This is a genomic window from Niveispirillum sp., assembly GCF_052437035.1.
Classification (GTDB): Bacteria; Pseudomonadota; Alphaproteobacteria; order Azospirillales; family Azospirillaceae; genus Niveispirillum.
In genome coordinates this window covers 55,372-109,255 of sequence record NZ_JBQVOH010000014.1, presented here as the reverse complement: position 1 = coordinate 109,255, position 53,884 = coordinate 55,372, and the positions used below count along the sequence as shown (strand labels likewise).

Sequence of the window (53,884 nt, the reverse complement as noted above, 5' to 3'; positions counted from 1 at the left end):
GCAGGTTCAAATCCTGCCCCCGCATCCAAACCTAAGAGCCCCGATGGAGAAATCCACCGGGGCTTTCTGCTGTTCAAAGACTACTCTAGAGCGCATGGACGATCACTTGCCGGCAGCGCGCACAGCCCGGTCGAACTCCGCCACCGCGCAGACAATGTGGTAAAAGCTGCTGGCCGGGGCCGGTTCATCGGTGAAGAGGCCATCGGCGGACAGCTTGTCCCACCATAGGCCCGGTACCGGTGTGTCCAGATAGCGCAGCAGACCATCGGCGGCATGGCTGGCCACGGTCCAGAAATCGGCCTGTCCCGTAATCTCCGCCGCCAGCACGGCGGCCTTCAGCCGCTCCGTCTGCGGCCAGAGGCGGGCACTATGATCGTGGATGGAGAAATCATCCAGCAGGCTGTTGAAAGCCACAGTGCGGGCGGGATCGACACCGTGTCTTTCCCCGATCTCCAAAAGTCGCAGGCCAGCCTGCACCGCTTCGTCCCGCCGCCGCGCCCGTCCCCAGCGCAGCAGCAGCCAGGCCCATTCGAACTGATGCCCCGGCTCCACGATGCGGCCCGCCATGCCAGGGGCTGGGTGCCAGTCGGCGTCGAAGAATTCACGCAAGGCGCCCGTATCGGCACCGATGAAATGGCTGAGCGCCAGTTCGGCGATGCCGTCGGCCATGCGAGTCCAGCCTGTATCGCCGCCTGCCGCTTCCCAGGCCAGGGCCGCTTCGAACAGATGCATGTTGGGGTTTGATTGCAGAGGCAGCGTGCCCTGCGGCAGCTCGGTAAAGCCGCCTTGGTAGCGGCACTGGGCGATCAGCAGATCACGCAAGCCCACGGCCACCCCATGCAGACGCGCAATGTCACCCAGGACCGGTGCAGCCGATGCCAGCCCGAACAGGGTGAAGGCCTGATCATAGAGCGACGGGCCGTCATCCAGCGGTCTGCCATCCATGGTGACGGATGCCCGGAACAGGCCGTCGGGGCGGCGATACTGAGCCAGATAGGCATCCAAGCCCCGGCGCACCAGATCAGTGGCGGGACCGGTCCAGCCGAAAGAGGGTGCCATGGAAAAGGCATAGACCTGCCGAGGCTGTACCCGCGCGCGGCGGGAGCCGGGAACGGGATGACCCGTCCCCTGATCCAGCTTTTCATGGAAGCTGCCATCCGGTCCGTGTCCCTTCCGGGACCAGAGCGGATAGGCATGGTCGACCAGCCAGGCCACCAGCCGGTCGCGACGAAGGGTGGCCTGATCACAGGCGAAGGAACGGGTCATGGGATACCTGCTTTTCTGTCAGGAAAGCCAGAGCCGGGCGGCACCCCGCACACCGGAACTGTCGCCCCAGCGGGCCGGCAGAATCCGCGCGCTCCAGGTGTCGCAGAAGACATGGGCGGCGATGGCCCTGGGCAGGCCCTCATAGATCTCCGCCACATTCGACAGGCCGCCGCCCAGCACGAAAACGTCGGGATCGACGATATTGGCGATCACGGCCATGGAGCGGCCCAGCCGGTGGATATAGCGGTCCAGTGCCGCCTTGGCCCCGGCATCGCCGCTGCGTGCCGCCTTGATGATCCATTCGCCGGGCTGGTCATGGCCGGTGACGCTGGCATGGTCCCGGCGCAGGCCGGTGCCCGATACCCAGGTCTCCAGGCAGCCACGCTGCCCGCACCAGCAATCGGGACCCGGCAGCTCCGCCGCCGTCGGCCAGGGCAGGGGCATGTGCCCCCATTCGCCGCCAATGCCATTGGCCCCTTCCACCAGCCTGCCATTCACAACCAGCCCGCCGCCACAGCCGGTGCCGATGATGATGGCGAAGGCGACAGCGGCGCCGGCGGCGGCTCCGTCGACCGCCTCTGACAAAGCCAGACAATTGGCGTCATTGGCCAGCCGCACGGGCCGGGCCAGGGCGGCGGAGAGGTCGGCGGCGAAGTCGCGCCCGTTCAGATAGGTTGAGTTGGCGTTGCGCATCAGGCCGGTGGCGGGATTGACGCTGCCCGGAACGCCCAGCCCGATGCTGGCTGCCGGGCCGATGGCCGCCTCTGTCTGCGTGATCAGGTCACGCACCGTCTCGATGGCGGCAACATAGGCGCCGGGATTGGGGGCCCGCAGACGGGATAGGAATTCTCCTTCCTCCGACAGGGCGGCCACTTCGATTTTCGTGCCGCCGAAATCAACACCGATCCTGATCATCGAAACAACGTCTCCAGGTCCCCGCAGGGACAGCAGAATCCTTAAAAAAGCGGGGCCCGACCGGGATGGAAGGCCGGGCCCCGTCAAAGCGCGTCAGGGCGTGATTGTCACGCTGACGCTGGCCGGCTGGATATTCCAGCCGCGCAGGGACAGGGTGGGTGCGCCCGTTCCCGCGGCACTGGCCGGGTAGGTGACGGCGATGTGCCGCGTCTCACCCGGCATAAGGGTCACGTAATTGTCACTGACATAGGCGGGCAGGATGCGGGTCCCGTCCGCCTTCTGCGGTGTCAGCTTGGCCAGAAGGGCGGGGCTGGTCCCGCCATTGGAAAGGGTCACGTCCAGCGCCACCTCCCCATTCGCCCCGACCTTGCCCTTGGCGGACAGGGTGACGGGGGTGGTGGGCAACTCGTTCAGGCGCTGATGCGAGGGGGTGTCGGCGGCGACCCAGTAATCGTTGCGCGACAGGACCTTGCCGGCCTTATCGGTCAGTTCCAGGCTGACCAGCACCAGTTTTTCTGTGGCCAGCAGACCCTTCAGGTCCAGTGTGAAGGGATGGGTGACAGCGCCGGCCCCGGCATCCAGGGTCGCGGTGCGGTCGCCCAGCGCCTTGCCCGACATGGACCGCGTGCGCGCCGTCAGGGTCAGGCCCGTCAGGCCATCGCGGGTATTATTGACGACGGTGATGCGATGGTCGGGCAGGTCCAGCTGCGCATGGACGGGTTCAGAGGCCTTCTTCATGCCGTAGAAGGCGCCGTGCGTGTCGTAATCATGCGACAGGATCTGCCACATGGTGCTGGGCCAGGCGGGCTGGGTCATCCACAGCATGCGGCCTGAATGCTTCGTCCACAGGCCGGCATTCATGCCCTCGAAGATGGCGCGGTAGCCTTCATAATTCAGCATCTGCGCCTTGCGTTCGAAATCCGCCAGACTGCTGGCGGGGCCGAACTTGGCGCTGATGGCATCCATGAAGGTCTGGGTGGCGCCGTTTCCGGTCTGGTGCCAGTCATGATAGGCCCAGCTGTCGGAAATGGGCCACAGCTCCGTCTCCGGCATGGCGGCCTGCAGGGATTCCATGGTGGGGAAGGAGGGGGTGCCCACCTCCACCGAGAAGCCCTGGGCATGTTCGGTGAAATAGCTGTCAGGCTCGCGGTAATTATAAGGGCCGCTGCCGGCCAGGTTCACGCGGTTGGAGGAACCGGTGTAATGGCGGGTGCCATCTTCGGCCCGGATCATGGTATCCAGCGCTTCGTTCAGGATCGGCTGCGGCACGCCTTCATTGCGCCCAAACCACAGCACGATGGAGGGATGGTTACGATAGCGGCGGACCGTGTCGGTGGCATTGGCCATGAACAGCGGCACATCCTGCGGTTCCAGCTGATAATCCTGGGTCGAGGCCCAGAAATCGTTCAGCACCATCAGGCCGTACTCATCCGCCAGTTCGAAGAATTCCTCCTCCGTATTCTGGCCGACCCAGTTGCGGATGACGTTCACATGCGCGTCGCGGTGCAGGCGGAAATAGGGCTCCAGCCGGTCCTTGGCCACCCGCTTGCGCCAATCATCCGTTCCCCAATTGCCGCCGCGTGCCGCGATGCGGACGCCGTTCACCTTGATCACCATGTGCGGCGACAGTTCGGCGGCGTCCACCGGCTTTACCGCGGGGGAGTTTTCGGCACCGGGATAGAGCGAGGCGGCCCAGCCGTCGGGCACCTTGCGGATGCCCTCATGCGTGACGTCGATGATCTTCTCCCCGCGTGAATGGGCGTCGGTCAGGTCAACCTCCACCCGGCGCAGCGCCCCCTTCTGATCCATCAGGGAGAATTCGTAGGTGACCTCGCGGATGCCGAAGCGGAGTTCCTGGCTGTCCGACGGCTGACCATTGACCGACACCGCCAGCTTCATCTGGTGCAGGGCCGGCTCACCATAGCCGTTGGGCCACCAGAGTTTCGGGTTCTTCACCGACAATTGCGGGAATTCGGCGGGCGACAGGGCGATGGTGCCGCCCCCGGCGGGAATGGTCGCCTGCTTGGTGACGCTGATCCCGTCAAAGCTGGCAGTGACGCTGGCCGACAAAGGCTGACCCGACAGGTTTTCCACCGGGACATTGACGCTGATATCGGCGACGGAATTGTCGGGCTTGGGCAGGGACGTGATGACCTGTGTGTCGCCCAGGCGGGCGTCGCCCGTGGCCGACAGGGTGACGTTGCGCCACAGGCCGGTATTGCGATCCCGCACCGAGGGGATCCAGTCCCAGCCTTCGGACGCCACGAAGGTGGGGCCGTCCAGGGCCATGATGCCGCCATTTTCCCCCACGGCGGAGGTCAGGCTTTCCTCATGCGGGATGCCCGGTCGCGGCGGAGGGCTGACGCGGATGGCGAGCGCGTTGGGCTGCCCCGGCTTGGCAATGCCTGTCACGTCGAAGCGGCCGCGGATGAAGGCGCCCTTCATGCTGCCCAGCTTTTGCCCGTTCAGCCAGATTTCCGCCTGATAATTCACGCCATTCAGCGACAATTGCAGGCGCTTGCCGGCCTGATCGGCGGGCACGGTGAATTCGCTGCGGTACCAGTAATCCTGCTTGTTCAGGCTTTCCGGGATGGCCAGATTGTTCAGGCCGTAATCGGGATCGGGATAGATGCCGCGATCGACCAGGGTGGTCAGCACCGTGCCCGGCACCGTCGCCGCATACCAGGATTTGGCGTCATAGCCGGGGCGCGACAGGGCGGGGCCGCCATCGCGCAGCTTCGGCGCCTCCACCAGCTTCCAGGCACCCAGCACCCATTCGCCATTGCCCAGCGGGGCCAGGGCGGGGGTTTCGATGATGGGCTTCGCCACCGGCTGGCTGAAGCCTGTCTTAGCCTTGGGCCGGGTCCACGGGTCCTGCGGGGCCACCTGCCCATACATCTGCCGCACCTGCACGGGCCAGCTGGGCGCGCCGCTTTCGAAATTGGTCAGGTCAATATTGGGGGCACCGCCGCCCAGGGTCTTGATTTCGCTGGCCGACAGGGCGCGGGGCAGGGTGGAGAAGCCGGCCAGGCGGCCCGCGAACGGCGTGGTGCCGGCGGGCACGAAGGCGGCGGTGCGGCTGCGGCGCGGGGCCAACATGAACTGTGCCATGGCCGCCGGGGTGGCGGCATCGCCCGAAGCGACTTCCCGTGCATCGACATAAAGCCGGATCTTGGCCCCGTCAAAGCTGGCGGCCAGGAAGGCCCACTGACCAGCGGCCAGCGCCTTGCCGCCGCTGATGGTCTTGGCCCCTGCCACGACCGCCGGTTTGCCATCGGACAGGGACAAGAACCAGGCGGGGGCCTTGCCGTCGGCGGTGGCAAACCCGCCCAGCAGCGACAGGCCCTTGCCCGCCGCTTCGGCCTGTACCCAGCCATACAGCGTCCAGGGGGCGTTCGCGGGCACCGGTGTGCCGGGGCTTTGCTTTTCTTCCAGCTTAGGCTTGGCCAGACCGTCGCCGCCGGCAGGGAATTGTGCATCGAAGGGGCCGTAGCCGCCGGGTCCAAGGCCACCGGAACCACCCAGCCCCTGATGCGCCTGTCCCCATCCGGCCTGGGTGGCAAAGCCGAGCGCCAGCGCTGTCAACAGGGCGGTGCGGACATGATTGCGGACAACTGCCTGCTTCATTGATTTTTCCTTCCCATGGATCGGCCCCTTTGGCGGGGCTGCTTTTGTCCGGCCCCCGGTGCGCGATGGTGCATGGGGCGGCGGGAAGAATAAATAAAACAAATTTCATAATTAGGAAAGCGGGAAGGTGGGCCTCGCCTTTGACGAACGCAAAAAAGGCCCCGCTTCGGGGGCGGGGCCTTTTTCCGGGCTGGTTTCAGGTCGTGTGGAGGCTATTGCAGCGCCACGACGCTGCCCGGCGCACGTGCCGCCTCTGTCAGGATGAAATCGGCCAGAATCTGGCACAGCGGGTCGTCATCGCCGGCAGCACCGCTGCTGACACCCAGGCACCCAAGATAGAGCGGATGTGGGGTGGCCGGCACCAGCAGGGCACGCGATCCCTTATAGGCGCACAGGCCCGGCATGCCGGCCAGTTGCGGGTTGAAACCATCGCCCCAGATGTCAGAGCCATAGCCGATCTGGACAGCGGTCATGGCCTTGGCCAAGGCCGTGCGATCAGCTGTCAGGACAGTACAGGGATCGGCATAGGAGAGCACCACGCGTCCCATCGGATTGACCAGACAGAAGGCATAGCGCCCCCGCGCCCTTTCGGCCGCGAAGGCGAAGAAACGCGGCAGGAAGGTGGGGTTGAAATCGGCCAGGGTCACCGGCACGCCGGGCGTATCCTTGGCAACACGGACCAGGGTCTGAAACGGGGCGGGGATCATTGCGGTTCCATCAGCAACAGGCACGGGTAGGGAGGGGGATTGGGAACCCTCTCTTGAGATTGCGCCTATTTATCATACTTTTGGAAGGGGCCAATCCCCGCGATCATTACGGGCTGGGCCGGGCGATCAGGTTGGCGAGGCGTTCCAGGGCCTTGGTGTCGGCGGTGCCCAGCAGGGCGTAAAGATAGGGGCCGGAACGCCAATAGATGACATCGCCTTCCTCCGTATGGCCCAGAGTGGGGGCCATGGCCGGTTCGGCGGGGTCCACCCCATCCTGCGTCACGAACAGCATGACCGTGCCCTTGGTTTCGTGCCGCCAGAAGACCTGCACCGCGTCGCCCCGGTCCCAGGCCGCCAGCTGCGCGCCCAGCAGTCGCCAGCGCTGGCTGGGCGGATCGGGGATGGGCAGGGGATGGGCGGCGTCGACGGCGGCCAGACGGGCCGGTACCTCGGGTGTGGGATAGGCCAGGCTCTGGTCGGTGCGCACTTCCTTCATGGCGGTGCGGAAGGCTTCCGCGGCCTCATCTGCAAACAGGGGCACGATATGGGCCGCCTCTGCCGATGGCTGGGCCCCGATGGGCAGCCAGCTGATGCCGTAACCGGCGGCCAGACACAGGACGATGACCAGGGCGCGCTGCATGACATGTTCCGCCCCGCGCCAGATTAGGCGGCGGCGCAGACGCCCGGCCAGATGCCGTGTCTCCCCATCCGGCGGGGTGCTGAAGCCGCTGTCGCCCAGCCCCTCGCGCAGCAGGTCGGCATCGCCCAGTTCCGCCATCACCCGCGCCGCTTCGTCTGGGTATTGCGCCAGCCAGCGCTCCACCTCTGCCCGGCGGCGCGTGTCCAGACCGCCATCGATATAGGCGTTCAGGTCATCCTCGGTGATCGGGTCGAACGGATGCATCGGCCTACTCCACCAGCTTGAAGGATGCACGGCGTTCGGCGGGCGTGGCGGGGCCGTCGCCCGCCTGCTGCCGCAGGGCCTGCCGGGCCCGTGCCAGCCGGGACATGACGGTGCCCAGCGGGATGTTCAGCATATCCGCGATCTCGCGATAACTCATCTCTTCCACGACGGCCAGCAGCAGGATTTCGCGCATGCCGTCGGGCAGGGCCAGAAGCCGTTCCACCACCTGCCGTGCCTCCACCCGCAGGTCGGGCAGGGCGGCTGCCATAGGTTCCGGCACCATCTCCGCCCCCTGTTCCAGGCCGGTGCGCGCCACCTGTTCGCGCCGCCAGCCGGAAATGAAGGTATTGTGGGTGATGGACAGAAGCCAGGCGCGCAGGTCCGATCCGGGCCGCCAGGTGCGGCTGCCGGCCAGGGCGCGGGTCAGGCTTTCCTGGACAAGATCCTCCACCTGCCCCGGATCACGGGTCAGCACCAGCGCATAGCGGCGCAGGGCCGGTTTATGGCGGGTGATATCGGGAAGCACGGCCAGGGACCCATCGGTTGGTTTGCGGTGTTTCAAGCATATACGCCGCTTGGCCCCACCTATTCCCGCGCCTTGCGAAATTTTCCTGGGACAGGGTGTCATGCTGCGCTGCCGCAAAAATTTCGGCGACGCAGGGAATAAGGCCGGTGCTGGCGCGTAAACAACAGGATAGAGCCAACCCGGACGTGCCATCATGTTGATCGATCTGCTGTCCCTGCCGCCCGACCAGGAATTCGCCGCCGATGTCGCCATCGTCGGTGCGGGTGCCGCCGGCATTGCGCTGGCCCTGCAATTGTCCCGCGCGGGCACCGATGTGTGCCTGATCGAAAGCGGCGGGCCGACGCTGGAGGCGGAACTGCAAAGCCTGAACAGCGGGGAGAATGTGGGCCTGCCCTATTACCCGCTGGATGTGACGCGCAACCGTGTGCTGGGCGGGACCACGGCCACCTGGTCGGGGCGCTGCGTGCCACTCGACCCCATCGATTTCGAACGCCGCGCCTGGGTCCCGCATAGCGGCTGGCCCGTGACCGAAGCCGATCTGGCCGGCGATTACCAGCTTGCCGCCGAACTGTGCGGCGTGGGGGAGGCGAAGTTCAATGATCTGTGGCTGGAGGCGGGGCTGGATGATCCCGGCTTTGATCCCGCCCTGGTGCAGACCCGGTTCTGGCGCATGAAGGCGCAACGGTTCGGGGAAGCATTCCGCGCCGAACTGGAGGCCAGTCCGCGCGTGCGTACCCTGCTGCGCGGCACCGTGGTGAATATCGATGTGGCCGGCGATGCCCGCCGTGTCACGGGCCTGCGTCTGGCCACCCCCTCGGGCGTGCGGCACCGGGTGCGGGCCCGCCATTATGTGCTGGCCGCCGGCGGGATCGAGAATGCGCGCCTGCTTCTGGCCTCCACCGATGTGGAGAAGGCGGGCATCGGCAATGGCCGCGATCTGGTCGGTCGCTTCTTCATGGAACATCCCAAATGCCGGACGGCGCGGGTGCAGACCGACAATCCCGTCCGGCTTCTGGAACAGCTGCGCACCACCTATCCGCGCCACATGCCCCCGCTCTGCCCCTCCCTGGTCCTGTCGGCGGAAAAGCAGGCGGAACTGGGCGTGTTGAACAGCTCCATCGCGCTTTATTACCGGTCCTTGGCCGGCGTGACGGATGCGGCCACCGAACTGAACGCCGCCTGGAAGAAGGGGCAATGGTGGCCGGAAGGGGCGGGGCGCAACCTGATGCGGCTGCTGCCGGTGCTGCCCACGGTGCCGGGCAACCTGTTCCGCCGCTATGTCCGCCGCCGCGCCCTGATCGCGCAGCCCAAGGCGCTATATCTGCTGGTGCGCGGCGAGCAGGCGCCCAATCCCGACAGCCGCGTGCGCCTGTCGCAGGCCCGCGACATGCTGGGCCAGCGCCGGGCCGACCTGGACTGGCAATTGTCGCCGCTGGACAAGCGCTCGGCCCATGCCGTCACCGAACTGGTGGGGGCGGAACTGGCCCGTACCGGCCTGGGCCGCATCACCCTGGATAATTGGCTGCTGGACGGGACCGATGCCTGGCCCACGGGTGCGGATGATGGCGACCATCATGATGTGCTGCAGGGCGGCCACCACCATATTGGCACCACCCGCATGTCTGCCGATCCATCCACCGGCGTGGTCGATGCCAATGCCAAGGTCTGGGGCAAGGAGAACCTGTTCGTGGCCGGCAGCTCAATCTTCCCCACCTCCGGCTGGGCCAACCCGACGCTGACCATTGTGGCCCTGTCCCTGCGCCTGGGCGCGCATCTGGCGCGGCAACTGCCTGTGGCGGAAGCAGCGGCAGCCTGACATTCGGAGTGCTTGCCGAACCTCCCGCCTCGCGCCACCATGGCGGCCTGATGCGAAGCGGGAGGATGCCTTGGCTTGGAACCCCGATCTCTATGAACGTTATCGCGCCCTGCGCGAACGGCCGGGGCGGGATCTTCTATCGGCCCTTCCCGATATCATGCCCGGTATTATCACCGACCTGGGCTGTGGCACCGGCTATCTGACCCGGCAACTGGCAGAGCGGTTTCAGGCGGCCACCGTCACCGGCCTGGACAGCGATGCCGCCATGCTGGCCAAGGCGGCGGGGGCGGCCTCACGCGTGTTCTGGCGGCAGGGCGATATCGGGGAATGGCAGCCCGACACAGCGCCCGACCTGATCTTTTCCAACGCCGCCCTGCATTGGCTGCCCGATCATGCGGGGCTGTTCGCGCGGCTGGCGGGGTTCCTGGCGCCGGGCGGGGTGCTGGCGGTGCAGATGCCGGATAATTTCGCGGCCCCGTCGCACCGGCTGCTGGCCGATCTGGCGGCGCGGGAACCGTGGCGCGACGCCCTTTCGGGTGCCCTGGACCATGGCACCGTGCTGCGGCCCGACGAATACTGGCGCATCCTGCGCCCGCATTGCCGCAGCATCGATATCTGGCACAGCGATTACCTGCAGGTGCTGGAAGGCGATGATCCGGTGCTGGAATGGGTGTCGGCCACGGCCCTGCTGCCGGTGACCAGCCGTTTGCCGCCCGATCAGGCGGCGTCCTTCCGTGCGGCCTATGGTGCCGCCCTGCGCGATGCCTATCCGGTAGAGGCCGATGGCAGTACCCTCTTCCCCTTCCGGCGTATTTTCATTCTGGCCCGGATTTAGGATAGTGGCCCCAGGGGTGCAGAGGGGGAGAGGCGGCGATGCCGTTGAATGTGCTGGAAGTGACAATCTTCGCGATGGTGCTGGCGGGCGGCAATGAGCCGCTGGTCTGTACGCGCCAGCAGGGGACCGAGGAAATGGTGCTCTGTTCCAATAAGCAGGTGGTGACCCTGGATGTGGACCGCATCACCTTCAAGGACGGAACCTCCGTGGTGAAGTTCCCGGATGGGACTCTGGCCTTCTCCAACGGCATCCGGTCCCATTGGGGCAGTGCCGGATGGGTACAGTTTTCCAACCGGATTGCCGTGCGCCGCAACCCGGATAACAGCTTCAAGACCAGCACCGGCCTGATCTGCCGGGCGTTGAGCGAGGATAAGGCCAACTGCCAGAAGGCATGAGCGCCTTTCTGCGATCTTTGGCTGCGGTCACCGGTCTGTTTCTGATACGATGCCAAAGGCGCGCCACGGGTGCGCCGACACGGAATGGACCCTGATCCATGGGCGAACGCACCAACGGCAATATCACCATCGTCGCCGGCCTGCCCGAGGCCAATGGCGTCAAGGTGGATGGCCATGCGACCGTCAGCCGTCGGCGGGAGATTGCCGAACGGCTGCGTAAGCAGGGATGGTCCTATCGCCGCATCGCCGATGCGCTTTCAGTCTCATATGCTACGATTCAGGTCTGGTTGGACGACCCTCCGATTCGCGCACCGGTAGAGCCGCTGCGGGTTGCGATCAACCCTCCCAGGCTTTCGGTCGTCGCAAGCACGGAACCTAGGATTTCCGCCACAACCTCTCCGATTCCCGCCCCAAATCATGCGGAGCTGATGGAAAAGATTGGCCAGTTGGCCGAAGAGCAGCGCCGTCAGGCCGAAGCGATGCAGGCGATGGAAAAACGTCTGCTGCGGACTCTGCGTGAGGAAATCAAGGTCTTGGGTCAGAAACTGATGGAAACCATCAAAACCTTGAAGCCCAAGTCGAAAACCACGCCCAAGGAACCCGCCTGAGACGGCCTTAGGTTGAACGCCGGAACCCCTTGTTTCGCCAATATTCTGGAGATTCAGAATTTCATTGGGGTACTATGAAGTACCGCTTCCGGAGATGTCGGAAGCCATAGACCCGAATGGGCGACAAGGGGATTGCTGTGGTTTTGACCGCTGCCCGGTGCCGGTCTTTTTCACATGCTGCGACGGCGGCGATAATCCTGATTCTCGGTCTCTCGTTAGGCGGGTGCGGCGGCGGATTGCCGAGCATCGATACAGAACAATTGAAGATTTCAGCCGCCATGGATGCCAATGCCGACGCCCCCGTGGCCGTCGATCTGGTCTTCGCCATGGATGAAGATGCGCTGGCCGCTGTTTCCAATCTGGCATCGGCGCAATGGTTCAAGGACAAGTCGCAGATCATGCTGGCCCTGCCCACGGGGCTGCGCGTGCAGTCCTTCGAACTCTCCCCGCAGCGCAGCGTGCAGTACGAGATCGGGCGCAATGAAGAGGAGGCCGTCGGCGCCTTCGTCTTTGCCGCATATCCCACGCCCGGCACCCACCGGGCCCGCATCGACCGGCTGAAAAGCCCGGTGATCCGTCTGGGCCGCAGTGCCTTTTCCGTGGAAGCAGGACAATGATCATGGCCAAGGACGAAAAGCGCTTGGGCCAGCCTGTCCCAGACCCGGTGCAGTGGAGCGAGGGCATGCTGCTGTCGCCGCAGCACATGCAGCAGGCCTGGCTGCAGGGCGATGCTCAACTGACCTATCACCTGCGCCGCCTGTCACCGTTCCATTATGGCGTCACGCGGCTGGAGATCGACCGCGCACAGCTGGCGGCGGGCCGGTTCCGCATCATCGCGCTGGAAGCCGTGATGCCGGACGGGCTTCTGATATGGATCGACGGGCTGTCGCGGGAGCTGGATTTCAATCTGGCTGCCGTGAAGGACAAGCTGCGCATGCCGCAGCGGCTGCATCTGGTGGTGCCGGAATATCATCCCGGGGCCGCCAAGGCCGGGGACAATCTGGCCCGCTGGCGCTCCTACAGCAGCGATGCGGTTGATGAGAATACCGGCCAGGATGCCGTGCCGGTGGCACGCCTGCAGCCGATGCCGCGCCTGCTGCTGGCCGATGATGTGCCGCCGCGTCACACGCATCTGCCCATCGCCGAGGTGGAGTTCCGAAATCAGGGCTTCCAGCTGACCCCCTATCAGCCGCCGACCCCGGCCCTGGAACCCGATGACCCGCTGTCGCGCGAATGCCGCGAGCTGGTGGCCAAGCTGCGGGAGAAGGCGACTTATGTCGCCGAAAGTCAGGGACATGAGGTGAACCGGGCCGAAGCGCGGTTCACCGTCATGTGTCTGGTGGCGGGGCTGCCGGCGCTGGAGACGCTGCTGCGCCTGCCGCACGTGCATCCGTTCGATCTGTACATGGCGTTGCAAACGGTGGCGGGCCATACAGCCGTGCTGCGCCCCGCCATGACGCCGCCCCTGACCGAACCCTATGACCATGACAATCCAAGTGGCTGCATCGGGGCGCTGCTGGCCCAGATCGACGGGGTCGTGGAACTGGTGTCCCAGGCCTTCTCCGCCATCAGCTTCCAACCCATCCCGGAGGGTTTCAAGCTGCGGATCGAGGAACAATGGCTGACGGGACACGGGCTGGTCGTGGGTCTGCGCATGAAGGGTGGGCAGGGGCCTGCGGATGTGCTGGCTTGGTTCGATGCCGCCCTGATCGTGCCCGACGGGCAGGTGGAGGAGCTGCTGTCCTACCGCCTGCGTGGCGCCATGCGCGCCGCCCTGATGCCGGAAGAGGCGGCGGGATTTGCCACCAGCCGCGACATGGTTTTGTTCCGCATCGCCGAGGATGAGTATGTGAAGGCCGGCGAGACGCTGTTGATCGTCAATCCGCTGGACCGCTCGGCCACATCACGGCCGGGCGAAATCCTCCTGTTCATCCCCGCCGCCGCAGACGAAGCATGAGCATCGCCCTGACAACACAGCCGCAGACAGAAGGGGCGTCCAACGGCGCCCTGTCGCTGCTGTCGATGTTCCAGGAATTCCATGCCGAACTGTCAGGCATCCGCAACGCCCTGTCGCTGGGCGACCGCATGGCGGAACAGGGGCAGCCGCTGCCCGACCCGGCCCAGGTGGCGATTCGTATCAACCGCCGCCTGCATCGGCTGCTGGATACCCAGGCCGCCACCGCCATGCGCCTTGGCGGAAGGTTCGGGGTGGAGCTGTACCGGGAGGCGCAATATGTGATGGCCGCCCTGGCCGATGAAATGCTGCTGCATGGCGATGCCTGGGCAGGGCGGGAACATTGGCTGGACAATCTGCTGGAACTGTCGCTGTTCGGCACGCGGGTGGCGGGAGAGCGGGTGTTTCAGCGGCTCGACGCCCTGCTGGCCGGCCCGCCGCAGCAGGAATATGAGCTGCTGTCGGTCTATCTGGCGGCCCTGTCGCTGGGTTTCCGGGGCCGGTATCACCGGCATCAGGATGAACCCATCCGCCGCCGCTACCGTCAGGGGTTGGCCGACCGTCTGGCGGAAGCGACGGGATATGCCGGACCGGCGCCCTTCCTCTGCCCCGCTGCCTATGCCGCCACCGTGACCGAGGGGCGGGAGGTGCGGCTGCCGCATCTGCGGCCCTGGTTCTATGGATTGCTGATTGTACTGGCCCTGCATACGGCGGTGGCGCATGGCGTCTGGTATGTCCGCACCTACCGGCTGGGGCCGCTGGCCACGCCCGTGACGGCGGAAAAGCCGGCGGCGGTGCCAATCGTTCCCGCCGGCAAGCCGGAGGCCGCACGATGAATATCGGGGCCTTCCTGGCGGAATATGGTCTGTGGGTGGCGCTGGGCCTGGGTCTGCTGGCCCTGGCTGTGCTGATCCTGGTGATCATGACCTTGAAACGCGGCAAGGCTGCGGCCAAGCCTGAACAGCCCGCGGGGGCGGGGCCCGCCGCCGCTGCGCCCCCTGCCTCCACCGCCAGCCGCCAAACCGGCACCGGCATGGCCTTCACCACCACCCTGCGCCGTCTGTCCGACTGGGCCGGGGTGAAGTCGCCCTATGCGCTGCCCTGGTTCCTGCTGATCGGGGAAGCGGGCAGCGGTAAAAGCTCGCTTCTGCACTCGGCCCGCGTTCCGCGCCTGCTGCCGCTTGAAGAAACGCCGATCGGCAAGGACGCCACCCTGCATGCGTTCGAAGGCGGCATTGTCATCGATGCGCGCGGCGCCCTGATCATGACGGCGGAAGGCCGGCCCGGCGACCGTGATCGCTGGCGCGGGTTGACGCGGCGGTTGCAGGCGCACCGGCCACAGCGTGGGCTGGACGGGTTGATCCTGACCATCCCCGTCACCGACCTGACCGGCGCCGGTGCGCTGGGTCCGGACAGCCTGCTGGCCAAGGGCGACATCCTGCAGGAACGGTTGCTGGATCTGATGCGGCAGACGGGCTTGCGTCTGCCTGTCCATATCGTCGTCACCCAGTGCGACCGCCTGCCGGGCTTTACCGATTTCTGGCAGATGCCGCCCGCCGGTGGCCCCGATACCATGCTGGGCTGGTCCCAGCCCCATGTCAGTGACCTGCCGTTTGAACCGGCGGACATTGACAAGGCCATGGTGGACCTGACCCAGACGCTGTGGACCCACTATGTCAAGGCGGCGGCCGGGTTGGACAAGCCGGCCGATCCCGACGGGATGTTCAGTTTCCCGGCTTCCTTCGCGGCCATCGCCTCGCCATTGAAGACGATATTGGGGCGCGTTCTGCGCGTGCCCCCCTATCAGGAAGGGCATTTCCTGCGCGGCATCTGGTTCACGGGCGCACAGCCGGAACTGGAGCCCGCGCATCTTCTGGTCGGTGCAGCACCGCCGGTGCCTGCCGCCGCCGCCGGTGCCCCGCCACCCCTGTCGGCGGCGCTGTCCGGCCTGCGGCCCGGCGCCGCTGCGGCCCCCGCGGCAGAAGAGGTGCCGCTGGACGTGACCCCGGCCAAGGTGATGTTCGTCACCGACCTTCTGGCGGAAAAGCTGTTCCGGGAGACCCGGCTGACCCGTCCCGCCCGCGCCGGTCTTGTTGCCCGCACCCGGGGTGCCCGCATGGCGCAACTGGGACTGATCGGCGTGACGGCGGCGTTGGTCGTGGGGCTGGTGCTGGTCGATGCCTCGCTGCGCCGGCTGGTCTCCACCCTGGAGCCGCCGCTGGAACTGATCCGCCGCGACATGGCGGCGGGGCAGGGGGAGACGTTCGATGTCGAGGCCGCCCGCCAGCTTCTGACGGATTTCGAGGGGATCAGCCGGGGTTTTCTGCTCTACGGCCTTATCCCGTCCTCCTGGTCCGGGGATACGGAGGATGAGGTGGTGGCGGCCTTCGGGCGCGGTATCCACCATATCGTCCTGTCCTCGCTGCACAAGGAACTGGATGCCCGCTACCTGGACCTTGCGCGCCATCCGGGCGTGGAGAAGGCGGGGGCCGACGGCTATTACCTTCTCTCCGGCAGCGCCGATCTGAAGGTCATGGTCGATTTCGTGACCGATGTGAGCAAGCTTGACCGGCTGTCGGCACAGTATCACGGCGTGACCAAGGGTCCCGTGGAAGGGCTGGCGGATCTGTCAAACAGCCTGTTCAAGACCAAGCTGGACGGCAATTTCGCGCATAATTCGCGGCTTTATCAGTTGGGCCTGGAATCGATCAAGCTGGACCATATCAGCGAGGATCATCCCCGCCGCATCCGCCCTGTGGTGGAGAAGATGTCGCGCGCCGTGCTGATGCGGCTGGGCCCGTCGGGGGAGATTGCGCAGCGTGCGGGCCGCCTGCGCGATGCGGTCATCGATGTGCGACAGCCCCGGTCGGGCACCGATGTCGGCGCGCGAATGCAGGACATGGCCAATGCCTTGGTCGATGTCCGGCAGATGCTGGACGATCCCGGCTTCTTCTGGCTGGGCCTGCGCGACATCACCACCGACCCGATGCTGTCCGACCTGCTGCGCACCATGGACACGCCCACCGTGGGCCGGGAGATGCACGAACAATTCGCGACGGACCTGCGCAATGCGCAGCAAAGCCTGCGCACCTATCTGACCGGGTTGAAGGATAATCAGGGCCAGCCCTTGTTCGTGCAGGTGACGGACGGGCCGGGTCTGCGTCTGAACGACCATCTGGACGGGCTGTCGAAACATTTCCAGCCCGCGCTGGCCCGCCCGTTCATGCGGGTGCGCCCGGCGGAGAAACTGGCCTCCGCCCCGCCCGCCTTTTCTGGCCGGGGGATGAGCTGGGATAGCGAGCATCTGGCCCAGGCCGTCGCGTATCAGCAATCCTACGAGGATTTCCGCATCACCGACCTGCCGCGCATCCCGTCGGAATTCCAGGGGGCGGCGGACCGCATGGCCCGCCAGCGGCTGGAGAATGCGCTGCGCGCCGAACTGGTCGCGGCACAGCGTCTGGCGGTGGAGGATAGTGACGTCGATGATTATGGCGAAGCGGCCCTGACCAGCCAGATCCGCGACCTGTCCAATGCGCGAGAGCAGCTGATGGCGCTGCTGACCATCCTGTCGCAATACAAGATGGACCGCCTGCAGGCCGAACTGCGTCAGGTGTTGCGCGAACAGTCCGGCAACCTGTTGCAGGAACTGGAGGAACTGGCCAGCACCCAGTCCTTTTATGAGGCCGCTGAGAGCTTCGAAGGCTGGGATGGGCAGGGATCACCGCGGCCCGCCGGCTTCTATACCAGCGATGCCGTGGCCACGGCCCATTATCTGGACGGGATGCGCGGCCGCCTGGACATGCTGTGGGACAATCTGGCCGGGCCGCTGGAAGCCTTCATGACCCGTGGCGAACTGGGTAGCGGCTGGCAGGACCCGGTCGTGCTGGGTTCCTGGCAGTCGCTGGGCCGGGAATTGCTGCAATACCGCGCCAAGGCGCCGGGCAGCACGCTGGCGGCACTGGAACAGTTCATCCGCTTCGACCTGGACGAGGTCCGGCTGGATAATTGCGAGACGAAGCTGGCGGGATCGGAGAAGGCGCAGTCGGGCGATTTCTTCATCTACCGCCGCGAACTGATCCGCCAGCAGCTTCTGGAACGCTGCCAGAACCTGACGGGGGCAGCCGTGCAGGCCGATTACGGGCGGCTGGCGGAAACGTTCAATGCCAAGCTGGCGGGCCGCTATCCCTTCACGGCGCGCGACAGCGATCCGGATGTGTCGGAGGAGGCTGATCCCGACGATCTGGCCCTTTTCCTGCGCGATTACGGCCCCATGGCCGAACGCCTGAATTCCATCCTGTCGGCGCGCGCCAAGACCGCCACCGATCTGCGTCCCGCCGCGCGCTTCGTGGAATCCATCGTGAAAATGCGGACCTTCCTGGCCCCCTTCGCGGCCCCCGATGCCGGCAAGCCGACAGAGACGGGTGCCTATGAGGTGACCGCCGATTTCCGTGTGAACCGGCAGCGCGAGCAAGGCGCCAACCAGATCATCGAATGGGTTCTGCAGGTGGGCGGCGGCCTGCTGCATAACGGGCCGGAACAGCAGGTTGCGACCTGGCGTCCAGGCGATCCGGTGGCCCTGCGCCTGCGCTGGGCCAAGGATGGGGCGGAGGTGCCGCTGGCGCTGGATGATGGGCCGGGGGTGGAGGATCGGTCGGCGATCTTCGGCTATACGGGCCGCTGGGCGCTGCTGCGGTTGTTGCAGGCTCAGAAAGCCGGCGACCAGGATGTGGGCCGGGGCGGCGATCCGCAGCCCCACCTGCTGCGCTTCACCATTCCCACCATTCCAGCGGGCAGCGATCCGCTGGGCAAGGCCGAGAAGGAAAGCCGTATCTATGTCCGTGTCGCCCTGGCGTCGGTGCCGCCCCCCGCAGAGGGTGGGGGCACGCCGGCCAAGCGCCGCCATATCCTGCCCTCCTTCCCCGTAGAGGCGCCGCCCTATGAAAATGCCAGCGTAGGGGGAGGCCGTTGATGAGCGCTGCCCAGAGCAAGCCCCCCATCGATATCGAGGCGCTGCTGGCCGATATTCCCGGCGGTGATCCCGCCGGGGAGGATATCCGCTATGGCGCCGAACATGACCTGATCAAAGAGGCCCGGCGCGAGGATGCCGACCTGCCGCAGGGCGTGTGGAAATCCGACCGCAAGCGGGCCGACTGGGGGGAAGTGATCCGGCTGGCCAAGGGTGTGCTGACCTCGCGCAGCAAGGATGCACAGGTCGCCGCCTGGGCGTGCGAGGCGCTGCTGGGCCGTTATGGCATGCCGGGCATGGAGGCGGGGTTGAACCTGCTGGCCCGGCTGGTGGAAGGGCGCGGCCCCAGCCTGCATCCGCGTGCCGACGAGGATGGCGACCGGTCACGCCTGGCCCTGGTGTTCGAATGGCTGAACAACCGGCTGGTGGTGATGGTTCTGACGCTGGCCGTCACCAACCCGCCCGCCGACCGCGAGGCGGGCCTGACCTTCGGTGATTTCCTGAACAGCCAGCGCCTGCAGGCCATGGGTGGCGGGAATGAGGGCAATGGCCGCAGGTCCGGTGCCGCCCCCGTCACCTTGCAGCTTTTCAACGCCACGGTCCGGGGCACGGGCACACCCTTCTACCGCGATCTCTACATCTCGCTACGTTCGGCGGCGGCGGCGTTGGAGGGGTTGCGGGCCGCCCTGGACACGGAACTGAACGGCGATGCCCCGTCCATGAGCGAACTGGTGCAACGCCTGGGCGACATGACGCAATGGGCCCAGACCATCCTGCGCGAACGCGGGGAGGATCCAGCAATGATTGATGAGGAACAGGTGCCGCCCGAGGCGGAGGAGACCGTGCTGGAGCTGGAGGAGGAGGCGCCCGTTGGTGGCGGCCATCCCTTCTCCGCCGCCGGTCCCATCGCATCGCGCCGCGACGCCTATCGCCAACTGGCCGAAATCGCTGATTTTCTGGCCAGGACAGAACCCCACAGCCCCACGCCCTACATCCTGCACCGCATCGTGCAGTGGCGCGATCTGCCACTGCCCGTGCTGCTGGGGGAGTTGAGCCGGGGCCGTAAGGACGTCGCCGCCATCTTTGAACTGGTGGGGGCGCCGGGTGACACCGGATAGGGCCAGGGATTCCCATTGGTCGAGTGATTTTCTCGATCAAAATCGTTTTAATTGAGTCCCGAGTGAGCGTGATTGTTGATATCTCTTCCAACTGACTGACGCGGCGGCCCGATCACCTAACCGGGCGCCGGCTGCAAAAGGGGGTACACGATGGCTGATAGTACACAGCACAAGCTGAGCCGGGTCCGCCCGCCGCGGGTCCAGATCACCTATGACGTGGAAACCGGTGGCGCGGTTGAAAAGCGCGAACTGCCCTTCATCGTCGGCGTCATGGCCGATCTGTCGGGCAAGCCCGCCGAGGCCCTGGCCCCGGTCAAGGACCGCAAGTTCGTGGAAATCGACCGCGACAATTTCAACGAGGTGCTTTCCGCCGCCACCCCGCGCGTCACGCTGCGCGTGGCGAACCGGCTGGTGAAGGACAGCGACGAGCAGCTGGGCGTCGAACTGTCCTTCAAGCACATGGATGATTTCGATCCGGTCGAGATCATGGAGCGTGTTCCGGCACTGAAGAAGCTGCTGGATGCCCGCAAGCGTCTGCGCGACCTGCTGACCAAGCTGGATGGCAATGACAGCCTGGATGCCCTGCTCTCCTCCGTCGTGAAGAGCACGGAAGAACAGGCCGAGCTGAAGAAGCTGCTGCAACCGCAGGCCTGAGCGCCCGCACCCGCTTGAAACCATTCCGGGCCGGCGCCCATGAAGGCGTGCCGGCCAAGCCGATGGAGGCTTTGCGATGCCCGATACTACATTGCTTGACAAGATCATTGTCGAGGGCAAGCTGGCGCGTGATGACAGCCAGAAGGAATTTGCCCGCGATCTGGTTGCCGAGTTCGTCAATTCCGTGCTGGCCGAAGAGGGTGGCACTGTCGGTAACGACGTCGTGGCCCTGATCAATGACAAGATCGCCGAGATCGACGATCTGCTGTCGGCCCAGCTGAACGAGATCCTGCACGATCCCGACCTGCAGAAGCTGGAAGCCACCTGGCGCGGCCTGTCCTTCCTGGTCTTCAATACCGAGACCAGCACGAGCCTGAAGCTGCGCATCCTGAACATCACCAAGGAAGAGCTACTGAAGGACCTGGAGAAGGCCGTCGAGTTCGACCAGTCGGCGCTGTTCAAGAAGGTGTACGAGGAAGAATACGGCACCTTCGGCGGCAACCCCTACAGCATGCTGATGGGCGATTACGAGTTCGGCCGCCATCCCAACGATGTGAAACTGCTGGAACTGGTGTCGAACGTCGCTGCCGCCGCGCATGCGCCGTTCATCTCCGCCGCCAGCCCGCGCCTGTTTGACATGGACAGCTTTACCGAGCTGGGCGTGCCGCGCGATCTGTCCAAGATCTTCGAGAGCATGGAACTGGTGAAGTGGCGGTCCTTCCGCAACAGCGAGGACAGCCGCTATGTCAGCCTGGTGCTGCCGCATGTGCTGCTGCGCCTGCCCTATGGTCCGGACACCAAGCCGGTGGAGGGCGTGAACTTCGTGGAGGATACAGACGGTCGTGACCACAAGAAGTACCTGTGGGGCAATGCCGCCTATGTCCTGACCCAGCGCGTCACCGACGCCTTTTCCAAGCATGGCTGGACCGCCGCCATCCGCGGCGTCGAAGGCGGCGGCAAGGTCGAAGGCCTGCCGGCCCACACCTTCCGCACGGATGAGGGCGATGTCGCGCTGAAATGCCCGACGGAGATCGCCATTACCGACCGCCGCGAGAAGGAGCTGAACGATCTCGGCTTCATCTCGCTGGTCCATTGCAAGGGCACCGACTATGCCGCCTTCTTCGGCGGTCAGACGGCCAACAAGCCGCGCCAGTACAATACGGACGCGGCCAATGCCAATGCCCGTATCTCCGCCATGCTGCCCTATGTGCTGAACGCCTCGCGTTTCGCGCATTACATCAAGGTCATCATGCGCGACAAGGTCGGCAGCTTCATGACCAAGGACAATGTTCAGACCTTCCTGAACACCTGGATCATGGATTACGTGCTGGGCAAGGACGATGCCGGCCAGGAACTGAAGGCCAAGTATCCGCTGCGTGAAGCCCGCGTCGATGTGTTCGACGTGCCGGGCAAGCCCGGTGCCTACCGCGCCACCGTGTTCCTGCGGCCGCATTTCCAGCTGGAGGAACTGACCGCCTCCATCCGCCTCGTCGCCGAACTGCCGGCACCGGCTGCCTTCTGATCCGTGCGGCCCCGCCCCAGGTATCGTCCTGGGGCGGGGTACTCGTTGCGATAGTCCCAGACCGAACAGATATCGAGATGGAGAGCGGCCATGGCCGGCAATATGTTCCTGAAGTTGACCACCCCGGATATCAAGGGTGAGTCGACCGACAGTTCCCACAAGGAAGAAATCCAGGTTCTGTCCTGGAGCCATTCCTTCAACCAGCCCACCTCCCCCACCCGCAGCAGCGCGGGCGGCGGCACCGTGGAGCAGGCGAACCACTCCGACTTCTCCTTCACCAAATATATCGACGCGTCGACCGACGACCTGCTGAAAATGTGCTGGAGCGGCAAGCACATTCAGAAGGGCGTCTTCTCCGCTTACCGTTCCAACGGCGACAACAAGCCGGTGGAATATCTGGTGATCACGATGGAGAAGATCATCGTCTCCAACGTCTCCATCGGCGGTGGTACCGGCGACATCCCGACGGAGACGATCACGCTCTCCTATGGCACCGTCGAGTACAAGTACATCCCGCAGAAGGAAGATGACGGCACGGGCGAGGGCGCCCAGCCGGTCAAGCACGACCTGATCAAGCAGGAAGTGTCTTAACACGCGCCCTCAGGCGCCGGGTGGGCGCATCCGCGCCCTTGGCTTGCGCGGGCACGTGCCCGCGGGCGCTCAATGCGCCAACCGGTCCAGAGCGGGCGTTGCCCACCCTGGACCGGTATCAGGCCTTTCCGCCGGCGTTGTTAGAGTCTGTTTTGCCGTGTGATTCACGCTTCAAATGATTGCATTTGAACCGATCACACTTTAGTGCCGCCCCGACGGGAGGATGCATGATCACGGGTCCCCGCCTGATGCCAGGTGTGCCCGCGCCGCTGTTCGACCGGCTGGTCGATACGGAGGACGCGGCAGGCGCGCAGTCCATGCTGGACCGCGACGGGCTGATCCTGTCCATTGCGGGGGAGATTTCACTGCTGCTGAACACGCGCTGCCCCCGGTCCCGTGACGTGATGGCGGGACGGCGGCGCACGACCCTGGATTACGGCATTCCCGACCTGTCGGGTTTCCAGCCCTTCGACAGTGCCGCAGAGGCTGCCCTGGTGGCGGAGCTGGAGATGGCCATCGCCACCTTCGAGCCCCGTCTTCTGTCGCCGCGTGTGCATCTGTCGCGCCTGACGCCGGCCCTGAAGGAAGCGTTCCTGACCGAATGGTCGCAGCGTGCCGCATCGCTGCCGCCCAATCAGGGGCTGCGCCGGCAGGGGGCTTGGTTCACGGTGCTGCCGCCCGAACATGACCGCCGGGCCCTGCTGGTGGAGGTCACAGGTTCAATCCGGCTGGATGACCGGATCGAACCGGTCAGTTTCCCCGTGATGCTGCGCGATGCCTCGGGAGGCCGCGATGCCGCGTGACGAGGCCGAAGCCCTGTTCGCGGCGTATGAACGCGAACTGATGTATCTGCGCAATGAGGGGGCGGAGTTTGCCCGCACCTATCCGCGCGTGGCGGGGCGTCTGGATTTCAACGGCCATGAAAGCCGTGACCCGCATACCGAACGGTTGCTGGAAAGCTTCGCCTTTCTGACGGCGCGCATCCAGCGCACCCTGGACGCGGAATTCCCGCTGATCCCGTCGGCGCTGCTGGACACGCTGTACCCCGCCCTGATGGCCCCGGTGCCCAGTGCCGCCATCGCGCATTTCGAGGTGGACCCCGGTCAGGCGCGGGCGGCGCAGGGTTTCCACCTGCCCGATAATATCGCCCTGCATGCCGAAAGCCCCTCGCACGGGCTGACTTGCCGCTTCAATACCTGTTATCCGGTCAAGCTGTGGCCGGTGCAGGTGGTGCGGCAGGAGATGTTGCGGCCGGAGAAATTCCCCTTCCTGGCGCGCCTTGGCGGGGCCGCCGTCTGGCGTCTGCGGCTGCGGGCGCAAGGCAACCTGACCTTCGCCGACATGCAGCCCGACCGCCTGCGCCTGTTCCTGGACGGGGAGCCTGCGGTGGCCGGTCCCCTGATGGAAATGCTGCTGGACCAGTCGCGCGCCGTCGTTCTGGTGCCCGCCGTGGATGGTGCGGAACCCACCGCGACCTTGAAGCCGGATTGTCTGTCGCCTGTGGGCTTCGCGCCGGATGAGGACCTGCTGAGTTTCCCCGTCCATGCCCATCAGGGCTATCGCCTGATCCGGGAATATTTCGTGTTTCCGCAGAAATTCCTGTTCCTGGACGTGGATTTCACCGATGCGGACGGCAATCCCGCCACCTGGCCAACGGGGGCGGAGGTGGACCTGTTCTTCCTGCTGAAACAGCAGCCGGAACGGGCGGAACGGCTGGAACGGGTGACGGTGCGCCTGAACTGCGCGCCCATCATCAACCTGTTTCCCAAGACCAGCGAGCCGCTGCGCCTGGATCAGACACAGTCCGAATATCGTCTGTTGCCTGACAGCCGCTGGGAACGGTCCACGGAAATCCATTCGATCCAGAAGGTCTCCGCCGTCATGAACCGGGCGGACGAGACGGCGTTGGTGCGTCCCTTCTTTTCCTACGACCATATGGCCGTGCGGGCCGCGCCCGACTGTTTCTGGATGGCGCGGCGGCGGCCCACGGTGCGGGCCGACATGCCGGGGACGGACATGTTCCTGTCCTTTGTCGATCTGGCGCTCGACCCGTCGCTGCCACCCACGCGCACCCTGTTCGCGCACACGCTTTGTACCAACCGGGGCATGGCCGAACAGCTGCCGCCCGATACGTTACTGAACCTGGAGGTGGATGCGCCGGTGCGCGAGGTGCGCTGTCTGACCCGGCCAACGCCGCAGATCAGCGCGCCCGAGCAGGGCGAAACCCTGTGGCAGCTGGTGTCGGCCCTGACCTTGAACCATCTGTCGCTGGCCGATGATGGCAGCGGGTCGGCCCTGCGCGCGCTCAGGGAGATCATGGTGCTTTATGGCGATGGCTGCGGTGCCGCCGTGCATCAGCAGGCGGGCGGCATGACGGCCCTGTCGTCGCGCCCCGTCACCCGGCGTTTGGGGAACGAGGCCTGGCGCGGTTTCGTGCGGGGCACGGAAATCAGCCTGACCATCGATGAAAGCCAGTTTGCGGGCGGCAGCGCCTATCTTCTGGCCAGCATCCTGGACCGGTTCCTGGCGCTTTATGGCCGGGTCAACAGTTTCACCCAGCTGGTGCTGAACAGCGCGCAGCGCGAAGGAGTGTGGAAGCGATGGCCGGCGCGGGTTGGCGAACGGAACATTCTCTGATCAGCCAGTTGCGGGCGAACCCGGAATGGTTCGACCTGTATCAGGCGGCACTGATCATGGAACGCGACGCTGCGCGCGGCGGGGCCGCGCCCGTGCCCGTGGGCGAAGGGGCCGATGCCGGCCAGGAGGCCATCCGTTTCCATGCCAGCCTGCGCGCCCGCCCGTCCGCCGATCCGCTGGAGCGGATCGACCGGCGGGAGATGCCGTCGGGCCGCACGCGGTTCCGGGTGAAGATCAATTTCCTGGGCCTGGGCGGACCCTTCGCGCCGCTGCCGCCGCCGGTATCGGAACTGCTGGCCGACCGGGTGCGGGCCGGCGATGCCGCCATGCGCGACTTCCTGGACCTGTTCAACCACCGGCTGGCCAGCCTGCTGGTGCGGTCGCGCCGCGCGCACCGGCCCGACATGACCGGCAAGGCGCCGTGGCGCACCGGCATGGCCGACTGGCTGGCCGCGCTCTGTGGGCTGGGGGTGGAGCCGCTGCGCCGCCGCCTGTCACTGCCGGACCGGTCGCTGTACCGGCACACAGGCCTGCTGAACCGGCCTGTGGCCAGCCAGCACGGGCTGGAACGGCTGCTGATGGCGCATTTCGCGGTGCCGGTGCAGGTGGAACCGCTGACCGGCGACTGGATGGAACTGGAGCCGGAGGATCGTACGCGCCTGGGCGACAAGGGTGATAATGCCAGGTTGGGCGTCGGTGCGGTTCTGGGTGGACGCGTCTGGGACCAGGGGGCGGGGATCACGGTGGAACTGGGTCCGCTGGACCTTGCCACCTTCCGCGCCTTCCTGCCGGGCGGGGATGCGGCCAGGGCGCTGGCCGATCTGGTGGCCCTGCATGCAGGGCCGGACCTGGGCGTCACCCTTCGCCTGCGCCTGAAGGCGGAGGAAGTGCCGGCGGTGGAGTTCAAGCCCGACCGCCAGGACCGCGTGCTGGGCCGCACCGCCTGGCTGCCGGCACGCGAAAAGCGCGAAGTGGTTCTGACCCAGCGGTTGGTGTGAGGGAACCATGCTTCACGCTTTGACGGGTTATAGGACTGGGTTAGGATCAGGGGTCTGGCGGACAATGGGAACCATGCGGGGGACAGGGTCATGGCCGGGGCAGTGATACAGGGACGGTTCGGGGCCGGCGGTGCCAAGCTGCCGGGGGCGCTGGGCGGCATCACGGCCGGCGGGCCGGGGCATGTTCGTGTCGTCATGGCATCCGGCGGGCATGGCAGCGGCCATCCCGGTGCCCAGCAGCTGCCCCCCGGTCTGATCCGGCCCGGCGGGGGCGGCAGGCCCCTGCCCGAACGTGTGCGCGGCCAGATGGAAAGCTTCTTTGGCGCCGATTTTTCCGACGTGCGGGTGCATGTCGGGTCAGAGGCGGCCAGCATCGGCGCGCTCGCTTTCACCATGGGGTCCAGCCTCTATTTCGCACCCGGCCAGTATAATCCCGACAGCCCGCAGGGTCTGGCCTTGCTGGGACATGAGTTGACGCATGTGGTGCAGCAGCGGCAGGGACGGGTGCGCAACCCGTTCGGCAGCGGGATCGCCGTCGTCCAGGATCTGCATCTGGAGGCAGAGGCCGACCGGATGGGCGCACGTGCCGCCAACCACCGCATGCCGCAGCCTGTGCAGGCCAAACCGGCCCCCGCTCTGGTGCCGCGCGGGGCCGGTGTACCACGGCCTGTCCAGCCCAAGGCGCCGAAAGCCCCCGATGCCGGCGGTTATCGCCTGATTGTCGGCGGCTATCTGCATCAGGAGAAGGGCCTGCCCGACGGCATGGCGGGTCATGGCTTCGTGGCCATCGAAAAGCCGGGTGGCGGGCGTCAGGCCTTCGGCTTCTCCCCCGCTGGTTTATCCAACATGGATGCCAAGCGTGACCTGGGCAAATTGACGGCGGGCGTGCCGGGCCGCGTGCATGATGACGCAAGCGCCTTCACCAAGCCCGGTGTGCGCACCCGTTCCTATGCCATCAGCCGCGAACAGGCCGAACAGGCCATGGGCAAGGTGGCCGAGTACCGTAAGGGCACGCAGTTCAGCCTGGCCCGCAAGCAATGCAGCAGCTTCGCCATGGATGTGGCGCGGGCGGCAGGCGTGGATGATTTCGCCGGTGCCAAAGTGGCCAGCCCGCGTGAGTGGTACCGGAAGATTTGAGGTGGAATGGCGCGGTTTATGTCTGGCGTGCCCTTCGACATTCGCCGCAGCCATTCTATAAGACCAGACGCTGACCGTCTGATACGCTTCATGCGTTGAACGTCACAGAGTGACGTTGGTCTTCTTGCCGATCTTCTCGATCACCACCCGTTCGCAGACGCCCATATGCTTCAGCATGAAAAGCGCCTGGAAGGACTTTTCCGCCGCCCCTGTGACCTTCGGGCGGTAAAGCTTTTTCACGCGAAGGGTTCCGATCTGAAAATAGACGGTATGGGTTATGCCAAACATGTCCCTGACGCCAATGCCCGACTCGTAAAGCCGGGCTAGTTTTTCGGCGCATCCCTCATCTTTGCCACTGGTGCCTTGCTCGCTGGAGCAGGGGCTGGAAGTGATATAGAGATCAAAGCGTACACGGCTCTGGGGACAGCCAAGTTCTATCCAGCGCTGCGGAACCAGGCTGGTGACATAATCTTCGGCATGATTATGTTCATCATCGACCAGATCCTCGCCAACCAAATCCTCATAAGTTGCTGATGGCTTATAGCTCTGGGTGATAACGGACTGTGTAGGGGTGAAATTCACCTGGGCAAAGGTGCCGAATCCGGAATTGATCTGGTTGTTGTTGAGCTGACCACTTGTGGTGCCGCTGAACATTGCCTGCGCGACAGGTGTCGTGCCGCCCCAGCGCATTGGGGCAATTGGCGGCGGGGCATGCCGACATTTCGGCCCGCAAGGCTTCGCCTTTAACTGCAAGGGCGCCGAGGAAGCAGTGTTTCCCGGCCATGTCACGGGCGGCGGTGCCACCGATGGGCGGGAGCCGGCGCCGGGAGAAGGATGAGCCATTTTCGGCTGAATACCCAAGCCCTGATGAGACCGGGTTCCGCCGGCGGCTGACGGTAGGCTGCCGAACTTCGTTGGAGGTGGTTTGGCCACAGGAATGCCTCCAGAAATTTCTGAATGCCACCATGCCCTCAATATACGGTAAATACAATCCTGGCGCGCAAGGGCGATGGACTTCCTGTCGCGTACTGCCCGGAGGCCTGTTTGCCCTCTTTCGTGCCAACCGGGTCGGCTGACCTTTGCGCCTTCCCATTGCATCCATTAGGATCACGCGATCCCGCAGAAGGCTGGAATCTCTCATGTCCTCCATCGCCACCCTGATCGCCCGCCTCAATCCGCTGACCAAGCGGGCCATGGAGGGGGCTGCACAGCTCTGTCTGGCGCAGACCCATTACGCCGTGGAGGTGGAGCATCTGCTGCTGAAGCTGGTGGAGCGGGGGGAGGGCGATCTGACGCCCGTGCTGCGCTATTACGGCGTCGATGTGGGGGCGTTGCAGAAGGAGCTGACAACCGCGCTGGATCGGCTGAAGCGCGGAAACAGCCGCACGCCGGCCTTTTCCGACCATGTGGTGCGGCTGCTGCAATCGGCCTGGCTGGTGTCGTCGCTGGAGTTGGGCGCTAGCCATGTACGCTCGGGCGCCATCCTGAAGGCGCTGCTGGAGGATGATGCGCTGCGCGGTTTGCTGCTGGAACCGGTGCCGCTGCTGGCGAAAATTCCGCGCGGGCGGCTGGTGGAGGATTTGAAGGAACTGGTGCGGGGCACGGCGGAGGATGCGGGCGGCGGGGGCGGATCGCCTTCCGCCCCGTCTGCGGTCGCTACACCGAAGCCGGCGATGATGTCGGGTGCGGCGCCGGGTGCCCCGGCGGGGGTGAAGCTGTCGGGTGGGCCGACGCCTGGGCTGGATGCCTACACGATCGACATGACGGCGCAGGCACGGACCGGCAAGTCCGATCCCGTGGTGGGCCGTGACCCGGAAATCCGGCAATTGGTCGATGTGCTGATGCGCCGGCGCCAGAATAACCCGATCCTGACGGGCGATCCCGGCGTGGGCAAGACGGCGGTGGTGGAAGGGTTTGCACAGCGCGTGGTCGAAGGCTCCGTTCCCCCGCCGCTGCGCCAAGTCCGCGTCCTGTCGCTGGATTTGGGTCTGCTGCAGGCCGGTGCCGGCGTGCGGGGCGAGTTCGAGAACCGCCTGAAACAGGTGATCGAAGAGGTGGCGGCGTCGCCCCAGCCCATCATCCTGTTCATCGACGAGGCGCACAGCCTGATCGGGGCCGGCGGGGCGGCGGGGCAGGGGGATGCGGCCAACCTGCTGAAACCCGCCTTGGCACGGGGCGAGTTGCGCACCATCGCGGCCACCACCTGGGCCGAATATAAGAAATATTTCGAGAAGGACCCCGCGCTGGCCCGCCGCTTCCAGGTGGTGAAGGTGGAGGAGCCGGACGAAAAGAACGCCATCGCCATGCTGCGCGGTCTGGTGGCCAAGCTGGAAGCCCATCACGGCGTGCGCATCCTGGATGAGGCGGTCTCCGACGCCGTCCGCTTGTCGCACCGCTACATCACGGGGCGGCAATTGCCGGACAAGGCCATCGGGGTGCTGGACACGGCGTGTGCCCGCGTCGCCATCGCCCGCAGCGGCCCGCCGCCGCAGCTTGAGGCCGCACAGCGTCGGCGCAAGCTTCTGTCCGACGAAATCGCCCTGCTGGGCCGCGAGTCGGCGCTGGGCCGCGACCATGCCGACCGCATCGACGCCCTGTCCGACGAACAGGCCAAGGCCGAGGAGGAGGAAGCCCACCTGCAGCAGCGCTGGCAGCAGGAAAGCGATCTGGCGGGCCGCGTACGCGACCTGGAAGGCCAACTGGCGGGTGGCACCCTGAATGGGGCCGACTTCACGCGGGTGAAGGCCCGGCTGGACGGGCTGCGGCTGGAACTGGAGCAGTTGCAGGCGACCGATGCCATGGTGCCGCTGTCGGTCGATCACCGGGCGGTGGCGTCGGTCGTCTCAGGTTGGACCGGTATTCCCGTGGGCCGCATGCTGACCGACAGCATCGCGGTCGTCCGCAACCTGCGCGCCAAGCTGGGCGAGCGGGTGGTGGGGCAGGAGGCGGCCCTGGACGCCATCACCAAACGCATCAGCACCTATTACGCCTCTCTGGCCGAACCGGGCAAACCCACGGGCGTGTTCCTGCTGGTCGGCCCGTCGGGCGTGGGCAAGACGGAAACGGCCCTGGCGCTGGCCGAAACCCTGTTCGGGGGCGAAAGGTCCGTTATCACCATCAACATGTCGGAATATCAGGAGGCGCACAGCGTTTCCGGCCTGAAGGGGGCACCGCCGGGCTATGTCGGCTATGGGCGCGGCGGGGTCCTGACGGAGGCGGTGCGGCGCAACCCCTATTCCGTCGTCCTGCTGGACGAGGTGGAGAAGGCGCATCCGGACGTGCTGGAGCTGTTCTATCAGGTGTTCGACAAGGGCATGCTGGAGGATGGCGAGGGCATTCTGGTCGATTTCAAGAACACCGTGATCCTGCTGACCAGCAATCTCGGGTCGGATGCCATCATCGACCGTGCCCGCCGACCCGGCCCGCCGCCGGGGCCTGATGCGCTGGAGGCCTTGATCCGCCCCGACCTGCTGCGCCATTTCAAGGCGGCCTTGCTGGGCCGCATGGTGGTGGTGCCCTATCTGCCGCTGGATGAGGGGCGGCTGCGGGAGATCGTGACCTTGAAGCTGGCCCGTATCCAGCGCCGCATGGAGGATGCCTACCAGGCGGAACTGAGTTGGGATGACAGTCTGGTGGTCCATGTCCTGTCGCGCTGTCAGGCCGTGGAATCCGGCGCGCGTGCCATTGATCAGATTTTGACCAATGGCCTGCTGCCGCAGATGTCGGCCACCATCCTGGACCGGCTGTCGATGGGCGACAGTATCGACATGGCGCATGTGACGGTGGCCGAGGATGGTGACATCCGCATCCAGTTCGACCGTCCGGCGGCCCGGCGATGAGCGACGCCGATCAGAAGCAAAGCGGCCAGTCGCTGTCGATCACGACACCGCTGGGCGCCGACAAGCTGATCCTGCGGGAGATGACGGGGCGGGAGGGGATATGCGAGCTGTTCCAGTTCGATATCACCGCCATCGCATCCGATGCGGCGCTGGACATGAGCAAGGTGGTGGGCAAGTCGGTCACCGTCACCCTGACGGGACCGGACAGCACCAAGCGCTATATCAACGGCATCTGCGTGCGCGCCGTGCAGATGGAGAAGACCTATTCCCTGCAACTGCGCCCCTGGCTGTGGCAACTGGGCCTGACGGCGGACTGCAAGATTTTTCAGGACAAGACGGTGCCGGAGATCGTGAAGGCGGTGTTCGGCGATCTGGGTTTTTCCGATTTCAAGGACAGTCTGACCGGCAGTTACACGGCGCGCGAATATTGTGTGCAGTATAATGAGACCGCCCTGGATTTCGTCTGCCGCCTGATGGAGGACGAGGGGATATTCTGGTTCTTCACCTTCGCCGACGGCACCCACACCATGGTCCTGGCCGATGATGCCAGCGCCCATACCAACCTGCCGGTCCTGGCGACCCTGCCCTATCTGCCGCTGCCATCGGGCAAGGAATGGCTGGAGGATGACCGGGTCGATAGCTTCCTGATTGAGACCGCCATGGTGCCCGGCAAATACCAGACCGATGATTATTTCCTGGAAACGCCGTCCACGGAGCTGAAGGTCAATGTCGCGGGTACCGGCAGCCTGCAGGTCTATGAATATCCCGGCGGCTACACCAAAAAGGATGCGGGCGACGCGCGCGGCAAGGTGCGGCTGGCAGAGCTGGAGGTCGCGGCCAAGCGGGCATCGGGGTCTTCTACGGTGCGCGGCGTGGCGGCGGGGTTGAAATTCACCCTGTCGGGCCATCCGCGCAGCGACGCCAATGCGGCTTACGTCCTGCACGGGGTCAACCATTCGGTCAGCCTGGGCGGCTATTCCAACAGTTTTGAGGCGCTGCCCGCCGACACCACCTTCCGCCCCGCCCGCCGCACCCCGCGTCCCCGCATTCCCGGCACCCAGACCGCCATCGTGGTGGGCAAGTCGGGGGAGGAGGTGTGGACGGACAAGTTCGGCCGCATCAAGGTGCAGTTCCATTGGGATCAGGTCGGCAAGAAGGATGAAAATTCCTCCTGCTGGGTGCGGGTGGCGCAGGGTTGGGCCGGCAAGAACTGGGGCGCCTTCTTCCTGCCGCGCGTGGGGCAGGAGGTGGTGGTCAGCTTTCTGGAAGGCGATCCCGACCGCCCGCTGGTCACCGGGTCCGTCTATAATGGCGAACAGCAGGTGCCCTACACCCTGCCCGACGACCAGACGAAAAGCACCGTCAAGACCAACACGTCGAAGGGCGGCGGCGGCTATAACGAGCTGCGGTTCGAGGATAAGAAGGACTCAGAAGAGATATATCTCCAGGCCCAGAAGGACATGAATGTCCTGATCAAGAATTCCCGTACCACCACCATCAACGAGGCCGACGATACCCTGACGCTGGACAAGGGCAACCGCGCCACCACCATCACCAAGGGTAATGACACCCTGACCATCACGGAGGGGGATCGCACCTTTTCGGTGGCTAAGGGCAAGGAAACCTATGGGGTGAAGGGGACACGCGCCATTACCGTGGAAGGGGCGGAGACCAAGACCAACAAGGACAAGGTCACCTGGACCGTCAGCGGTAATTTCTCCCTCAAGGTTGATGGCAATATCACCATCGAGGCGGGGGGATCGGTGACCCTGAAATCCGGCACCGGTCTGACGGTGCAGTCGGGCACCAGTATGGATTTGAAGGCGGGAACGGCATTGACGGCCAAGGCCTCCACCGATGCCAAGGTGCAGGGCCTGAACGCCACGTTGCAGGGCGATGTCGGCGCCACGGTCAAGGGATCGGCCACGGGCACCATCGATGGCGGCGGCATGCTGACCGTCAAGGGCGGCCTGGTGAAGATCAATTGAGGGGGCGGTGATGGACGAACAGCAGCAAGCCGCCCCACCGCCCGAACCGCCGGTGCCCATGGAGGACCGGGACGAGGCCGGGACCGTCCGCCGCCGCTATGCCATGGAAGGCGGGGTCTTGCAGGGCGTGATGGAGACGTTCGACGCCGATGGTGTGCCGGAGTCGCGGATGAGTTTCCACCAGGGCACGCTGCACGGGCCGTCCACCATTTTCCAGGCGGGACGGCCGGCGGTGCAGATGTCCTACGTCAACGGCCTGCTGCATGGGGAGGTGCGCAGCTTCGACCCCGCCGGACGGTTGACGGCGGTGACAAGCTTCGTGGGTGGCAAACGGTCGGGTGACAGCCAGATTTTCCGGCCCGACGGCACCCTGTTCCGGCGCGAAACCTGGCAGGATGACCAGATGCACGGCCCGGTGGAGGTGTTCAATCCCGATGGCAGCCTGCTGCGCCGGTCGACCTATGTGGCCAACCTGCTGCATGGGGAGGTGCTGACCTTCGGTCCGGCTGGGACGGAGCCGGAGCGGGTGATCTTCGACAAGGGGCTGGCGCAGGGACCGCTGGCGCCGCTGGCAGGGCCGGTGCCCAAGGCGGGGCTGCGGCAGCGTTTCTTTGGCAAGAAAGGCGGGTGATGCATGGGACAGCAGGTCGTGATGGGTGCCCTTTTGCAATGTTCCATGGGGGCGGCCCCCAGCAGCATGATGGTGCTGCCCGCCAATTGCACCCTGGCCTGCAACATGCCGGCAGCCAACATCATGGATTACGTGCCCATGATGAACGTGATGCCGTTCGGCACCTGTATATCCATGGCCAACCCGATGGTGGCGGCGGCGACGGCGGCGGCGCTGGGCGTGCTGACGCCTATGCCCTGCATTCCCATGACGGTGGCGCCATGGGTCGTTGGGGCGCCGACGGTGCTGATCGGCAATATGCCGGCGCTGAATAACTCGTCGAAATGCATGTGCGCCTGGGGCGGGTCGATCGCCATCAATTTCGCCGGTCAGGCGACGGTGCAGGTCCCATGACGCTGACTGCCGCCGGTTGAGTCAGGACTCCAGTTCCCCTATCATCCCTGTTGATATACCAGCCCGAGGACCGCATGTCCGGCCACGCTGCGCGCAAGTCCCCGATCCCAGCCCGCCCGGCCCCGCCGGCGGGCGCGGGTGCCGCCGTGGCACAGCGGCAGAAGACGTTCGAGGCGCTGCGCCCCGGACCCAGCGGCGGGCAGCAGACGGCGACGGCGGGCGATCCCCTGGTCCGTGCCACCGCCGATATGTTCCAGGTGCGCGACAGCGGGCGCGGCGTAATGGTTCGCCCCAACGGCACCTATAATTTCGTGCGGGTAACGGGGGAGACGCAGGCCAAGGCGGAAACGCTGGTATCATCCAAGGCCGGCCACGCGGCCATCGCCGCCGGGCGGCCCGTGCTTTATGCCGGGACGGCCCGATTCGATAATGGCGCGCTGGAATGGTGGAGCAATTATTCCGGCACCTATCAGCCCATGGCCGCGTTCAAGGGACAGGCCGGATTGCCAGTGGAGCGGTTTCAGCCCTGGCAGAAATTGCAGATGGGCGGTGTGGGCATGCAGCGCGGTACCTTCCTGGACCGCCGCGACCCGTCCGCCCCCACGGCCCCGGAAAAACCCGGTGCACCGGCCAAGCCCGCGGCGCCGGCCCCTGCCGCCACGAAGGAAGGGTCTGCTGCCCGGCCCGCCGTGAAAGTCGCCGCCCTCACACCGCCGGCCCCGGTAAAGCCCGCCCCGGCCCCGACAGCGGCCAAGCCGGCGGCTTCCGCCGCTGCTGCACCCGTCCCCGCCACCCCGGCACCCGTGTCGCCTACCGCAGCGCCCGCCCCGGCGGTGGCACCGGCGCAGGCGAAGATGGCGCGGGCCGGCATGGCCCCGCCGCCTGTCCGCTGGTCCGGGTTGCCCCGGTGACGCGCGGCCGTCTGATCCTGATCCTGTCCGGTATCCTGCTGTTCGGTCTGCTGACCTTTGGCATCGGCCTGCTGGTCGGGCTGAACATGCAGGCCCCTACGGTACCGCCCGCCGCCCAAACGCCGGGACCCAAGGCTTCATCGGCGGCGGCCACGCCGGATGCGGCCCCGGCCCCGACACCTGACACGGCGGCGGTGCCGGCCAAGGGCACCATCGTGGACCCGCCCCCCATCATTCCCATCGGCCCGCCGCCGCCCATGGTGACGGATGTCACCAGTGCCGCCGATCCCAAACAGCCCGTATCATCCCCGCTGATGGGGCCGTTGGCGGCACAGGCGGCGACACCGCCCCCACCGCCGCCCCCGCCACAGCCGGCGGTACCGGCCCCGCCCCCCTCCACCCGTATCCTGGCGGTGCAGCTGGGCCGGTTCACACGCCAGGACAGCGCCACGGTCTTTGCCAAGCGTCTGGCGGAAAAGGGATATAAGCCCCAGATCGTGATGGCCGACTATGCCGGCATGCCGCCCTGGTATCTGGTCACCCTGGCCCCGCAGCCGGACGAGGCGACGGCCAAGCGCGTGGCAGGCGAAATGTCGGCCTTGCTGGGGATCGAGGTCATCGTCATCAGCTGGGCCGCGCCCCCTGCGAAGTGATGCCAAAGGGTTGTGTAGGGCAGTTCGTTGAAATTCCGGGAGTGTTCCTGGTTATCTCTCTGAGGTTTATAAACTTCAATGGCTTAGACTATATAAATTCTTGAACTCCCCCCTCCTGCCCGATGTCCTTGCGCATCGGGACGAAGGGGATGACGTTGCCGTCTGACAATTTCTCGGCATGGGTACCGGTGGCGATGAAGCCCAGCGCCTTGTAGAGCGGAACGCCGGGCAGAGTCGCCATGAGTTCCAGGCTGCGGAACCCCTCGGCCAGAGCTGCCTGTTCGGCGACGCGCATCATCAGGCTGGCAATGCCGCGCCGGGCAAAGGATGGGTCGACGAAGAAGGCCCGGATCTTGGCGGCATCGACGCCTGGGTCCAGCAATTCCGGCGACCGGCCCGCCGCCTGATCCCCCCCGAACAGCGTCCGGCGCCGGCTCCACCCGCCACAGGCGGCATAGCGATCGCCGACCATCACCGCGAAATAGGTGCCGTCGGCGATCAGGGTGCCATCAATGCCGAAGATCGCCTTCAGCGATGCATCGATCTGGCCGGGGCTGTAAAAGTCCCGGCTGAGATCGCGCACCGACCGTTCCAAAAGCGCTTCCAGCGCCGGCCGGTCTTCGGGCGTGGCCAGGCGCAGGACGGGTTCATCCACCATGGTTACTGCCGCATCCCCTTCACATCCTCGGGCGTCACAGCATCCTTATAGCCGTTGCCGAAATGTGTGCGGACATAATTCACGACGGCGGCCACCTGTTCATCCGACAGATAGGCGAAGGAAGGCATGGCCTTCTGCCCGTTGACCACCATGTGGATCGGATAGGTCCCGGCCTCCAGATTGCCATTGGCGGCCAGGGCCGGATAGGCACCGGCCCCTTGCGCGCCCTTGCCATCGGGCATGTGACAGCCCTGGCAGATGGCGTGATAGAGCTGTTCGCCATTCTGATAGGAGAAGCGGCGGGCATCGGCGAAATCGCTGCTCTGCGCATCGGTGCGCTGGGCGCCTGCGGGGCCGGTGGCGGCTAGGGCGGCCAGGAACAGGGCGGCGATGGAGATCGGCTTGATCATGCGCATGTCGTTCTTCCCCATGATCATTTCGCAGTAACGCGCTGGTGCAGGCGGGTGATGGCGTCCAGCGACGATTGCACCGCCCCTTCCTGCCAGGCCGGCAGGTAGGAGACATGTTCACCGGCCAGCAGGATGCGCCCGTCGATCTGGCACATGTTCTTGTAATGCTCGGCCCGCTTCGCCTCCGTCCAGGACCCGAAGCAGCCCAGCGTCCAGGGCACGCGGTGCCAGGCGACCGCTACGCCATTATCGAATTCCTTGAGATATTGCGGATGGATCTGCGCGCCGAACTCCACGCATTTCTTCACCCGCTCCTCCGGTGCCATGGAGGCGAACTCATAGGCGAACGGACCCCAGGGATAGGCGCCCAGCAGCACGCCCTTGCCCTTCTCGCCATAATGGCTGTGGGGATAGGCGATCAGGGAGATGGGCAGGTCGGTATAGGTGATGCCGCCATAAATCTCCTCATCCTGTTCCCAGAAACGGCGCTTGAACTGCAAGCCCACCTTGAACGCTGCCTCGTACGGCAGGGCGTTGATGGCGGCGTCCATGTCGGACGACACGTTCTTCTTGATCTGCGACAGGATGGAGGCGGGGATGGTGCAGAGGCACCAGTCCGCCTTGGCCGTCTTCACGGCCCCGCCGGCCTTGGTATCTTGATAGGTGACGGTGACGCCGCCCGTATCCTGCTGAATTTCGGTGACCTTGGCGTTGAAGGTGATCTTGTCCTTCACCTTTTCGGCCAGCGCCAGGGGGCCGGCATCCATGCCGCCTTCGGGCTGGAACAGGGCCGTCTGGAACTCATAGCCCGATCCGGTGCCGATGGCCCGCCACAGGCCGGATTGCAGCAACTGTGAGAACTCGATGGGCTTGGAGAAGACAGGCTCCCCCGACAGGCCACCGCCGGGGTCCTTCTCGAAGCCGCGGCGGTTGGAGGTCTCGGCATTGGCCTTGTAGGCGTAGTTGTCGTCGAGCGCGCCCCAGTCCTGCATGGCCTCCAGCAGCTTTTCCTGGTCCTCCTTGGTGACATAGCCATCCAGGCCGCCCTTGTGCCCCAGCTTGGACAAAAGCTCGGCGACATGGCCGTTGAAATCAGCCAGCACATGGCGGTAGCGCTGCGGCTTGCCACCAAAAGCATTCTTGGAATGGACATAGGCGTTGTAATTGACCTGGAAGAACGGCTCCAGCTTCACGCCCAGCTCGTGATAGTAATGCATCACGCCGCGATGATGGTATGGCACGCGCCAGGGACCGGGATTCAGGTAATGGCCCTTGTCGAACCCCACCTTCTGCGTGAATCCGCCCAGTTCGGTATAGGTGTCGCCACCGCGCAGGGTCCAGGCGCGGCCACCGGCCTTTTCCCGGTATTCCAGAACCTGCACCTTGTACCCGGCCTTGCCCAGCTCATAAGCCGCCACCAGACCGGCCCAGCCGGCACCCAGGATCAGCACCGACGTGCCCTTGGGCGCGCCGGACAGATTGGGCGGCCCCTTGAACTCGCTCTCCGCCGCATAGCCCAGCGACGTCGCCGCCTGATACATGACGGAGCTGCCGGCAGCCGTACCGATCATGGCCAGCAGTTCGCGCCGCGTCATGCGGGACCGGGGTGGCATGTTGTTCATTGCAACCATCATCGCCTCGGATGGGAAATTCAGGGCACGACCTCGCAAGCACCGCCCCCGGTGGCGCCGGGGGCGGCGAAGGTCGAGATGACAGGGATTTCAAGAAGGCCGGGGGCGGGGGATGGGCCGCCGCCCCCGGCCATGTGCCTCACGCTCAGAACTTGACGGTCACGCGGGCATAATACATGCCGCCATTGTAGCCCATGGGCGAGGTGTCGGGATAAACCTGACCCACGGCATATCCGCCACCAGCCAGCGCATCGACCTTGTCCGGGTAATTGTCGAACAGGTTCTGCACACCGATGGCGAAGTTCATGTTGTCATAGAGATCGTAGGAAACTTCGGCATCGAAGAGCCATTCCGAACCGAAGGTCTTGCCATAGTTCGCGGTGTCCGTGAACTTGCTGTAATAGCTGGCGCGACCCAGGATCGAGAAGGCGTCCAGCGTATACTGGGCGGAGAAGTTGCCACGGAACTTCGGCAGTTGCTTCTCCAGGTCCGCCTTGCGCGTATCGTCGATAACGGCGGTGTTGCGCTTGATGACCTTGGTCTTGTTGTAGTTCAGGGCCGTGGTCAGATCGACCTTGCCCTCGCCCGCCGGCACCGTGGTATTGGCCACGAAATCCACACCCTGAGTGCGGGTATCGAAGGAGTTGGTGAAGTAGTTGACGGCCCCCAGCGTGTTGGCACCCGGCACGCCCAGGGCGGCCAGCGCCAACTTATCCGCTGCTGTGGGGTTGAAGTCACCAGACAGCGCGATGCGGTCCTCAACCTTGATGTTGTAATAGTCGATGGTGACATTGATATCGGCCAGATCGGCGACGATACCGCCGGCAAAGTTCACGCTCTTTTCTTCCGACAGCGGCTTGGCACCGAAATACTGTGCCACGACGCTGGCCGCCGGATAGGTGCCGCGCGCCACCGGGCTGGAGCTGCCGGCGGGGAAGAAGGTCTGCACCGAAGAGGTCTGCGACTGACCGGGCGTCGGCGCACGGAAGCCGGTATTGACGGAACCACGGATGGCAAACTCATCCGTGAAGTCATAACGGCTGCTGAGCTTCCAGTTGAAGGTGGAGCCGAAATAGTCGAAATCCTCGTACCGGGCAGCAGCACCGACCGTCAGGCTGTCGGTCACGTCGCCTTCCAGGTCAGCGTAGAAGGCGATGTTGTCGCGCTTGAACTCGCCTGAATCCTCCGGGCGGAAACCGGGATAACCGTTGGACCCGATGGGCAGGGCCGCCGGCAGACCGGTGCGGACATCGATGAAGGAGGCATAGGGGCCGACCGTGTAGGAGGCCGTGTCGCCGGGCCCGATTTCATACAGTTCGCGGCGGAATTCGGTACCGACCGCGATGTTCAGCGGCGTGGCCCAGCCGATCTCCACCGGATAGGACAGATCGACGTTGAAATTCTCTTCTTCCTGCACCAGACGACCGACATAGAATTCGGTCGGGCTGGCCGGCCCCAGGGACGGGTTGACGGTATTCTTCAGGTCGTAATCGATCTGGCTGCGGCCAAAGGAGCCGGAAACGTTGTAAGTCAGACCGCTTTCCAGCTCATGCTTGAAGCCACCCAGAATGGAGGCATCCTTCACATCACCATAGAAGCGGGGCGTAAAGCCAGTCGGGAACCATTCCGCGAAACGGAACCCGTTCGCATCACCGGGGACCGGCATCGTCGGGCCGTTCACAGCATGATCGAGCGTCGGCGGGCGATAATAGAAGGAGCCATTGGCCTTCGACGCTCCATAATTGCCGAACAGATAAATCGAGGCCGTGTCGGTCAGGTCGATGCCGGAATTCACGAAGACGCGCGTGGCTTCCGAATCCGGGTCGCCCCAGTTCATGGCCAAGTCCTTCTTGGCCGCCGGTGCGCGCGGGTCCTGAACGCCACGGTTGGTCGGGTCGCCCTGGCTATATTCCGCCGACAGGTTGAAGAAGCCATTGGGGCCCAGCGGCAGACCGACATTGGCGGCGAACTTGGCATTGTCGCCATCGCCTTCATAGGTGGAGCCATACTGGATCGTGGCAGAGCCGCCTTCGGACGCGTCCTTGAGCTGGAAGTTCATCACACCGGCGATGGCGTCGGAGCCGTACTGTGCCGCCGCACCGTCGCGCAGCACTTCCACCTGCTTGATGGCGATGGAGGGGATCTGCGACAGATCGGATGCCTGGGCACCCGCGGCCAGGGCACCGCCGGACAGCTGCACCAGGGCCGACCGGTGACGGCGCTTGCCATTCACCAGGATCAGGGTCTGGTCGGGCGGCAGGCCGCGCAGCGTGGGCGGACGCACGAAGGTGGAACCGTCGGAGATGCCGTTACGGCTGACATTGAAGGACGGCACCAGGGTACGCAGGATGTCGTTGGTATCGCTAAAGGCCTGCTTTTCCAGATCGCCCGCCCCCAGAACATCAATGGGCGCCAAGCTTTCGGTCGCGGTGCGGTTGGCAACGCGCGTACCGGTCACAATGATCTCTTCGATCTCGCCCACCGGCTGGGCCAGGGCGGTCAGTGGCAGAAGGCTGGTCGTGCACAGGATGCCGAACGCGACCTTCCGCACGGATGCGCGCTTGGCCGGCTTGCTGTTATTTACCTGCATGAGAGGTCCCCTGTTCAACTCGGTTGTTTGGTTCCTTCCTCCTCGGTTGCGTTTCTTCCCTGATACGGTCCCTTTGCGGGACGCTTTGCCGGGGTCCGGTCCCCGCCGCCGGTTTTCCGGTCGTACAGGCCCCCCGTCCCCGATCCCCCGCCTGTCCCTACCCGTGGAGCAGGCTGGAGGTTCGTTGAAAACCGAAGGGGCCGGTCAGGGGCTTTCCCGTGCCCCCGACCGGCCCCAGCCGGTTATTTCTTGGCCTTGGCGGCCACCACTTCGATTTCCACCAGCATGCCCGGCGTCACCAGGCTGGAAATCTGCACTGTGGAGCGGGCCGGTTTGTTGGGCTGCTCCGGCGTGCCGAAGAACTTGGTATAGCCGGCCATCATGCCGGCGAAATCCATCTTGCCCTCCTTGGCCGGGTCGCCGACCAGGTAGACATGCATCAGCACGACATCGCCCATGGTTAGGCCCTGGGCCTTCAGCGTTTCCTGGATGCGGGTCAGGACATTGACCGTCTGCGTCTCTGTATCGCCGAACACATCCACGCTGCCGGCGGGGGCATCCTTGTTCACGGCCGGCGGCACCGTGCCGGACAGGAAGAACAGATCGGACCCGGCCGGCACCTGCACCGCCGAGGCAATGGGGAAGTTCGGCACATCCGTGCGCTTGATCTCGCGGGCCTCTTCCTTGGCGCAACCCGTCAAGGCCGCCGCGAGGACCAGGAGACTACCCAACCGCTTCAACATTCTTCCTCCGTTATGGATGGGCCGGGACCGCGTGTCAGCCACGGGCCGGCAAAGACAGGGGATGAACAAGCCAGACCTTGCGGCCTTCATCCCAGGAGACACCGGACAGAAGCTCCGGCGTGTGAAGGCTGGCGGTCGGTTGCCGGACCTGACGGTCCGTCGCCCGCGCCTTGGCGGCGACAAGGGCCGGCGGGGCCTTGACCACCCTGACGACATTCCTGACGGCGACCCTTACGGCATGTTTGGCCATGTCCACCTTCGCGTCTGTCGGCGGGGAGGCGGCAGCCATCGGGCCTTCGCGTCGCCGCCCATCCCCCTGATACGAAACAGGGTTTCAGCAACAACCGTGCCACGGCTGTGCATGTGCGAAATCAAGGATGCCGCAGGGGAAGCCACCAAGACGACTGCTCAACAAAGGGGCAGCCTGCCATCAAAGAAGAAGTTGTGGTGATTTTTGAGGCAGGCAAGAATTGAAAAAGGGCATTTTGGTTAATTTTTCCTTAATTAACGCAAGAACAGTGCCGATCTTCGCGGCAAAGTTTGGTTGAAACCCCTATCCGGCCTCGATTGCTTATGAATTGAGCAAATTGTCATCCATCCCCGCGCTCGGCCATCATCAGGGCCGGCTGGCTCTGTGCCCGGCGCCAGGTGCGGTGGCCCGGCACTTCCTGCGCCACGAAGACATAGCCCTCGGCGGCCAGTTGTTCGGGCCGCATCGGTTGATGGTGGCGATCATCCAGATAGATCTCTTCCACCCCCTGTTCCGCCTGACGCCGGACAGACAGGATCAGATGGTGGCCGCCATTGCCGGGCAGGCGCACGATGGTGGCACGCAGGGCGGCGCGCGGAAAACCCCGGCGCAGCAGTCGGGAAATGCTGGTCATGACCACATCATCACAATCCCCGGCCATGCCGCGCCCCGGCGTGCCCAGAATCTCCCACCGGTCCTGCTTGTCCTCGCGATAGATCAGGTCATCCACCACCTGCCGGTGGACCAGCACGGCCATACCCAGCGTGGCGCGACCGGCATCGACCCGGTCCATCCCGACGGGCGTGCCCACCTTGCCGCCCAGACCCACGGCGCAGCCGGGGTCACGGTCACCATAGGTCTGGCAATAGCTGCGGTACTGGGCCAGCGGCTCCATCTCCCCGTCCCAGGCCAGGGCAAGGGCCGGCGCATTGGCCGTCAGGACCGTGGCCAGAAGCAGGGCCAGCGCCAGGAAGGGCGACAGGCGGCGCAACCGGTCAAGAGTTATAGATCGAAGTATATAGAGACTATCTTGCCGATAGTTAAATATTAATATTTTAGTAACCAATACCAGAATGGCGATACGCCGTATCAGTGAATAATAATGCTCAATATTGCGCTGCAAAATTTTCGTCTTTGCATCGCAATATAATGGATTTGATGTCCCATACAGGGCAATTACGGTCATGGCCGTTCGCTTATCTGCGTTTCCTCTGGCCGATCACTGTATGTCAGCAAGAATTATTCGCCACCCGAAAATTGCTATCACGACAAGAAAAGACGCGCCTTTCCTGTTCCGGCAGCAGGGGCGGCCGGGCAGGGAAGGCGCGTCAAGTGGGTAGGTATGGGTGTGAGATGACGGGGCAGGTCGGGTCGGACTATCCCTTGCTGCCCCCTGCAAGACCGGCGGCGGACATCCGCCGGGTAATCAGGCGCGACTGCGCCAACCTGGCGCTTCCGCGTCCAGGATCCTTTCAAGCTGCAGGACCCGGTCCTCCAGCCGTGCGGCCCGATCCGACAGTTCGGCAGCCGCCCCTTCCGACAGGCCCCCGACCCGCATGGCCCGCATCTGGGTCAGATGCTTCATGACGATGGCCACGATGGGGATCATCAGGGCCATGACGGGAACGATATAGGGTGAGTTGAACATCGTGCGTCGCCTTGGCTACCGGATCAGGGGGAGGGGCGTTCCAGGTCGCGGAACTGCCGGTTCAAACCGAATTCAGGGCTGGTGACATAGCGTTCGATGCCGGCCACCCGCCGGTCGATATCGTCCAGCGCCCGAAAGCGTCGGCGCAGGTCGACCTCGCTCTGCGCCACCTCGATATCGATCTGGTGCCACCGCCGCACACCCCGGGCGATCAGCACCAGAATGGGGATGGAAAGCGCCAGCACGGGGATCATGTAAGGGCTCATGGCTTCACCTGATGCGGGAGAAGAAGCGGCGGGGCGCCTTACTTCTTCTCCAGGTCGCGGAACTGCCGGTGCAGGTCATATTCGCGGGATGCCACGAACCCTTCCAGCTTGGCAAGGTCACGGTCCAGGTCGCGGAACTTACCGCGCAGACCAGACAGGGTCTGGTCGGGCTTGGTGGCGACGGAGCGCATGAACACTTCCTCCTCCCGGCTCTCATAGAGGCCCGAGGGCCGTTCCTTTAGCAGCCACCACAGGATCGGATAGCCGAACAGAAAGACCGGCGGGAAGAAGAAGAAGCCGATGATGAAACCCAGACGGATGATCCAGGCATCGACATTGGCATATTCGGCGATACCGCCGCAGACGCCGGCAATCTTGCTGTCGGTGCGGCTGCGCCATAGCCGGTACGGTCGGGAAGGATAATGGTCGCCCATGCTTTCCTCCGCATACTGTCCGTGGTGGTCTTGGGCGCGGCCGGGATCGGATGATGACGGGGCCGGGCCCCAATCCTCACGCTGCCGCTGCTTGCGCTTGGACCCGCCGAACGTGTCGGGCCCCAGGCCGAAATAATCCGCCCAGCTCTGTTCCGGGCGCTTGCCGAAATATTCCTGTTCCCAGTTCCGGTTGTGGCCGGAACCGCGCCCCGACCGCGACCGGTATTGGTCGCGGCCAGGGAAGGGCGGCGGGGTGCCGGGGCCGGGGCGGTCGCTCATGCTTTCGCCCTCCAGCCCGGCGCCTCGGCATCCAGGATCTTTTCCAGCTGCCGGATGCGGTCTTCCATCTTGTTGGCGGAATGCCAGAGTTCGGACAGCATCTGCTCATCATCCGCCGACAGCGTCTTGGCGATGCGCCAGCGGGTTACGTAGTGAAAGATGATCCAGACGGGCGCCACGATCACCATGAAGATGACTGCGACGACAAATACTCCTTCAGGCATAGTTGCCCCCCTTATCCCAAGGCCCAGCCCAGTGCGGGCGGCCCCCTCTCATTCCCGATGCGAGGGGCGCCCCGGTCGGGGTTACCCCTGCTGATCCTTGGCCGCGAGCCTGGCCTTGAGCGCTGCCAGTTCCGACTCCACCTTGGACTCGGCTTCCAGCTCGGCGATCTCGTCCTCCAGGCTCTTGGCGCCGCGGCCCATGCCCAGCACTTCAGAGCGACCTTCCAACACATCGAGGTTGCGTTCAACCTGCTCGAAGCGGGAGAAGGCATCGGTGATGCGATCGTCATAAAGCTGGGTGCGGACCTTCAGGCGGTTGGTGGCGGTTTTATGCCGCGCAATCAAGGTCTTTTCGCGGGTCTTGGCATCGGCCAGCTTGACCTGGAGCGCGCCGATATCCTCGTTGGTCTTGGCCAGTGCGCTGTCCAGACGGCCCAGTTCGCCAGCCATCTGCTCGGCGGCTTCGGCCAGCTTGGCCTTGGCAACCAGGGCACCCTTGGCCAGATCTTCGCGGTCCTTGGACAGCGCGAATTCGGCCTTGCGCTGCCAATCCTCCGACTCGCGGCGGATTTCGGAGAGGCGGCGCTCGATCTCCTTCTTCTCCGCGACCGTCTTGACGGCAGAAGAGCGGACTTCGACCAGCGTGTCTTCCATTTCCTGGATGATCAGCCGGACCAGCTTTTCCGGGTCCTCAGCGCGATCCAGGATGGCGTTGATGTTCGAATTGACGATGTCGCCGAGGCGGGAAAAAATGCCCATGTCGGGGTCTCCTTCAGGCAAGGGCAATGAAAAGGTTGCTCAAACCGGTGGCCACCGCAAGGATGATCCAGGCTTCTACCGGCACAGCCCGGAAATCCTCATAGAGGTCCCGGAACATGCCGCCCGCGGGCCGGGCAAAGAACCCGTCAGCGGACTTGGTATAGCCGGTTGCCGGCTGATCGGACATCCCATTGTCGTAGGTGAAGTCGGTCATGGCTGGCTTCCTTGCGATCTCGTTGTTTCCCCGGTGTCTGAAAACAGTAAGAGCAAGGGGTGTGCCAACTCTCCGCCACAATCTCACTTTTGTTTAATATCAATATCTTAGTGGAATTGAGAATTCTACGGCGATCGGGGGATGGGTGGCAATCAACCCACTCGTTGGCGATTCTCACCACTCGCTCGCCAATCCGCCCACTCTTCGCTAAGATGCTGATATTGGCAGTCAAAAAAGAGTGGCACCGGCCCCATGTCTCCCGCCGTTTCCCCCCCGTCGCTGATCGGTCAGGCCCCCTCCTTCCTGGGTCTGATGGAACATGTCTCGCAGGCCGCCCCCCTGAACCGCCCGACCCTGGTGATCGGGGAACGCGGGACGGGCAAGGAACTGGTGGCCGCCCGCCTGCATTACCTGTCGCCCCGCTGGGACAAGCCGTTCGTGAAGCTGAACTGTGCGGCTTTGTCCGACACGCTTCTGGAAACCGAACTGTTCGGGCATGAGGCCGGGTCCTTCACGGGGGCCGCCAAGCGGCATGTGGGCCGGTTCGAACTGGCCGATGGCGGCACCCTGTTCCTGGACGAGATTGCGACCGCCACCCTGCGCGTGCAGGAGAAGATCCTGCGCGTCATCGAATATGGGGAGTTTGAGCGGGTGGGCGGGAACACCACCATCCAGATCGATGTGCGCGTCGTAGGCGCCACCAACGCCGACCTGCCGCACCTGGCCGATCAGGGAAAGTTCCGCGCCGACCTTCTGGACCGGCTGTCCTTCGACGTGGTCACCATCCCGCCCATGCGGGCCCGGCCGGAGGATATTCCGATCTTGGCCGAGCATTTCGGCGTGGCCATGGCCCGCGAACTGGGCAGGCCCTTTTTCGGCGGCTTCACGCCCGATGCGATGCAGCAGATGCTGGCCTATGACTGGCCCGGCAATGTGCGTGAACTGAAGAATGTGGTGGAACGCGCCGTCTATCGTGCCGGCGACCCGGAAAGTCCCATCACCGACATCCATTTCGACCCGTTCCAGTCGCCCTGGCGGCCCAAGCAAATGTCGATCTATGCTGATGCGGCACCCGCCCCCATCGTCGTCACGATGCCCCCGCCCGCATCCACGCCCAGCACGCCCGCCGCCGCCGCACCTGCGGACAGCACCGGCCCCGCCCTGCCCGAGGGTCCGTGCGACTTCCTGGGTCTGGTTGCGGATTATGAGAAGGTGCTGCTGCGCAATGCCCTGGAACGCAACCAGTTCCACCAGAAGCGCGCCGCCGCCGATCTGGGCCTGAACTATCACCAGTTCCGGGGCTATCTTCGCAAATACGGCCTTCTGGAACGCCGCCATGGCCCGCGTGAGGTCGATGATGGCGATGACGGGGATGAAGGCTGATGCCGCCCAAGGCCTATAAAACTGTAGAGGCGTTCCTGGCGGACCTGCCGGCGGAAACGCTGGCCGTCGTGCGGGAACTGCGCGCCCTGATCCGGGCCGCCCATCCAGGGCTGGTGGAGGGGATCAAGTGGAACGCCCCCAGCTTCGCCCTGGACGGCACCGACCTTGTCACCCTTGGGCTGCAACGCGACGGCACCACCCGGCTGGTGCTGCATCGGGGGGCCAAGGCCAAGGACAATAGCGGCTTCCGCTTCGACGACCCGGACGGGCTGGCCGACTGGCCCGCACCCGACCGGGGCGTGGTGGTGATCAAGAACAGTACAGAGATGGACGCGAAGGCCGAACCGCTCGTGGCCATGGTCCGGCGCTGGGTTGGCGCGTAGAGGGTGGCCGCCCCCTTACGGTGCATGCGCATCCATCAGATCGCCCGGCAGTTCCATCATGAACGGCCCATCGGTCCAGAGCAGGACACAGCGCACATCCTTGCCCGGATAGATCCGCGACAGGGCGGCGCGATAGGCGGCCATCTGCTGAAGATAAATGGCCGGCACCTTCTCCACCTCGCGCGGGGGTGGGCGGTTGGTTTTGTAATCCACGATCCAGACGGCATCGTCGGTCACGCACAGCCGGTCGATCCGGCCCGACAGGGCACGACCGCCGACCAGACCGACCAGCGGCACCTCCGCCCGGCTGCCGGGCGCGAACAGGGGCGCAAAGGTCGGGTCATTCAGGACGCGCAGCGCCTCCGCCCCGATCTCCGCCTGCTGCACGCCGGTCAGGTTGTGGGCGGGTCGCGCCAGCCAGGCCGCCGCCACATCGGTCCACCTCGCCGGCTCTGTCTCCGGCAGCACCTGCAACAGCGTATGGATCAGGTTCCCGCGCTTGAACCGCAAGCCATCATCGGGCCCCAGGGGGGAGCGCAGGGACGGTTCCGGCGCATCGGGCTGTGACGGGGCCAGCGGCTTGGACGGGCTGGGATCGCGCGGTGCCGGTTCCAGCGCCCAGGCCGGCAACTCCACCCCCGTCGCCGTTGCCGCCACAGCCACGGCCTCGTCGCGCACCGGCACCGTCTGCGCCTCATGCAGCACCAGTCCGGTTCCGGCCCAGCCGGCGGGCGACAGGGCCGTGAAATCAAACGGTTCCGGTCGCGCCATCCCCTCCAGCGCGCTTTCGACCAGCCGGTACCAGGAACCGGGACCGCCCGTCTTGCGTTGCTGTTCCCAGCCGCAGACGATCAGCCGATCCTCGGCGCGGGTCAGCGCGACATAGAGCAGGCGGCGATATTCCTGATCGCGCCGGCGGTTGGCGATGGCCCGGCGCACGCCCGCCGTCGCATCCTCCATCCCCCGCCTTGGTGCATAAAGCGGCAAGGGCGGGCCATGATCGGCCTGCGCCTCGCCTGCCAGCGGCTTTTCCGGCCACAGGATTTTCGGGCTTTTGTCCGGTTCGCGCATGGTGTCGGGCAGGAAGACGATGGGAGCCTGCAACCCCTTCGATCCATGCACCGTCATGATGCGCACCTGCCCCGGACCATCGCCGCCACCGGTATCCAACTCGCGCTTGATCTCCGCCTCCGATGCCTCCAGCCAATGCAGGAAGCCTTGCAGGGAGGCCACATGCTCCCGCTCGAACAGCAGGCAGGCGGTCAGGAACTCCTCCAGCGGGTCCTGCGCCTCCGCCCCCAGACGGGACAGGATGGCCCGCCGCCCCGACCCGGCGGGATCGGGCGGACAGGGCCGCGACAGCACGCCGGCAAACAGCTCATAGGGTGCCCGGTAATCGGTATCGTTCAGGATGGCGCGCAGATAATCCCAGGCCGTGGTCAGGGCCGCATCCTCCTTGGCCTTCTCCGTCAGGGCCGCCCACAGCCGCCCTGGCCGCCCATGCGCCACCTGGAACAACTGCTCCTCGCTCAACCCCACCAGCGGGGATTTCAGCAGGATGGCGAGGTTCAGATCATCCTCCGGCAGGACAAGGAACCGGGCCAGCGCCATCAGGTCCATCACCGCCAACTGCTCGGTCAACACCATGCGGTCAACGCCGGCCACAGGCACATCCCGGTCCTTCAGGGCGCGGACCAGATGGCCCACGAACTGATCCCGGCTGCGGACCAGCACCATGATGTCGCCGGGCCGCAGGGGCCGGTTGCGCGACACCAGCATCTCGCCATCGGCCAGCCAGCGGGCGATCTGATCCGCCATGGTGCGGGCCAGCCGCGCCACGGGCTTGTCCGCCTGTTCGGGTTTCAGCGGCAGGGACCAGGGGTCGGGATCGGTGGCCTCATTCGGGCTGACCAGGGGCCAGATTTCCACCCGTCCCGCGTGGCCGCGCCGGTGCGGGATGTGCCGCACCTCCACCTCTGGCCCGGCCACACCGTCACGGGCCAGACCGCTGGCAAACACCTTGTCCACCGCCGACAGGACGGCCCCCACCGACCGGAAACTGGTCTGCAGGTCAACCACCCGCCATGTCCGCTGGGCCGCATTGACCTTGGCGTCGAAATGCCGGCGCATGCGGGCAAATTCGGCGGGGTCGGCGCGCTGAAAACTGAAGATCGATTGCTTGTCGTCGCCCACCACGAACAGGGTGCGCACCCGGTCATCACGCGCCCCCAGGCCAGCGAAGAATTCCTCCGCGATGGCCGACACCACGGCCCATTGTTCGGGGTTGGTGTCCTGCGCCTCATCGATCAGGACATGATCCAGGCCACCATCCAGCTTGAACAGTACCCAGGCGCAGGCATCCGCCCCCGCCCCGCCCGACAGCAGGCTTGAGGCCGCCAGGATCAGATCGTCGAAATCCAGGACCCCGCGCGCATCCTTCAACCGCTGATACCGGCCCAGCAGCGCCTCACCCAGCACCAGCAGGGCAGATGTATGGGCCGCCACGGCCACCCGCCGCCGTTCCTCCATCACGGCGACAAGACGCGCCGCCTCCCGCTGCAAAATCTCCAGCGCCATCGGATCGGCTTCCGACGGCTTCTTGGTCATCAGGGCCTTGCGCGGCTCCCCCTCATTGGTCAGGTACAGCGACGTATAATCGGACCAGCCGCGCAGGCGGCGCGGTTCATCACCGTCCAGCCAGGCCTGGATGCCGATCCCCCGTTCCACATCCGTCTTGGTGCCTGTGGCCAGGGTTCCGCAGGCGCGGCGTAACCCCATCTCATCCACGGTGCCGGCGGCGCAGGCGCGCGACAGCACCGACAGGTCTGTCTCCCCGGCGGGCACGCGCAGGCTGCTGCGCAGGGCCGCGATGGCGGGTTCCAGCCCGCCCTGGGCGTCCAGGATGCGTTTCAGCCGCCCGCGTTCCGCCGTCAGGCTGGCCAGAAGATCATTGAACTCATCCTCCGACACCGACCCGGTCAGCAGATCTACCGCGTTCGCTAAAAGGCTTCCGGGTTCGAAACGACCAGCCAGCAGAACGGATTGTTTTGCCTCCGCAAGCAATTCCTCTGCCGTGCGGTCGTCCATGACCTCGAAGTTCGGGGCAAGCCCGGCCTCCAGGGGGAAGCGGCGCAGCAGCGATTGGCAGAAGGCATGGATGGTCTGGATCTTCATGCCGCCGGCCGTATCCAGCACGCGGGCGAACAGGCGGCGGGCCGCCACCACATCCCCGCGCGACGGTTCCCGCCCCGTCAGCGCGTGCAGGTTGGCGCGCAGCTTATCCTCGTCCTGCACCGCCCAGACCGACAGACGGTCGGCGATACGGTTGGCCATTTCCGCCGCCGCCGCCTTGGTGAAGGTCAGGCACAGGATGCGCGACGGGTCAGTGCCCGCCAGCATCAGGCGCAGCACGCGGTCGGTCAGGACCTTGGTCTTGCCCGTTCCCGCCGACGCGCCCACCCACACCGAACTTTCAGGATCGGAGGCCAGCCGTTGCAGGACATTGGGATCGGTGGGGCGGATGTCATTCATGAGGGCGCAGCCTACAGGCACCATACCCCACGGGTCCAGACAGACGAACAGATCGCGCGTCGCGTGTCCACTGACACACTTTCTTCACCCGACCATTGTGGATTATGCTTTCTCCCCTATTCGCTGCCCTGATGCGCGGAGGCGCCATGGACACGGTACGCTGGCTGGCATCTGCGCCTAACAAGGCGGCCTTTCGGGTGGCCTTTGCATTTGTCGCCGTCTCGGCCCTGTGGATCATCTTTTCCGATCAGGCGGCCAAAGCCATGTTCGGGGATGTTGCCGACCTGTCGGCCTTTCAGACGGTCAAGGGCCTGTTCTATGTCGGCGTGACGGGGCTGATGCTGTTCCTGCTGGTCCGGTTTCTGGTGGGCCGTCTGGCCGACCGAACGACGGAGGCGCTGGGCGCACGCGAGGCAGCGGCGGAGGCGATGCGTCAGGCCGGCATTGAAAGTCGCGCCCTGGAACGCGCCAAAAGCCAGTTCCTGTCATCGGTCAGCCATGAATTGCGCACGCCCTTGAACGCCGTCATTGGCTTTGCCGACATGCTGGGCGACCCGACCCTGCCCATGCCAGCGGACCGGGTGCGCGATTATGCGGGGGAGATTTCGGCCGCCGGCCATCACCTGCTGGAACTGGTGGAAAGCATCGTGGCCTGCGCGGAGGCCGAGACGGGCCACACCCTGGCGCCCGAACTGGTGAACCTGCGCGAAGAGGTGGGCCGCGTCGCAGGGCAGGCGCGGGTGCGGGCACAGCATCGCCGCACTTCGGTGGAGAATCTGGTGCCCGACGGGTTGATTGTGAAGGCCGACCCGCTGGCCCTGCGTCAAATCCTGTTCGCGCTGCTGGACAATGCCGTCACCCATACGCCCGAACATAGCCATGTCCGCATCGATGGGGAGGCGACGCCGGCGGGCGAGGTGGTGGTCAGTATCGTCGATGACGGGCCGGGCCTGCCGCCGGAAGTGGTGATGGGCATGGGCCGCCCCTTCCTGCGCGGCGGCGATCCGCTGACGGCCAGTGTCGGCGGGCTGGGCCTGGGCCTCTATCTCGCCACCCTGCTGACCAGCCGCCATGGCGGACGCCTGTCGGCAGACCGCCCCGACAACGGCCAGGGAACCCGCATCCGCATCGCCCTGCCGGCAGGTATGGCGGCTTGATGAGGGACTGTTGAGATTGATCTCAGCTTGAGCCTGGCCGCCTCCCCGGCGAAACTTCGCCGAGGAGGCGGGCTTTCAATGTCAGATGAACTTTAATAGCCCCTAACTAAGCCAGCAACGGACCCAGCGGCTTTCCGCCCACGATGTGGATGTGGAAATGCGGGACTTCCTGGTGGCTGTCAGGGCCGTGATTGGCGAGCAGGCGATAGCCGCTATCCTCCACCCCCGCCTGACGGGCCACCAGACCGGCGGCGCGCACGAAGCCGGCGATTTCCTCAATCGTGGCCTGGGATGAGAAATCGGCGAAGCTGGTGAAGGGGCCCTTGGGGATCACCAGGATATGGGTTGGGGCCTGGGGATTGATATCGTGGAAGGCCAGGGCGTACGGGTCCTCGTACACCTTCTTGCAGGGAATTTCCCCGCGCAGGATACGGGCAAAGATATTGCTGCGATCATAGATCAAGGCACCGATCCTTCCGCTGTTTTGGCCACTGTTATGGGAACGCCGTTTCAGGCTTGTGTGCGGTTCTTCTTTTCCTCGATCCCGCTGACGCCCTTCCGTCCTTCCAGGATGGCATAGACATCGGCAGGTTGCACCCCGGCATCGGCCCAAAGCACCAGAAGATGGTAAAGAAGATCGGCGGATTCCGAAGCCAGTTTTTCCGGCGTTCCCGCCATGGCCTCGATCACCGTTTCCACCGCCTCTTCCCCCACCTTCTGGGCGATCTTGGCGCGGCCCTTATGGAACAGGCGCGCGGTATGCGAACTGTCGGGATCGCCGCCCTTGCGCGACAGGATGGTGGCGTAGAGATCGTCCAGGATGGCGGGATTGGACATCGGCGTTCCCTTTACAGTCGGATCGGTATCCCCGCCTTGGCCATGTGTTCCTTGGCCTGGGCGATGGTGTAGGTGCCGAAATGGAAGATGCTGGCGGCCAGAACGGCGGAGGCATGGCCCAACTTCACGCCATCGACCAGATGGTCGAGGTTCCCGACGCCGCCAGAGGCGATGACGGGGATGGTCACGGCGTCGGCCACGGCGCGGGTCAGTTCCAGGTTGAAGCCCTGCTTGGTGCCGTCGCGATCCATGGAGGTCAGCAGGATCTCACCGGCCCCGTATTCCGCCATGCGCCGCGCCCATTGGACGGCGTCGATGCCGGTGCGGTTGCGCCCGCCATGGGTGAACACTTCCCAGCGCTGCTCACCATTGGGGCCGCGCTCGACCTCCTTGGCGTCGATGGCGACCACGATGCATTGCGCGCCGAACTTCTGCGCCCCTTCCTGCACGAATTCCGGGCGGTGGACGGCGGCGGTGTTGATCGACACCTTGTCGGCACCGGCCAGCAGAAGTTTGCGGATATCCTCAACTGTGCGCACGCCGCCGCCGACCGTCAGCGGCATGAAGACCTGTTCGGCGGTGCGGCGGACCACATCGAAAATGGTCTCGCGATTGTCGCTGCTGGCCGTGATGTCGAGAAAGGTCAGCTCGTCGGCACCAGCGGCATCATAGAGACGGGCCTGTTCCACGGGATCGCCGGCATCGATCAGGTCGACAAAGTTCACGCCCTTGACGACGCGGCCATCCTTCACGTCCAGGCAGGGGATGATGCGGGCCTTCAGCATCGGCTCATTCCCCTCGCAGGACGGCCAGCGCCGCCGCCGGGTCGATGCGCCCGTCATAAAGCGCGCGACCGGAGATGACGCCGTTGATCCCCGTATGCTCCACCTCTTTCA

At 65.2% G+C, this 53,884-nt stretch carries 50 protein-coding genes (1 of these 50 cut by a window edge); 25 read left to right on the top strand and 25 right to left on the bottom strand.

Features of this window, described 5'->3' with window-relative positions; genetic code table 11:
* Positions 1–102 precede the first annotated feature (102 nt).
* The 6 genes from ACT6Q8_RS23655 to ACT6Q8_RS23630 all read right to left on the bottom strand — a co-directional run bounded on the left by ACT6Q8_RS23655 (position 103) and on the right by ACT6Q8_RS23630 (position 7,945).
* Positions 103–1,266, bottom strand: coding sequence for an AGE family epimerase/isomerase (locus ACT6Q8_RS23655; RefSeq protein ID WP_444734964.1), 1,164 nt, complete (start codon positions 1,264–1,266; stop codon positions 103–105).
* A gap of 18 nt (positions 1,267–1,284) precedes the next feature.
* Complete coding sequence (locus tag ACT6Q8_RS23650; protein WP_444734965.1) at positions 1,285–2,181, bottom strand: ROK family protein; 897 nt, start codon at positions 2,179–2,181, stop codon at positions 1,285–1,287.
* Positions 2,182–2,274: 93 nt separating this feature from the next.
* Entirely contained in the window at positions 2,275–5,808 is a 3,534-nt protein-coding gene (locus ACT6Q8_RS23645) for a glycosyl hydrolase 2 galactose-binding domain-containing protein (protein WP_444734966.1), read from the bottom strand.
* 212 nt (positions 5,809–6,020) lie between these two features.
* On the bottom strand, positions 6,021–6,515 hold the full coding sequence (locus ACT6Q8_RS23640; RefSeq protein ID WP_444734967.1) for a hypothetical protein: 495 nt from the start codon (positions 6,513–6,515) through the stop codon (positions 6,021–6,023).
* Between the two features lie 106 nt (positions 6,516–6,621).
* Positions 6,622–7,419 carry an anti-sigma factor family protein gene (locus ACT6Q8_RS23635; RefSeq protein WP_444734968.1) on the bottom strand — a complete coding sequence of 266 codons (798 nt, stop codon included), beginning with the start codon at positions 7,417–7,419 and terminating at the stop codon, positions 6,622–6,624.
* Between the two features lie 4 nt (positions 7,420–7,423).
* Positions 7,424–7,945, bottom strand: coding sequence for a sigma-70 family RNA polymerase sigma factor (locus ACT6Q8_RS23630; RefSeq protein WP_444734969.1), 522 nt, complete (start codon positions 7,943–7,945; stop codon positions 7,424–7,426).
* A 193-nt stretch (positions 7,946–8,138) separates the two neighbouring features.
* Between ACT6Q8_RS23630 and ACT6Q8_RS23625 the strand changes: the two genes are divergently transcribed.
* The 16 genes from ACT6Q8_RS23625 to ACT6Q8_RS23550 all read left to right on the top strand — a co-directional run bounded on the left by ACT6Q8_RS23625 (position 8,139) and on the right by ACT6Q8_RS23550 (position 27,176).
* The gene (locus ACT6Q8_RS23625; protein ID WP_444734970.1) at positions 8,139–9,761 is read left to right on the top strand and encodes an FAD-dependent oxidoreductase; all 1,623 of its coding nucleotides are present in this window, start codon (positions 8,139–8,141) and stop codon (positions 9,759–9,761) included.
* A 70-nt stretch (positions 9,762–9,831) separates the two neighbouring features.
* Entirely contained in the window at positions 9,832–10,596 is a 765-nt protein-coding gene (locus ACT6Q8_RS23620; protein ID WP_444734971.1) for a methyltransferase domain-containing protein, read from the top strand.
* A gap of 38 nt (positions 10,597–10,634) precedes the next feature.
* Positions 10,635–10,991, top strand: coding sequence for a hypothetical protein (locus ACT6Q8_RS23615; RefSeq protein ID WP_054166694.1), 357 nt, complete (start codon positions 10,635–10,637; stop codon positions 10,989–10,991).
* A 98-nt stretch (positions 10,992–11,089) separates the two neighbouring features.
* Positions 11,090–11,599, top strand: coding sequence for a helix-turn-helix domain-containing protein (locus ACT6Q8_RS23610; protein WP_054166693.1), 510 nt, complete (start codon positions 11,090–11,092; stop codon positions 11,597–11,599).
* 236 nt (positions 11,600–11,835) lie between these two features.
* Positions 11,836–12,216, top strand: coding sequence for a hypothetical protein (locus tag ACT6Q8_RS23605; RefSeq protein WP_156344460.1), 381 nt, complete (start codon positions 11,836–11,838; stop codon positions 12,214–12,216).
* A gap of 2 nt (positions 12,217–12,218) precedes the next feature.
* Complete coding sequence (gene tssK, locus ACT6Q8_RS23600; RefSeq protein WP_444734972.1) at positions 12,219–13,556, top strand: type VI secretion system baseplate subunit TssK; 1,338 nt, start codon at positions 12,219–12,221, stop codon at positions 13,554–13,556.
* Complete coding sequence (locus ACT6Q8_RS23595; protein WP_054166690.1) at positions 13,553–14,389, top strand: DotU family type IV/VI secretion system protein; 837 nt, start codon at positions 13,553–13,555, stop codon at positions 14,387–14,389. The genes tssK and ACT6Q8_RS23595 overlap by 4 nt, the downstream gene beginning before the upstream one ends.
* Positions 14,386–18,522, top strand: a complete 4,137-nt coding sequence (locus ACT6Q8_RS23590; RefSeq protein WP_444734973.1) for a type VI secretion protein IcmF/TssM N-terminal domain-containing protein — start codon at positions 14,386–14,388, stop codon at positions 18,520–18,522. Before ACT6Q8_RS23595 ends, ACT6Q8_RS23590 begins: the two co-directional genes overlap by 4 nt.
* Positions 18,522–19,637: a type VI secretion system protein TssA gene (gene tssA / locus ACT6Q8_RS23585; RefSeq protein ID WP_054166688.1), complete on the top strand. Its 1,116-nt coding sequence runs from the start codon at positions 18,522–18,524 to the stop codon at positions 19,635–19,637. Before ACT6Q8_RS23590 ends, tssA begins: the two co-directional genes overlap by 1 nt.
* A 150-nt stretch (positions 19,638–19,787) precedes the next feature.
* Positions 19,788–20,291, top strand: a complete 504-nt coding sequence (gene tssB / locus ACT6Q8_RS23580; protein ID WP_054166687.1) for a type VI secretion system contractile sheath small subunit — start codon at positions 19,788–19,790, stop codon at positions 20,289–20,291.
* Between the two features lie 76 nt (positions 20,292–20,367).
* Complete coding sequence (gene tssC / locus ACT6Q8_RS23575; RefSeq protein WP_054166686.1) at positions 20,368–21,813, top strand: type VI secretion system contractile sheath large subunit; 1,446 nt, start codon at positions 20,368–20,370, stop codon at positions 21,811–21,813.
* A gap of 90 nt (positions 21,814–21,903) precedes the next feature.
* Positions 21,904–22,404, top strand: coding sequence for an Hcp family type VI secretion system effector (locus ACT6Q8_RS23570; RefSeq protein ID WP_054166685.1), 501 nt, complete (start codon positions 21,904–21,906; stop codon positions 22,402–22,404).
* Between the two features lie 227 nt (positions 22,405–22,631).
* Positions 22,632–23,207 (top strand): type VI secretion system baseplate subunit TssE, encoded by a 576-nt coding sequence (tssE, locus tag ACT6Q8_RS23565; RefSeq protein WP_444734974.1) that lies wholly within the window; start codon positions 22,632–22,634, stop codon positions 23,205–23,207.
* Positions 23,197–25,041 (top strand): type VI secretion system baseplate subunit TssF, encoded by a 1,845-nt coding sequence (gene tssF / locus ACT6Q8_RS23560; RefSeq protein WP_444734975.1) that lies wholly within the window; start codon positions 23,197–23,199, stop codon positions 25,039–25,041. Before tssE ends, tssF begins: the two co-directional genes overlap by 11 nt.
* Positions 25,005–26,039 (top strand): type VI secretion system baseplate subunit TssG, encoded by a 1,035-nt coding sequence (tssG, locus tag ACT6Q8_RS23555; protein WP_054166682.1) that lies wholly within the window; start codon positions 25,005–25,007, stop codon positions 26,037–26,039. Before tssF ends, tssG begins: the two co-directional genes overlap by 37 nt.
* A gap of 90 nt (positions 26,040–26,129) precedes the next feature.
* Positions 26,130–27,176 carry an eCIS core domain-containing protein gene (locus tag ACT6Q8_RS23550; RefSeq protein ID WP_054166681.1) on the top strand — a complete coding sequence of 349 codons (1,047 nt, stop codon included), beginning with the start codon at positions 26,130–26,132 and terminating at the stop codon, positions 27,174–27,176.
* 102 nt (positions 27,177–27,278) lie between these two features.
* Here ACT6Q8_RS23550 and ACT6Q8_RS23545 read toward each other — a convergent pair whose 3' ends face one another.
* Complete coding sequence (locus tag ACT6Q8_RS23545; protein ID WP_444739436.1) at positions 27,279–27,830, bottom strand: hypothetical protein; 552 nt, start codon at positions 27,828–27,830, stop codon at positions 27,279–27,281.
* Between the two features lie 485 nt (positions 27,831–28,315).
* Here ACT6Q8_RS23545 and tssH point away from each other — a divergent pair, with 485 nt between their 5' ends.
* From tssH to ACT6Q8_RS23515, 6 genes are all read left to right on the top strand, one after another.
* Positions 28,316–31,015 carry a type VI secretion system ATPase TssH gene (gene tssH / locus ACT6Q8_RS23540; protein ID WP_444734977.1) on the top strand — a complete coding sequence of 900 codons (2,700 nt, stop codon included), beginning with the start codon at positions 28,316–28,318 and terminating at the stop codon, positions 31,013–31,015.
* The gene (locus ACT6Q8_RS23535) at positions 31,012–33,003 is read left to right on the top strand and encodes a type VI secretion system Vgr family protein (RefSeq protein ID WP_054166678.1); all 1,992 of its coding nucleotides are present in this window, start codon (positions 31,012–31,014) and stop codon (positions 33,001–33,003) included. Before tssH ends, ACT6Q8_RS23535 begins: the two co-directional genes overlap by 4 nt.
* Before the next feature lie 10 nt (positions 33,004–33,013).
* Positions 33,014–33,634 (top strand): toxin-antitoxin system YwqK family antitoxin, encoded by a 621-nt coding sequence (locus ACT6Q8_RS23530; RefSeq protein ID WP_444734978.1) that lies wholly within the window; start codon positions 33,014–33,016, stop codon positions 33,632–33,634.
* Between the two features lie 3 nt (positions 33,635–33,637).
* Positions 33,638–34,027 (top strand): DUF4280 domain-containing protein, encoded by a 390-nt coding sequence (locus tag ACT6Q8_RS23525; protein ID WP_054166676.1) that lies wholly within the window; start codon positions 33,638–33,640, stop codon positions 34,025–34,027.
* 74 nt (positions 34,028–34,101) lie between these two features.
* A complete protein-coding gene (locus ACT6Q8_RS23520) occupies positions 34,102–34,938 on the top strand; it encodes a hypothetical protein (protein WP_444734979.1) in 837 nt (278 codons plus the stop codon).
* Positions 34,935–35,591: an SPOR domain-containing protein gene (locus tag ACT6Q8_RS23515; protein ID WP_054166674.1), complete on the top strand. Its 657-nt coding sequence runs from the start codon at positions 34,935–34,937 to the stop codon at positions 35,589–35,591. The genes ACT6Q8_RS23520 and ACT6Q8_RS23515 overlap by 4 nt, the downstream gene beginning before the upstream one ends.
* A gap of 88 nt (positions 35,592–35,679) precedes the next feature.
* Here the strand turns inward: ACT6Q8_RS23515 and ACT6Q8_RS23510 are convergent, their stop codons facing one another.
* The 13 genes from ACT6Q8_RS23510 to ACT6Q8_RS23450 all read right to left on the bottom strand — a co-directional run bounded on the left by ACT6Q8_RS23510 (position 35,680) and on the right by ACT6Q8_RS23450 (position 45,697).
* Positions 35,680–36,249: a GNAT family N-acetyltransferase gene (locus ACT6Q8_RS23510; protein WP_054166673.1), complete on the bottom strand. Its 570-nt coding sequence runs from the start codon at positions 36,247–36,249 to the stop codon at positions 35,680–35,682.
* Positions 36,250–36,251: 2 nt separating this feature from the next.
* Entirely contained in the window at positions 36,252–36,665 is a 414-nt protein-coding gene (locus ACT6Q8_RS23505; protein ID WP_082372060.1) for a c-type cytochrome, read from the bottom strand.
* A gap of 17 nt (positions 36,666–36,682) precedes the next feature.
* Positions 36,683–38,281, bottom strand: a complete 1,599-nt coding sequence (locus ACT6Q8_RS23500) for a flavin monoamine oxidase family protein (RefSeq protein ID WP_444739435.1) — start codon at positions 38,279–38,281, stop codon at positions 36,683–36,685.
* 154 nt (positions 38,282–38,435) lie between these two features.
* Positions 38,436–40,880, bottom strand: coding sequence for a TonB-dependent receptor (locus ACT6Q8_RS23495; RefSeq protein WP_054166672.1), 2,445 nt, complete (start codon positions 40,878–40,880; stop codon positions 38,436–38,438).
* 242 nt (positions 40,881–41,122) lie between these two features.
* The gene (locus ACT6Q8_RS23490; RefSeq protein ID WP_444734980.1) at positions 41,123–41,623 is read right to left on the bottom strand and encodes a RidA family protein; all 501 of its coding nucleotides are present in this window, start codon (positions 41,621–41,623) and stop codon (positions 41,123–41,125) included.
* A 34-nt stretch (positions 41,624–41,657) separates the two neighbouring features.
* Positions 41,658–41,912, bottom strand: coding sequence for a hypothetical protein (locus ACT6Q8_RS23485; RefSeq protein WP_054166671.1), 255 nt, complete (start codon positions 41,910–41,912; stop codon positions 41,658–41,660).
* A gap of 301 nt (positions 41,913–42,213) precedes the next feature.
* Complete coding sequence (locus ACT6Q8_RS23480) at positions 42,214–42,864, bottom strand: transglutaminase-like cysteine peptidase (RefSeq protein WP_444734981.1); 651 nt, start codon at positions 42,862–42,864, stop codon at positions 42,214–42,216.
* 435 nt (positions 42,865–43,299) lie between these two features.
* Positions 43,300–43,521: a hypothetical protein gene (locus ACT6Q8_RS23475; protein WP_054166669.1), complete on the bottom strand. Its 222-nt coding sequence runs from the start codon at positions 43,519–43,521 to the stop codon at positions 43,300–43,302.
* Positions 43,522–43,544: 23 nt separating this feature from the next.
* Positions 43,545–43,787, bottom strand: coding sequence for a hypothetical protein (locus ACT6Q8_RS23470; RefSeq protein WP_156344458.1), 243 nt, complete (start codon positions 43,785–43,787; stop codon positions 43,545–43,547).
* 38 nt (positions 43,788–43,825) lie between these two features.
* Positions 43,826–44,500, bottom strand: a complete 675-nt coding sequence (locus ACT6Q8_RS23465) for a PspC domain-containing protein (RefSeq protein ID WP_444734982.1) — start codon at positions 44,498–44,500, stop codon at positions 43,826–43,828.
* Positions 44,497–44,724, bottom strand: coding sequence for an envelope stress response membrane protein PspB (gene pspB, locus ACT6Q8_RS23460; protein WP_054166666.1), 228 nt, complete (start codon positions 44,722–44,724; stop codon positions 44,497–44,499). Before pspB ends, ACT6Q8_RS23465 begins: the two co-directional genes overlap by 4 nt.
* A gap of 81 nt (positions 44,725–44,805) precedes the next feature.
* The gene (gene pspA / locus ACT6Q8_RS23455) at positions 44,806–45,483 is read right to left on the bottom strand and encodes a phage shock protein PspA (protein ID WP_054166665.1); all 678 of its coding nucleotides are present in this window, start codon (positions 45,481–45,483) and stop codon (positions 44,806–44,808) included.
* Positions 45,484–45,496: 13 nt separating this feature from the next.
* A complete protein-coding gene (locus tag ACT6Q8_RS23450) occupies positions 45,497–45,697 on the bottom strand; it encodes a hypothetical protein (RefSeq protein ID WP_054166664.1) in 201 nt (66 codons plus the stop codon).
* A 252-nt stretch (positions 45,698–45,949) separates the two neighbouring features.
* Here ACT6Q8_RS23450 and pspF point away from each other — a divergent pair, with 252 nt between their 5' ends.
* Positions 45,950–47,080 carry a phage shock protein operon transcriptional activator gene (gene pspF / locus ACT6Q8_RS23445; protein WP_444734983.1) on the top strand — a complete coding sequence of 377 codons (1,131 nt, stop codon included), beginning with the start codon at positions 45,950–45,952 and terminating at the stop codon, positions 47,078–47,080.
* The gene (locus tag ACT6Q8_RS23440; protein ID WP_444734984.1) at positions 47,080–47,463 is read left to right on the top strand and encodes a DUF1801 domain-containing protein; all 384 of its coding nucleotides are present in this window, start codon (positions 47,080–47,082) and stop codon (positions 47,461–47,463) included. Before pspF ends, ACT6Q8_RS23440 begins: the two co-directional genes overlap by 1 nt.
* A gap of 15 nt (positions 47,464–47,478) precedes the next feature.
* Here ACT6Q8_RS23440 and addA read toward each other — a convergent pair whose 3' ends face one another.
* The gene (gene addA / locus ACT6Q8_RS23435; protein ID WP_444734985.1) at positions 47,479–50,994 is read right to left on the bottom strand and encodes a double-strand break repair helicase AddA; all 3,516 of its coding nucleotides are present in this window, start codon (positions 50,992–50,994) and stop codon (positions 47,479–47,481) included.
* Positions 50,995–51,140: 146 nt separating this feature from the next.
* Here addA and ACT6Q8_RS23430 point away from each other — a divergent pair, with 146 nt between their 5' ends.
* Positions 51,141–52,151: a sensor histidine kinase gene (locus ACT6Q8_RS23430; protein WP_444734986.1), complete on the top strand. Its 1,011-nt coding sequence runs from the start codon at positions 51,141–51,143 to the stop codon at positions 52,149–52,151.
* Positions 52,152–52,257: 106 nt separating this feature from the next.
* On the opposite strand, the gene ACT6Q8_RS23425 is transcribed toward ACT6Q8_RS23430, so the two are convergent.
* The 4 genes in view from ACT6Q8_RS23425 to hisA are tightly spaced (at most 47 nt apart) and all read right to left on the bottom strand, a layout consistent with a single transcriptional unit that may run on beyond the window.
* Positions 52,258–52,614 carry a histidine triad nucleotide-binding protein gene (locus tag ACT6Q8_RS23425; protein ID WP_054166659.1) on the bottom strand — a complete coding sequence of 119 codons (357 nt, stop codon included), beginning with the start codon at positions 52,612–52,614 and terminating at the stop codon, positions 52,258–52,260.
* Between the two features lie 47 nt (positions 52,615–52,661).
* A complete protein-coding gene (locus ACT6Q8_RS23420; RefSeq protein WP_054166658.1) occupies positions 52,662–52,988 on the bottom strand; it encodes a phosphoribosyl-ATP diphosphatase in 327 nt (108 codons plus the stop codon).
* An 11-nt stretch (positions 52,989–52,999) separates the two neighbouring features.
* Positions 53,000–53,773: an imidazole glycerol phosphate synthase subunit HisF gene (gene hisF, locus ACT6Q8_RS23415; RefSeq protein WP_054166711.1), complete on the bottom strand. Its 774-nt coding sequence runs from the start codon at positions 53,771–53,773 to the stop codon at positions 53,000–53,002.
* 4 nt (positions 53,774–53,777) lie between these two features.
* A protein-coding gene (gene hisA, locus ACT6Q8_RS23410) for a 1-(5-phosphoribosyl)-5-[(5-phosphoribosylamino)methylideneamino]imidazole-4-carboxamide isomerase (RefSeq protein WP_054166657.1) crosses the window boundary here: on the bottom strand, positions 53,778–53,884 show its 3' portion. The gene runs 622 nt beyond the window's last position; 107 of the gene's 729 nt are visible here — the last part of the coding sequence; the start codon falls outside the window, past its right edge — the gene reads right to left on this strand; its stop codon occupies positions 53,778–53,780.

Bases quoted from the DNA above. Each gene is read 5' to 3' on its own strand.
- ACT6Q8_RS23505 (WP_082372060.1), bottom strand. From the start codon at position 36,665: ATGCGCATGATCAAGCCGATCTCCATCGCCGCCCTGTTCCTGGCCGCC.
- ACT6Q8_RS23520 (WP_444734979.1), top strand. From the start codon at position 34,102: ATGTCCGGCCACGCTGCGCGCAAGTCCCCGATCCCAGCCCGCCCGGCC.
- tssB (WP_054166687.1), top strand. From the start codon at position 19,788: ATGGCTGATAGTACACAGCACAAGCTGAGCCGGGTCCGCCCGCCGCGG.
- ACT6Q8_RS23595 (WP_054166690.1), top strand. From the start codon at position 13,553: ATGAGCATCGCCCTGACAACACAGCCGCAGACAGAAGGGGCGTCCAAC.
- ACT6Q8_RS23545 (WP_444739436.1), bottom strand. From the start codon at position 27,830: ATGTTCAGCGGCACCACAAGTGGTCAGCTCAACAACAACCAGATCAAT.
- ACT6Q8_RS23550 (WP_054166681.1), top strand. From the start codon at position 26,130: ATGGCCGGGGCAGTGATACAGGGACGGTTCGGGGCCGGCGGTGCCAAG.
- tssK (WP_444734972.1), top strand. From the start codon at position 12,219: ATGGCCAAGGACGAAAAGCGCTTGGGCCAGCCTGTCCCAGACCCGGTG.
- hisF (WP_054166711.1), bottom strand. From the start codon at position 53,773: ATGCTGAAGGCCCGCATCATCCCCTGCCTGGACGTGAAGGATGGCCGC.
- ACT6Q8_RS23625 (WP_444734970.1), top strand. From the start codon at position 8,139: ATGTTGATCGATCTGCTGTCCCTGCCGCCCGACCAGGAATTCGCCGCC.
- ACT6Q8_RS23535 (WP_054166678.1), top strand. From the start codon at position 31,012: ATGAGCGACGCCGATCAGAAGCAAAGCGGCCAGTCGCTGTCGATCACG.
- ACT6Q8_RS23525 (WP_054166676.1), top strand. From the start codon at position 33,638: ATGGGACAGCAGGTCGTGATGGGTGCCCTTTTGCAATGTTCCATGGGG.
- ACT6Q8_RS23510 (WP_054166673.1), bottom strand. From the start codon at position 36,249: ATGGTGGATGAACCCGTCCTGCGCCTGGCCACGCCCGAAGACCGGCCG.
- ACT6Q8_RS23450 (WP_054166664.1), bottom strand. From the start codon at position 45,697: ATGACCGACTTCACCTACGACAATGGGATGTCCGATCAGCCGGCAACC.
- pspB (WP_054166666.1), bottom strand. From the start codon at position 44,724: ATGCCTGAAGGAGTATTTGTCGTCGCAGTCATCTTCATGGTGATCGTG.
- ACT6Q8_RS23500 (WP_444739435.1), bottom strand. From the start codon at position 38,281: ATGAACAACATGCCACCCCGGTCCCGCATGACGCGGCGCGAACTGCTG.
- ACT6Q8_RS23635 (WP_444734968.1), bottom strand. From the start codon at position 7,419: ATGCATCCGTTCGACCCGATCACCGAGGATGACCTGAACGCCTATATC.
- tssF (WP_444734975.1), top strand. From the start codon at position 23,197: ATGCCGCGTGACGAGGCCGAAGCCCTGTTCGCGGCGTATGAACGCGAA.
- tssG (WP_054166682.1), top strand. From the start codon at position 25,005: ATGGCCGGCGCGGGTTGGCGAACGGAACATTCTCTGATCAGCCAGTTG.
- addA (WP_444734985.1), bottom strand. From the start codon at position 50,994: ATGAATGACATCCGCCCCACCGATCCCAATGTCCTGCAACGGCTGGCC.
- ACT6Q8_RS23570 (WP_054166685.1), top strand. From the start codon at position 21,904: ATGGCCGGCAATATGTTCCTGAAGTTGACCACCCCGGATATCAAGGGT.
- ACT6Q8_RS23610 (WP_054166693.1), top strand. From the start codon at position 11,090: ATGGGCGAACGCACCAACGGCAATATCACCATCGTCGCCGGCCTGCCC.
- ACT6Q8_RS23485 (WP_054166671.1), bottom strand. From the start codon at position 41,912: ATGGCTGCCGCCTCCCCGCCGACAGACGCGAAGGTGGACATGGCCAAA.
- ACT6Q8_RS23475 (WP_054166669.1), bottom strand. From the start codon at position 43,521: ATGTTCAACTCACCCTATATCGTTCCCGTCATGGCCCTGATGATCCCC.
- ACT6Q8_RS23490 (WP_444734980.1), bottom strand. From the start codon at position 41,623: ATGTTGAAGCGGTTGGGTAGTCTCCTGGTCCTCGCGGCGGCCTTGACG.
- ACT6Q8_RS23645 (WP_444734966.1), bottom strand. From the start codon at position 5,808: ATGAAGCAGGCAGTTGTCCGCAATCATGTCCGCACCGCCCTGTTGACA.
- ACT6Q8_RS23440 (WP_444734984.1), top strand. From the start codon at position 47,080: ATGCCGCCCAAGGCCTATAAAACTGTAGAGGCGTTCCTGGCGGACCTG.
- tssA (WP_054166688.1), top strand. From the start codon at position 18,522: ATGAGCGCTGCCCAGAGCAAGCCCCCCATCGATATCGAGGCGCTGCTG.
- ACT6Q8_RS23590 (WP_444734973.1), top strand. From the start codon at position 14,386: ATGAATATCGGGGCCTTCCTGGCGGAATATGGTCTGTGGGTGGCGCTG.
- tssE (WP_444734974.1), top strand. From the start codon at position 22,632: ATGATCACGGGTCCCCGCCTGATGCCAGGTGTGCCCGCGCCGCTGTTC.
- ACT6Q8_RS23615 (WP_054166694.1), top strand. From the start codon at position 10,635: ATGCCGTTGAATGTGCTGGAAGTGACAATCTTCGCGATGGTGCTGGCG.
- ACT6Q8_RS23650 (WP_444734965.1), bottom strand. From the start codon at position 2,181: ATGATCAGGATCGGTGTTGATTTCGGCGGCACGAAAATCGAAGTGGCC.
- ACT6Q8_RS23640 (WP_444734967.1), bottom strand. From the start codon at position 6,515: ATGATCCCCGCCCCGTTTCAGACCCTGGTCCGTGTTGCCAAGGATACG.
- ACT6Q8_RS23420 (WP_054166658.1), bottom strand. From the start codon at position 52,988: ATGTCCAATCCCGCCATCCTGGACGATCTCTACGCCACCATCCTGTCG.
- ACT6Q8_RS23430 (WP_444734986.1), top strand. From the start codon at position 51,141: ATGGACACGGTACGCTGGCTGGCATCTGCGCCTAACAAGGCGGCCTTT.
- tssC (WP_054166686.1), top strand. From the start codon at position 20,368: ATGCCCGATACTACATTGCTTGACAAGATCATTGTCGAGGGCAAGCTG.
- ACT6Q8_RS23465 (WP_444734982.1), bottom strand. From the start codon at position 44,500: ATGAGCGACCGCCCCGGCCCCGGCACCCCGCCGCCCTTCCCTGGCCGC.
- ACT6Q8_RS23495 (WP_054166672.1), bottom strand. From the start codon at position 40,880: ATGCAGGTAAATAACAGCAAGCCGGCCAAGCGCGCATCCGTGCGGAAG.
- pspA (WP_054166665.1), bottom strand. From the start codon at position 45,483: ATGGGCATTTTTTCCCGCCTCGGCGACATCGTCAATTCGAACATCAAC.
- ACT6Q8_RS23470 (WP_156344458.1), bottom strand. From the start codon at position 43,787: ATGAGCCCTTACATGATCCCCGTGCTGGCGCTTTCCATCCCCATTCTG.
- ACT6Q8_RS23655 (WP_444734964.1), bottom strand. From the start codon at position 1,266: ATGACCCGTTCCTTCGCCTGTGATCAGGCCACCCTTCGTCGCGACCGG.
- tssH (WP_444734977.1), top strand. From the start codon at position 28,316: ATGTCCTCCATCGCCACCCTGATCGCCCGCCTCAATCCGCTGACCAAG.
- ACT6Q8_RS23530 (WP_444734978.1), top strand. From the start codon at position 33,014: ATGGACGAACAGCAGCAAGCCGCCCCACCGCCCGAACCGCCGGTGCCC.
- pspF (WP_444734983.1), top strand. From the start codon at position 45,950: ATGTCTCCCGCCGTTTCCCCCCCGTCGCTGATCGGTCAGGCCCCCTCC.